At 37.2% G+C, this 42,609-nt stretch carries 44 protein-coding genes, 1 tRNA gene and 1 pseudogene (1 of these 46 cut by a window edge); 6 read left to right on the top strand and 40 right to left on the bottom strand.

What is annotated here, in order from left to right:
• The 9 genes from R2S57_RS07810 to R2S57_RS07770 form a co-directional block, all read right to left on the bottom strand.
• Window positions 1-420: ATP-binding protein (locus R2S57_RS07810; protein ID WP_316844484.1), on the bottom strand; the 420-nt coding region annotated here is incomplete at its 3' end.
• A complete protein-coding gene (locus R2S57_RS07805; protein ID WP_316844483.1) occupies window positions 408-923 on the bottom strand; it encodes a hypothetical protein in 516 nt (171 codons plus the stop codon). The genes R2S57_RS07805 and R2S57_RS07810, both read right to left, overlap by 13 nt.
• A complete protein-coding gene (locus R2S57_RS07800) occupies window positions 898-2,004 on the bottom strand; it encodes a trypsin-like peptidase domain-containing protein (protein WP_316844482.1) in 1,107 nt (368 codons plus the stop codon). Before R2S57_RS07800 ends, R2S57_RS07805 begins: the two co-directional genes overlap by 26 nt.
• Entirely contained in the window at window positions 1,997-3,085 is a 1,089-nt protein-coding gene (locus tag R2S57_RS07795) for a ComEC/Rec2 family competence protein (RefSeq protein ID WP_316844481.1), read from the bottom strand. Before R2S57_RS07795 ends, R2S57_RS07800 begins: the two co-directional genes overlap by 8 nt.
• A 302-nt stretch (window positions 3,086-3,387) precedes the next feature.
• Complete coding sequence (locus tag R2S57_RS07790) at window positions 3,388-5,994, bottom strand: NACHT domain-containing protein (protein ID WP_316844480.1); 2,607 nt, start codon at window positions 5,992-5,994, stop codon at window positions 3,388-3,390.
• A gap of 702 nt (window positions 5,995-6,696) precedes the next feature.
• Complete coding sequence (locus tag R2S57_RS07785) at window positions 6,697-7,251, bottom strand: TIR domain-containing protein (protein ID WP_316844479.1); 555 nt, start codon at window positions 7,249-7,251, stop codon at window positions 6,697-6,699.
• Between the two features lie 20 nt (window positions 7,252-7,271).
• The gene (locus tag R2S57_RS07780) at window positions 7,272-8,147 is read right to left on the bottom strand and encodes a macro domain-containing protein (protein WP_316844478.1); all 876 of its coding nucleotides are present in this window, start codon (window positions 8,145-8,147) and stop codon (window positions 7,272-7,274) included.
• A 328-nt stretch (window positions 8,148-8,475) separates the two neighbouring features.
• On the bottom strand, window positions 8,476-8,820 hold the full coding sequence (locus R2S57_RS07775) for a hypothetical protein (protein WP_316844477.1): 345 nt from the start codon (window positions 8,818-8,820) through the stop codon (window positions 8,476-8,478).
• A 24-nt stretch (window positions 8,821-8,844) separates the two neighbouring features.
• A complete protein-coding gene (locus R2S57_RS07770; protein WP_316844476.1) occupies window positions 8,845-12,087 on the bottom strand; it encodes a DEAD/DEAH box helicase in 3,243 nt (1,080 codons plus the stop codon).
• A 221-nt stretch (window positions 12,088-12,308) separates the two neighbouring features.
• Here R2S57_RS07770 and R2S57_RS30495 point away from each other — a divergent pair, with 221 nt between their 5' ends.
• A complete protein-coding gene (locus tag R2S57_RS30495; protein WP_410479067.1) occupies window positions 12,309-12,509 on the top strand; it encodes a recombinase family protein in 201 nt (66 codons plus the stop codon).
• Window positions 12,510-12,856: 347 nt separating this feature from the next.
• Here R2S57_RS30495 and R2S57_RS07765 read toward each other — a convergent pair whose 3' ends face one another.
• Window positions 12,857-12,991, bottom strand: a complete 135-nt coding sequence (locus R2S57_RS07765) for a hypothetical protein (protein WP_316844475.1) — start codon at window positions 12,989-12,991, stop codon at window positions 12,857-12,859.
• Between the two features lie 67 nt (window positions 12,992-13,058).
• Here R2S57_RS07765 and R2S57_RS07760 point away from each other — a divergent pair, with 67 nt between their 5' ends.
• Window positions 13,059-13,274, top strand: coding sequence for a hypothetical protein (locus R2S57_RS07760; RefSeq protein WP_316844474.1), 216 nt, complete (start codon window positions 13,059-13,061; stop codon window positions 13,272-13,274).
• Here R2S57_RS07760 and R2S57_RS07755 read toward each other — a convergent pair.
• Complete coding sequence (locus R2S57_RS07755; protein ID WP_316844473.1) at window positions 13,271-14,467, bottom strand: site-specific integrase; 1,197 nt, start codon at window positions 14,465-14,467, stop codon at window positions 13,271-13,273. The two genes, R2S57_RS07760 and R2S57_RS07755, sit on opposite strands and share 4 nt — an antisense overlap.
• A 475-nt stretch (window positions 14,468-14,942) precedes the next feature.
• Here R2S57_RS07755 and R2S57_RS07750 point away from each other — a divergent pair, with 475 nt between their 5' ends.
• On the top strand, window positions 14,943-15,131 hold the full coding sequence (locus tag R2S57_RS07750) for a hypothetical protein (protein ID WP_316844472.1): 189 nt from the start codon (window positions 14,943-14,945) through the stop codon (window positions 15,129-15,131).
• Window positions 15,128-15,907: pseudogene (locus R2S57_RS30490) on the top strand (recombinase family protein); the annotation flags it as partial. The gene R2S57_RS07750 and the pseudogene R2S57_RS30490, both read left to right, overlap by 4 nt.
• 728 nt (window positions 15,908-16,635) lie before the next feature.
• Here R2S57_RS30490 and R2S57_RS07745 read toward each other — a convergent pair.
• The 29 genes from R2S57_RS07745 to R2S57_RS07605 form a co-directional block, all read right to left on the bottom strand.
• Window positions 16,636-16,715, bottom strand: a tRNA-Leu gene (locus tag R2S57_RS07745).
• A gap of 88 nt (window positions 16,716-16,803) precedes the next feature.
• Window positions 16,804-17,097: a DUF3817 domain-containing protein gene (locus R2S57_RS07740; protein WP_316844471.1), complete on the bottom strand. Its 294-nt coding sequence runs from the start codon at window positions 17,095-17,097 to the stop codon at window positions 16,804-16,806.
• Window positions 17,098-17,305: 208 nt separating this feature from the next.
• The gene (gene hscB, locus R2S57_RS07735; RefSeq protein ID WP_316844470.1) at window positions 17,306-17,842 is read right to left on the bottom strand and encodes a Fe-S protein assembly co-chaperone HscB; all 537 of its coding nucleotides are present in this window, start codon (window positions 17,840-17,842) and stop codon (window positions 17,306-17,308) included.
• Between the two features lie 83 nt (window positions 17,843-17,925).
• Window positions 17,926-19,314 carry an RIP metalloprotease RseP gene (gene rseP, locus R2S57_RS07730; protein ID WP_316844469.1) on the bottom strand — a complete coding sequence of 463 codons (1,389 nt, stop codon included), beginning with the start codon at window positions 19,312-19,314 and terminating at the stop codon, window positions 17,926-17,928.
• 28 nt (window positions 19,315-19,342) lie between these two features.
• The gene (locus R2S57_RS07725) at window positions 19,343-20,503 is read right to left on the bottom strand and encodes a 1-deoxy-D-xylulose-5-phosphate reductoisomerase (protein ID WP_316844468.1); all 1,161 of its coding nucleotides are present in this window, start codon (window positions 20,501-20,503) and stop codon (window positions 19,343-19,345) included.
• Window positions 20,504-20,664: 161 nt separating this feature from the next.
• Entirely contained in the window at window positions 20,665-22,164 is a 1,500-nt protein-coding gene (locus tag R2S57_RS07720; RefSeq protein WP_316844467.1) for a GH3 auxin-responsive promoter family protein, read from the bottom strand.
• 59 nt (window positions 22,165-22,223) lie between these two features.
• Window positions 22,224-22,604, bottom strand: coding sequence for a zeta toxin family protein (locus tag R2S57_RS07715; protein ID WP_316844466.1), 381 nt, complete (start codon window positions 22,602-22,604; stop codon window positions 22,224-22,226).
• Window position 22,605: 1 nt separating this feature from the next.
• A complete protein-coding gene (locus tag R2S57_RS07710; protein WP_316844465.1) occupies window positions 22,606-22,833 on the bottom strand; it encodes a hypothetical protein in 228 nt (75 codons plus the stop codon).
• A gap of 10 nt (window positions 22,834-22,843) precedes the next feature.
• Complete coding sequence (locus tag R2S57_RS07705; RefSeq protein WP_316844464.1) at window positions 22,844-23,632, bottom strand: hypothetical protein; 789 nt, start codon at window positions 23,630-23,632, stop codon at window positions 22,844-22,846.
• Window positions 23,629-24,597, bottom strand: a complete 969-nt coding sequence (locus R2S57_RS07700; protein WP_316844463.1) for a glycosyltransferase — start codon at window positions 24,595-24,597, stop codon at window positions 23,629-23,631. The genes R2S57_RS07705 and R2S57_RS07700 overlap by 4 nt, the downstream gene beginning before the upstream one ends.
• Window positions 24,598-24,668: 71 nt before the next feature.
• Window positions 24,669-25,619: a glycosyltransferase family 2 protein gene (locus tag R2S57_RS07695; RefSeq protein ID WP_316844462.1), complete on the bottom strand. Its 951-nt coding sequence runs from the start codon at window positions 25,617-25,619 to the stop codon at window positions 24,669-24,671.
• A gap of 116 nt (window positions 25,620-25,735) precedes the next feature.
• Window positions 25,736-26,269 (bottom strand): DUF4199 domain-containing protein, encoded by a 534-nt coding sequence (locus R2S57_RS07690; protein WP_316844461.1) that lies wholly within the window; start codon window positions 26,267-26,269, stop codon window positions 25,736-25,738.
• A 12-nt stretch (window positions 26,270-26,281) separates the two neighbouring features.
• Window positions 26,282-26,950 carry a hypothetical protein gene (locus tag R2S57_RS07685; protein ID WP_316844460.1) on the bottom strand — a complete coding sequence of 223 codons (669 nt, stop codon included), beginning with the start codon at window positions 26,948-26,950 and terminating at the stop codon, window positions 26,282-26,284.
• Between the two features lie 67 nt (window positions 26,951-27,017).
• Window positions 27,018-28,274, bottom strand: coding sequence for a dihydroorotase (locus R2S57_RS07680; RefSeq protein WP_316844459.1), 1,257 nt, complete (start codon window positions 28,272-28,274; stop codon window positions 27,018-27,020).
• Window positions 28,271-30,310, bottom strand: a complete 2,040-nt coding sequence (locus R2S57_RS07675) for a BatA and WFA domain-containing protein (RefSeq protein ID WP_316844458.1) — start codon at window positions 30,308-30,310, stop codon at window positions 28,271-28,273. Before R2S57_RS07675 ends, R2S57_RS07680 begins: the two co-directional genes overlap by 4 nt.
• Before the next feature lie 55 nt (window positions 30,311-30,365).
• Window positions 30,366-31,202 (bottom strand): TlpA disulfide reductase family protein, encoded by an 837-nt coding sequence (locus R2S57_RS07670; protein WP_316844457.1) that lies wholly within the window; start codon window positions 31,200-31,202, stop codon window positions 30,366-30,368.
• A 62-nt stretch (window positions 31,203-31,264) separates the two neighbouring features.
• Complete coding sequence (locus tag R2S57_RS07665) at window positions 31,265-31,669, bottom strand: hypothetical protein (RefSeq protein ID WP_316844456.1); 405 nt, start codon at window positions 31,667-31,669, stop codon at window positions 31,265-31,267.
• Window positions 31,670-31,839: 170 nt separating this feature from the next.
• Entirely contained in the window at window positions 31,840-33,297 is a 1,458-nt protein-coding gene (locus R2S57_RS07660; protein ID WP_316844455.1) for a nicotinate phosphoribosyltransferase, read from the bottom strand.
• 17 nt (window positions 33,298-33,314) lie between these two features.
• Complete coding sequence (locus tag R2S57_RS07655) at window positions 33,315-34,049, bottom strand: metallophosphoesterase family protein (protein ID WP_316844454.1); 735 nt, start codon at window positions 34,047-34,049, stop codon at window positions 33,315-33,317.
• A 1-nt stretch (window position 34,050) separates the two neighbouring features.
• A complete protein-coding gene (locus R2S57_RS07650; RefSeq protein ID WP_316844453.1) occupies window positions 34,051-34,593 on the bottom strand; it encodes an RNA 2'-phosphotransferase in 543 nt (180 codons plus the stop codon).
• Window positions 34,583-35,239, bottom strand: coding sequence for a DUF4291 domain-containing protein (locus R2S57_RS07645; protein WP_316844452.1), 657 nt, complete (start codon window positions 35,237-35,239; stop codon window positions 34,583-34,585). The genes R2S57_RS07650 and R2S57_RS07645 overlap by 11 nt, the downstream gene beginning before the upstream one ends.
• Window positions 35,240-35,263: 24 nt before the next feature.
• Entirely contained in the window at window positions 35,264-35,779 is a 516-nt protein-coding gene (locus R2S57_RS07640) for an O-acetyl-ADP-ribose deacetylase (RefSeq protein WP_316844451.1), read from the bottom strand.
• Entirely contained in the window at window positions 35,776-36,189 is a 414-nt protein-coding gene (locus tag R2S57_RS07635; RefSeq protein WP_316844450.1) for a hypothetical protein, read from the bottom strand. The genes R2S57_RS07640 and R2S57_RS07635 overlap by 4 nt, the downstream gene beginning before the upstream one ends.
• The gene (locus R2S57_RS07630) at window positions 36,186-36,731 is read right to left on the bottom strand and encodes an NADAR family protein (protein ID WP_316844449.1); all 546 of its coding nucleotides are present in this window, start codon (window positions 36,729-36,731) and stop codon (window positions 36,186-36,188) included. Before R2S57_RS07630 ends, R2S57_RS07635 begins: the two co-directional genes overlap by 4 nt.
• Window positions 36,712-37,665, bottom strand: a complete 954-nt coding sequence (locus tag R2S57_RS07625; RefSeq protein ID WP_316844448.1) for an ADP-ribosylglycohydrolase family protein — start codon at window positions 37,663-37,665, stop codon at window positions 36,712-36,714. The genes R2S57_RS07630 and R2S57_RS07625 overlap by 20 nt, the downstream gene beginning before the upstream one ends.
• Window positions 37,666-37,676: 11 nt before the next feature.
• The gene (locus R2S57_RS07620) at window positions 37,677-38,162 is read right to left on the bottom strand and encodes a nucleoside 2-deoxyribosyltransferase domain-containing protein (protein ID WP_316844447.1); all 486 of its coding nucleotides are present in this window, start codon (window positions 38,160-38,162) and stop codon (window positions 37,677-37,679) included.
• A 7-nt stretch (window positions 38,163-38,169) separates the two neighbouring features.
• Complete coding sequence (prs, locus tag R2S57_RS07615; RefSeq protein WP_316844446.1) at window positions 38,170-39,003, bottom strand: ribose-phosphate diphosphokinase; 834 nt, start codon at window positions 39,001-39,003, stop codon at window positions 38,170-38,172.
• 68 nt (window positions 39,004-39,071) lie between these two features.
• On the bottom strand, window positions 39,072-39,764 hold the full coding sequence (locus R2S57_RS07610; protein WP_316844445.1) for an NUDIX hydrolase: 693 nt from the start codon (window positions 39,762-39,764) through the stop codon (window positions 39,072-39,074).
• Between the two features lie 71 nt (window positions 39,765-39,835).
• Window positions 39,836-41,398 carry a L,D-transpeptidase family protein gene (locus R2S57_RS07605; RefSeq protein ID WP_316844444.1) on the bottom strand — a complete coding sequence of 521 codons (1,563 nt, stop codon included), beginning with the start codon at window positions 41,396-41,398 and terminating at the stop codon, window positions 39,836-39,838.
• Between the two features lie 275 nt (window positions 41,399-41,673).
• Here R2S57_RS07605 and hisG point away from each other — a divergent pair, with 275 nt between their 5' ends.
• Together hisG and hisD are read left to right on the top strand one after the other, a co-directional pair.
• Window positions 41,674-42,525: an ATP phosphoribosyltransferase gene (hisG, locus tag R2S57_RS07600; protein ID WP_316844443.1), complete on the top strand. Its 852-nt coding sequence runs from the start codon at window positions 41,674-41,676 to the stop codon at window positions 42,523-42,525.
• A gap of 49 nt (window positions 42,526-42,574) precedes the next feature.
• A protein-coding gene (gene hisD, locus R2S57_RS07595) for a histidinol dehydrogenase (RefSeq protein WP_316844442.1) crosses the window boundary here: on the top strand, window positions 42,575-42,609 show its 5' portion. It continues 1,288 nt past the right edge of the window; the window shows 35 of its 1,323 coding nt (coding positions 1-35); the start codon lies at window positions 42,575-42,577; the stop codon falls past the right edge of the window.

The following is a 42,609-nucleotide window of genomic DNA, read 5'->3' as shown; positions in this document are numbered from 1 at the left end:
TGTTGCACCAAGGTATAGTTCAAAAACGGGAATTCCTAATTTGGCCAAGAGCCAGTCGGAGAAAATATAGGGAGCAGACTTTCTGTCTAGGGCATACTTCTCGACAATTTCTCCACGTTCAATAAATATATCCTGGGTGTTGATGAACCGCTTGAGCGAATAAGGAATTTGGTCAATTAGGATATCGAGTAATACATAATTGTTCTCATCATCAAGTATGAGTGAATACCTTGAATCTGCATCATCATTGATGAAAGGCTTTACCTTTCCCCCAAACCCATATTCGATAAAATAACTAAAGGTGCTCTTTCCGGAACCATTGTCTCCTAAAATGATATTAATACCAGTATGGAGTTCTGGAGAACTATAAACATAATTTTCTCCAGCATAGCTTACTTTTTTGACGATTAGACTTCCCATGTCAACACGTTATTTTGTTTAAATATTTTATCTGATAGCGTTTTAATCGTAAAACCCTTAAATGTTCCGAGTGAACTCTTCAATGAATTAATATTTGCGATTTCTTTACTGAAAAAATCGGCAGTAAGAAAAGCCGTTGGAACAGATTCTTTGTTCAACCACAGGTCTATTGTTTTGGTTGCGCCGTTGACCGAGACACCAATAAGTTTTCTGTTCTTGAGGATAATCAATAAATGGTGCAAAAGCTTCTTCTTGATCTGTGCACGCTGGTATATTTTGGACAGTTCTGACTGGTCGAACAATTCTGGATTTCCACCCTCATTTATAAAATCAATGAGGTAGGCAATTTTTCTGAAGTCCTTAAACTTCCGCGTTTCAGAAGTACACCCCAGAACATCCAATAAAAGAATTGTATTGTAGGCCAAAAAATTGTAGTCTTCTTTTTGGATAAACATTAACCTCTTTCTTGCCGCATCTTTACTCTGCATAAATTCCCTCCTCATCAAATGAAAGATAACATTCGTTGATCAGATCTAGAACTATTTTTTGCATTAGGTCATCATCAATCACGGGATACCTATAACTCTTGGATTTGACTTTAATGATTTCTATGGCTCTGTCAGTGAACCGGCCAATCATTTCCGCGATGGCATCATTGGATAGTTGGCCGTTTTCGTGCTGATCTAAAAACTCAATAAGCTCAGTCTGGCACTCTTCAAATACTCGATATTTTATTGCACTTAGATCTCGTTGATCAATATTTGACAACTCTGATTTACCTAGTGCTAAATCCCTGCAGTACCGCTGGATGCGCCTTTCTGACATAGAGTTGTTAACGTCCCTGATTTTGTCTATCAGATTTCTTGAATCTGTAACCTCAATAGTTCCAAACTGTTCACTACCCCAACCATCACCAAAGGTTTCTGTGGAGATATCAAAGGCATCAATCCCGATCTTTTCGGCTATATCAACCATGGGGCAACATTTGACATCATTATTGGATGCCTCATCCCCGTGTACGCTCTTGAGAATCCCCGCCAGATACAACTTGCCACCGTTAATAATAAACGCCCCGCTTCCCGAAAGTCCCTTGGCATCATCCACTCCGGCTTTGAAACGATCCTGGCCTGATAGGGTAATTCTAAACTCGTTATTAGTTGTTGCATTTAGGACACGTCCCTTAAATGGCCTTGCCTGATCTTGATTGATATCTTGGAACCCCATGAAATCAATGGGGGTTTCTGCTTTAAAGTTATTGCAAACTAAGATGTCTGGATAGCTACTGTCAACATCATCGTGGTTTACCTTTAGCAAGGTCCAATCCGCTCTATCATCGAAAGCCACGAGTTGTGTGCATTCCATTTTCTTAAAGGGTGAATTAAAGCTTGCTTGCCTTTCAACCGATACGGTACTTAAATCAAGGTTTTCAGCAACGCTGCCACCCAAATGCACGCAGTGATAGGCGGTGATGATAAAGAAACCATCAGTCCCTTTGACCATGGTTCCACTTCCATGGCTAACTTTTTCGCCATCAACGATGATCGATACCCTGACACAAGGTTCTGTTAATAACTGCTCACTCATGTTCAAATATATTTGTCTTCTCCAGCAACTGCCAATTCCCGACTTTGAAATCTTCAGCCTCTATAAATTTGCCTGACTTGCCTTCAATAGATTCGAGGGCATAATTGAGATAGATTTTTCTCTCTTTTTTATATTCATCGCTGGCCCGCTCGGGATGGTGGATAATTCTGGCAATTGTTTCCCTGTCGGGATGGGTGTCGTCTGAGCTTCCACCATTAGTGGAAATAATGTAGCGGTCACAATCCAAAACATCCAGAATACAGTTCATTGTATTGTTCTTACTACCATGATGGGATACTTTTACCAGATCGACAGCAAGCCTGTTCGTTGAAGAATAGGTCTTATCCAATTCATTCATTATTTGATGGGGATGCGAATCGGCAAGAAAGAGAATTTTCAAATCGAAGGTTCTTAAAACAAAAGCAATTGAGGAGCTATTAACGATATCCCCGAGGATTGTTTTCTGTGGTGTATCCTCGGCACTGGCCAAAGCTAACAATTCACCCCTGGGAATTTGGGAGGGGTTTAAACCAGAAATCTGCAGGGTTTTAACTTTCTCTTTATATTCATCGGACAACTCTGGCCATTTCTCCTCAAGCTTACCCAACACCTCTAATGTTGGAGATAATAGCTCAATCTCAATACCATCAGGTAATGCCGGTACACTGCCTACATAAATATCTGTTTTGATTTTTTCGGCGGGTACCTGATGGTCGATCAAAAGTTCTTCCAGTGTCTTGGCTTGCCCGTAGCTTATATTGCTACCATCTCCTACAAAACGAAGATTTTTAGAGTTGAACCAAAACTGGCCCACTTTTTCATGATCAAAGTTTGCACTTTTAACGTATTTGATGAGCCCACCGATATGGTCCGAATCAATGTGCGTTAATACTACGACGTCAATATATTCAAGTTGCCTAATCTCCTTTTTCAAGACTGGGTCGAAGGTCGCACTTGTACCCCCATCTATCAACATTGTAAATGGATTACCCGATCGATCAAATGTTTTAAGAATCAGGCAATCTCCATTGAAGGCAGGAAGTACATGTAGCTGGCTCTTGTTGTTTTGGTTTATTGTCAAGTATATTTTTTTGGGAGGTTAACTGATACTTCGTCTATAAAGCTATATAAAAATCACCGTAAAAACTAAAATCTAAACATTATGAGCATTTTTTTCACAATCCAACTCGCAAAATTTATTCAGCATAAAGAAGTAGCCCGCGCATCCAGGTTAAGGATCAGACTTAAATTATTATCACCTGCTTAATCGATACATTTAAGCACTCCAAAAAACACCTTGGGTATCTGAACATCAAGTACAATTTAAATCTAATAATTGGATTAACAAACCGTTTACTGACAATCTATTGCAAGAATAGACACCTATTTTTCCTTTAGATCATCTCCACGAAGCTTGATCAAATCCTTGATTACGGCATTTTCTTTTTTGGAAGCAAAGGTTATTCCACCAAATCTATCAATAAATGTTATAACCTTGATAAAGTTAGAATTATCAATCGATGTAAGATCGATATTGATCACTTTTCGGTAGCGTGTACGAGTGTCTTTTATATACAACATCATTATCAACGTAGTTAAATATAGGAGCATAAACCCAATTAATTCCATTAGTGTGGAGTGAATTTCACCTTTCTTAGGAAGTAACGTAAAATATCTTAACGGGAAGACCATCATTAATAGCGCCGGAATTAATATAAAAAACAGAAGAGTCCTTTTGAACAAAAATAAAAAATTAACTTCTGAAGGAGCTTTCAATTGTTGCAAAAGGCTCAAGCATCTAAATATTTTGTTATCAGGGATGAAAGTTGAGGATAGTGTCAAACACTGTGTGAGTAATGTTTTGGATAAAATATTTTTATGATACCAAATTCTGTATTTCCCTCCTTTGATCTTTGATTCTAGTTTATCATCATAGCTTTGATCATCAAGTGTAACACTAACTAACTTTTTAGTAATTGCCGCCTCGGATAATAATGCCGCCCATTCTTCTAGTTCTTTTTGATTACTGTTCAACATCCGATCCTTAATTTGGCCTAACAGCGCTAACTGGTCTGCATTTTGTATTATGAGAGCAGGAAAATCCCTGCGAAGATTTATATTACAGACTTCGGCAAGGCGGAATACAGCTGCAGCATCCTGTATTGCAAATGACGAAAGAATTCCATTTAGTGAAATTTTATCATTTTCCACTAAATTTTCATAGAAGTCATTCAAATCAATCGTTTCGATAGTATTTATGCTTTCAGAAGATAGATTTGCATCTCGTACTACTACGTTGAAAACGTGTAAATCTTGTAGCCATTTTTCGTTTATTTCAGCCTTTCTTCCAACCAGAAGGCTATTTTTCGTATCAGCAATAAAATCAGGCCAAGTTTTATGAGAATAAAGTTTGGTTTCAAGAAAACATCTAGACATTAAGGTTGAATCACTAAGCTTGGCAACATCATATAACGCCTGTTCTCTTTGTATCCTTGGAAGCAGACCAGCAGTAAATGGTATAACCTCAATTAATCTGGATTTTTCTTCTGCTGTAATAAGGAAATTGCGGTGAAATTTTAATAGCTTATTCCATCCATCATTAATACCTTGCGAGGCTTCAAAGGCGGCAAGAAATTCACAGAATGTCAAATGGATAAATCTAAATGTTTCTTTTTGTCTTTCTTCTGTAATCAGACCTGTTTCTTTAGAAATTTCATCAAATACTGCTTCGGCTTTCTGGAAGTCACATTGCAGAATCTCTCTAATAGTTTTAATTGCATTTTTGTATTTTAAGGAGTTACTCGATTGTTCAATATCAGTCAGATGTTCGAATGCAATCTTCCCCAAAATTTTCTCCCTTTGTTCTTTTAAAGCACTATAGGCACTTGGGATATTTGATTTTTGCATTAACCTTCTCTTAATTATTAATTCTTCAGTAATTTTTTTATAAAATTGCGTCCTAGATTCAGGTGATACAGCACCCTTAGAGTTTTGGTCCTCAGCAACATACATAGATAATATAAGTGGATTACTACACATCTCTCGCAAGGTAGGCTTATCAGTTAAATCTCTATAGACTCTCGATATATTATTTTCACTGTCTTTTTCGAAACTCCAACGAGTGAGAAATTCATAAATATCTGATGGCGTGAATGGCTTCAAAAACGTGCTATGAGGAAAGGTCGATGCATAATCCACCTTTATTTGCTGATAAAATTGAGTTCTCATCGTTAAGACTATCGAATTATTTTCGTTCAAGTCCTTCAAATAATTGTGCAATCCGTTTATACAGTCAGAGATTCTAGAATAGTTAGCAGAAGACACCTCGTCAAGCCCATCAAGTAAAATCAAAAGACCTCGATTCAGCGAATAATTATCAAAACACTCTTGTATCTTGTAAACTTTGTTTTTACTAATTTCTTGTTTAATGTAATTAAAGAACCACTCTCCGTAGTCTTTAGTTTTCGTTGGTGGAATGACATTCTTTAATTCTACTAAAAAAGGCAATTTAGCTTTTCGAGGTTTTTTAAGACCTAAACGACAGGTATTTCTCAACAACATCTTAATCAAAGATGATTTCCCCGACCCTGGATCTCCCATAACCTTCACCCGATTTCCAATTGTCAAGAAATCGTATTGATTAAACTCATTTTCATTTTCATCCCTGTGGCTAATTGTAAGATTAACGAAAAATTTGTCGATATCAACTGTGAGATCTCTGGAAGAGGGAATATGCAAATACTTAATGGAATCATTCCCAAGTTGGAGTTTGCAATACCTTCTTAAACTTAAAGACGAAGCTACAGATTGTTTAATGTATCTACTTAACAAATACATTACTCCATCAATCGTGTACTCGCCCCACTCTTTGACATACCTTATTACAACTCTTCTAATTACCATTAACAAAGGCAGTGCAATAAGAGTTAGTAGAACACTTTTTATGTCTAAGTTGAACCCTTTCAAATAGGGAATAATCTTCTCAATCATTAAATATTTACGGATTTTCTTTTACGAATTCTGCAACAAGACGCAAGCAAACTGATATCAAGCAATCTAGAAAGCAGCCGCTTGACAAACAGATTAATTTTGATGGAGAGTCGTTTAATGTTAAATTAAATATAATATGAGCACTAAATTAGGAATTTAAAATTGTTTTCTGGACGATTTTAGTGTCTAAAATAAAGTTTATAGTTTTAATCTAGGCTGATCATAACTATTTTGGAAACCAATTCACCTACCCCTGCTCGCAAAAAAAACTAAGACAATGATAATCAGTAATTTAAACTAAACTAATTTATGGCTTGACGTGTTAAATCGATTATGGGTTTATCCATTAAAGGCACGGATTGAGTGGAATTATTAGAAAAATTAAACTTTGATAAAAAAAGAAAGTGCCTTAGAAGCTTTCTAAGGCTCTTTACTTAAGACGGGTGGAATGACATGGGCATCCTAATGTCGAGCGATTTTATTAACGATTTAATGCGTCTGGCTAACTAAAGCGGAAAATGATGGAGATTGATCCACAACTTACGAATGAGAAATTAGCTAATTAATGTATTTTTTTCGCATGCGATAATTTCAATCTATTTTATACCTAGTAGAGAAGTTTTGGAAGCTCACTACTAGGTATTTTGTAATTGAAAAGTCTCTAGTAGTATAATAAGCTTTGAATTAAAATTAAGTGCTAGATTACCGAATCCCCCACAAGTTATAAGCCTGATCATTATAATAGCCTAAACCACCATTTTTAGGGTAATTATTGTGCGTAAATTGTCCACAAGCATCGTTGATTGGCTCTTTTTTAAACGGAATATGTATTGCTCTGGCAGAGCCATTTTCGATCCTATATTTGAGAGCAGGAGGCCATGTATCTGAAAGTGCTCGCGGGTTACGAATAGCAATTTGATAGTCGACATAAGCAATGATCAAAGGCATCCTACATACATCTACAGCGTATTCTATCTCAAATGGCACCCAATCATTATCGAATTTGGTAGTCTCACCTATAATCAGCAGCATATTCTTACTGTTATTAAGGCGTTCTCTCAAGCTTCTTTTTAGTGTTTCTTTAGAACTGGTATCACGTACGGCTGCAGTTTTATCATGACTGTTAACTATGCTAAAACAATCATCCCCCTTGCCACACCAAGCTTTAATGAGATTGTAATATTTAATATCGGAGTTGTAGGGTACATTAGTCCCATTTGCGTGAAACGCTATATAGGTTCCGTTTCTGTAAGCCATCTTATTGAAGTTTAATTTGGTTATGGTAAATAGTGATTTAATAAGTCTTTAACCTCAAATAAATTGATGTTAAAGTTTTCAGCATCGGTTGGATGTATAACGATGACCAATTTACTGCTGAAAATATGCTGTTCAGATGCCTTAGTGAACGATTGGGCAATTCTTGCTATTAGTCGTTTTCTGTTAGTAGTTATCCGGCCTCTACCTGTTCCAATCAATGGTAAAACGATAGGCTCATTTTCACCCTTAGCAATGATAAATTCCCAAAGTTCCTCTGTCGATTTAAGTACATTATCGAGGGTAGTTTGAGCAGTATTATTCACGTTTAGATCAGACATGGCCAACAGATAGAAAATTTCCGAGGCAATATCGATCCTGACAGTAGTACCCATAGGATATTTTTTGTCCTTACCGCTAACCTTCTGATAGTGAGTTGAGGGGATATTTGCCAAATCTTGATCCAATTTCTGATCTAAAACCTGTATCTGCTGTGGATAATATTTATTTGTAAACTGCCCTTGAAGGCTATTTGCAGCAATAACACCATTAGCTATATCCGTGTCGAAAGTGGTATTTGTACTAATGACTTTCTGGCCTTTAATTGCGAACAAATCTCCGATGCGAACTTCAATTTGAAGATCTTGGCTTGAATGTTTATAGATGATCTTAGAAATTGGTGGCCTGGTAATTATGACAATGAGGATAGAGATAAAGATCAGTGTTATAAAGCTGTAAGACGGAAGTGTTTCTGGATTAAAGACTTTGAAAAAATTCATCATCTCAAACAACAGCCATACAGCGCCCAACACAGCAAAAAAAGTTTTAACGCCATCGACAGATAGCAATGCGTATTTCCAGTAAGACCGTGTTCTAATAGATTGCCAAAAATATTTCAAAGGTTTGTTGGTTTAATGGTCAAATAGTTTGTTAGTATTTGCTTCTCAACTCACGTACCATTTAAAGGAAATAACAGACTGAATGTTATATGCTGACTACATGTCAGTTATTTTGAAAAATGCACATCGAGCGCTGACAAAATGCCATTAAATTATAATAATATGTCAAAACCAAAATATTAATCTTTAATGTTTTTCAATAGCCTTTTTCCACTTTCTGCTGGCGGCCACTAATAGGATATTATGAATTACTTTAAATATATCTAATTGGCTGATCGTGGCAAAGTTTCGAATATAGTAAGCAATGTTTCGTTCATAAACATTTATCTTAAAAACGGGAAGCATCCACGCAGCTATGCCAATGCCTAAACTGTAACTGAAATTGACAATTTTTTTTTAATACAACTTCTTTGGAGTCATAAGCTCTATTGGTTAATCTATTAAATGCAATGACTCCATTAGAATGATAAGGATTGCCTATTAGTTTGTTGTATGCTTGAAACCCGTTTGCATGATAAGCATTACCAGTTAACCGGTTATAGGCCTGAGCTCCGTTACTATGATAACCATTGCCTGTTAATTTATTAAAACCTTGTGAATCAGTATCATGATAGGCGTTACCTGTTAATTCATTCCATTTAATTGTGCCGTTAGTGTGCTTGAGATTTGCCACAAGATTTGTTTAGCGTTAAGATGATCAACTTGTATAAACCTGTAAATGAACATTGCCAACAGTGTGTAAATAATGTGCCGTTGTTCCCAATATTTGAAGTATATCCGCAGATGCCCCCGCTTTAGCCAAGCCTGGTTGTACAATGTTTATATGAAAGCGAAGTTCCTTAGTCCATTTGGCTGCATTAAGCAAATATTCCATTTCATCCTCTGTACCTTTTACCAACCTCGGACACTGCTGTCCGTTCCGAGTCTTCATCTTCCGCTTGAACAAGTGCTCAAAAAACTCCCTACCTGGACGATACTTCCAGTTCAGAGATTTTTGCGCCTGCCCACAGACTTGATAAAAATTCTCAATGTTGTTCCCGACCTGACCGTTTCTGGCGAATTTCAGATGATATAGATGAATGTCGATATGACTTGCAGAATCATTGATACCGATAATATCAGCAATCTCGCCACTACCATCGTCATCATAGATTATTTCATACTGGTTTCTGATCTGTTCAATAAACTTATACTGAATCGAATCCTGCAAATATGGGTGAATTCCCTGCGATTCATGTGTGAGATTTACACCAGGCCATTGTTGACTGATGATTTGATCCAATGGAATATGATCTGCATGCTTCCTCAGTTTCACATATTGGTTTTGCATAAGTTGACTGCCATCTGCAAACCAGAAAAGTGGTGTCATATCCTTAAGATAGTCAACCAATTGCTCAGTTTTCGAACCGCTAATGATCTCTGCAGGGATGTTACCTATTTGTAGTATGTCAAAACTCGGTACAGGCTCTCCGTTTAGTTGCAATACTCCGAGCACCAACTCAAATTCAACGGTATGTAACTCACTGGAGATAGAAAAGCGGAGATGGTCGCCCTGATGATCAACTATATCTATATCTAACGCCCAAAGATATGATCTAATCCCATTTAAATATATTTGATATCTGCTCTCCGAAAACTTGTACATCTCTGGATTCCAATCCACTGCAATAGGTGTGATAGTTGGTTTGGAGGTGATAGTTTCAACTTGTAGAGTATGCTCCAATACTGTATTGGGATTAATATCAGCGTTATTTATAATATCTCCCACAGTTCTACACCAAGCGGTAAGTTCTTGGAGATTACCTCTTAGGTACGACCATACCTTTCCTTTAACTGAACATCCTAATGAGACTTTGATTCCATCTTTGTAACCTACCCCGAAGATGTTATTTTTGATTAGAGTACCTTGTGCAAGCATATGCAAACCATCTTGCACACCTTTTCCATAAAAGGATTGGAAGCTAATGTCACCGGGTACACCTTTTCTAGCACCTACATTAAACAGGGATAGTCTGTATACTTCGTGAAAAATACGAAAGACGTTCATTCCGGTAATTTTTACTCGATCACCTTCAAAAATCTCATCCACCAATGTTTCAGAAGAAAAATTTTTAATGGATGTGTTGACAAAAATCCGGTTGATTTCTGGACGTAAATCCCAAAAAACCACAATCATATCCCAGGTAAGGTCCTGAACAGTATCGAAATCCCCCCATTCAACTCTAGCTACTTTACCCAAAATAATAACCAAAGTATTCTGTTCTGCATTATAATCCGAATACTGGTGATCATAGGTATTAAGACTATTAATGCCATCTCTCCAATTGTTCGGATGCCAAGTATCACCATCATTTTTATAAATAATAGTACTTAGTGCTGGGCTAATGTTCTGGAACGGTATTATTGAATCTTCTAAATGATTAAATCCATCCAAAAAGTTCTTAAAGTCTATTTGTTGTTGTTCAGCCCCTTCACTCAGCATAGGTAATAAGAGATTCCAATCAGCATCTTTTGCATAGAGCTGATCAAGTTCATCTTTAATAGGAGGATAAGCCATATTAGTAATGAAACTTGCATTTCCTAAACTATTATAACTTGTTCTTGTAAAGCGTCCAATGAATTGCAAAGTAATTGGTATACTCTGACGTTCATCGTGGATAGCACCAATCTTAAGTTCCGGAAGGTCGAATCCCTCCCCTAACATATCAACGCAAATAATTATAGAATGTTCTTTGGCTTTAATAGCCTTTATAGTGTTTTTTAGCCCAGGTTTATTATTATATACTACGACTGGATTAAGATCAGCATGCGGTGAATAGTACTGGAAGACCTCTTCCGCTCTATCCTTAGTCATACATCTGGCTAAGATGATGTGTGGGTATCCATTTTCAATGTCTGCTCTAAGCGTGGATACTGCTTTATCAGCAATCATTTTATCTGCTTTAAAGCGGTCATATTCTCTAATTGGCAGAAATTTAATCTCTTTGTAATAACGCTGTTCCTGGGCCTTTCGAAGCGGAAAGTTAAAAATAAATTTTCCCTTAAGCCTTTTTCCATCGTTCCTATAAGGCGTAGCGGTAAAGAGAAATACTTTGCGCTTATCAAAACGCAAAATGAAATCCTGCCATGTAGTCGCTTCAGAATGATGTGCCTCATCAACATAAAGATTCGAAAATTTTTCTGACATTAAAGCTTTTTGTTCTTGGGTGGCACCAGATACTATAGCCATCGTAGTAATGACTACATTGGATCGAGATATAAATTCTTCCAGTTCTTCAAGAGTGCTCACTCCCGAAGTTAAAATTCCCACATGTGGGTTGATGGCTTCATTCCCTACTACACCAAAGCGTTTTAATAAACCATAAGTTAGAAATTTTTCAAAAAGCTGTGTACGCAATGAATCAGAGGGAACAGTAACTAATAATTTAATTGTTGGGGTTGCGACCATAGAACAGATCATGGTTTCCGTTTTTCCAGTTCCAGTAGGCATAACTACTATACCAATATCATCTCCACTATACTTGTGCGCGAGAATAGAATGTATAGCCCCAAGCTGTGGGTTGCGCAGCCCATCAATGTTGTTTTCGGTATCTTCCTTAATAAAATTGAAACTCTCCGACCATGAAGTAGTAACATCTTGTGGCGTCGAATGTACAATCGATGGGTGTTTAAGCCATTCTATCAAATTCAGATTCTCAGCTTCAAAGTCCCTTTTTGTAGGAACTCTCGAAGATAATAGCACATAGGAATATTCTTCGGAAACAAAATCTTTATTAGTTGTAATTACGAGATGCCTATCCTCACTCTTGATTATAAACGGATCTCTACTATGTAAAATGCAGTTTTCAAGAATAGAGTTTTCAGCGCAATATTGGATAATCTTGTTGCCTCCAGTATTATACAGTACATTGAGGACTTTTGGAAGTTTTGTATTAATCATGGAGCTTAATTAGATAACTTACTAATATAAAGGTATTATGACACTTACAGACTTATTAAGTAAATGTAAAACCTTTTTTGAGTATCAAATTACGGATTCCCGTAGAATGCCAGTTATATAATTTTATCTCTACTAGAGTATTTCCCAAGACACTGTATCATAATCTTGCTAAGATTTGGCAAATACCTATTGCTGCACAATCATTGCAAGAAAATTAAATTATGAAGACAGCAATTTTGTACCTTCGTGTAAGCACAGATGAGCACGCATTGAGGGGTTATTCATTGAGAGCTCAGCAGGAGCTGCTAACCAACTATTGCAAACTGCATGGCATTAGCATTTTAAAGATTTTACAGAAGACCAATCTGCAAAAATCTTTCAAACGACCTAAATCAATAAAACTTTTACCTCCTCCAAAATAGATTTTTCTTTGTTACATTACGTGAAAGAAAAAAGGGTCCATAATATAAGGCTCGAAACCTCTAAAAACAAAAAAAGCAGCTCTATTCAGAACTGCTTTTAAAATTTCGGGTGGCTGATGGGGCTCGAACCGATTAGATAGAATCTTCTTAGTAAATCAAATTCTTATTATTTTGGATTATTTTCTCGACGCATTTCTAAAAATTTTCAAATCAGCAATTATTGGCAAGTCCTTAATAAAAAAGTTCGTAAATTGTCTTTTTAACAGCATTCTTCCTACTATACAGAAATGAGTGTTCTAAAAACCTCCCGAGCTATGAGGGTGAGAGATTTTTTGAACACAAAAATTCTACTTTTTCTTAAGATTTTCAACCTTTTCCTGCAACTTATTTTTCTCCAAAATCCCATCTAATACCTCCAAAAAACCAGAAAGGTGTTCTAAAAATTCAACATTCCCTGTAGGGATTGAATTTGTCTTTTTCAAAAACTTTAGGTATCCCTAGGGTAAGGGAGATTATTTTTATGTATGGTTCATAATTTTACATTATCAAATGAAGAGAAATATTATGACACAGAAAGATAAGTCTCCAAATCTCGAAGTTCGCAATCAAGAACTGTTCGATATTATCTCAGATCTAGCTAGAAAGGTTAATGACATCCATCGTTTGCACTTTTCAGAAGAACAATTAAAAAAGTGTAAAAATCAAAAACAAAAGTTTCTTGCAGAAATCTTGACAAGTCCTGCAAGAAACCCTAAGAAAATTTAAATGGCTGGAATAGCTTTGTCCGACCTAACGAATTTCAGCAGTTCTTTCAGATAGGTTTCCGTTTCCGAAAGACTTCCATGCCTATTGGCCGAACAGATTTCTGCAAGGGTCCATCCTGCCCTGAATTTTCTCACGTTTGACAGGTGTTTAAACGAATAGAGCGTATAGTTTTTATCCAACAAACCTGTTGCCTCCAAACATTTCTTGAATCTATTATAGGCGTAATTTTCTGAGCACATACTCCGTGAGATAAATGTTTGGGCAGAACCAAGCAGAAAATATTCTTTATCGAATTTTTCTATCTGTAGTTTATCCAGTTCAACTCTTAAGCTCACATCAATATTTACAGGGATTGATTTTTTATTCTTCGACACGGTACCGGGCACTGTAATGGTATTTTCCTCCAGATCTATATACTTCAACTGAAGAAATCTAAGCTCCTTCGGACGGATGCAGGTGTAATAAATCATCCGCACAAATAGCTGACAATATTTATCATGCTTATCAAGCCAGTCCATGATAACCTTAAAATCACGTTCCGTAAAAACCTGATGGGACTGTGTCGGCATTTTTTTTCGCGTCTCACAATCAGTTACAGGATTCTCTGGAATATATTTATTGACCTTTAAGTACCGAAAGAAATTATTGAGGCCGATCCTGCAGTTATTATAAGTTACCCCCGCCCACTTTTCCTCCCTTTCCTTGAAATTGAGAAAATCGGTTATCTCAAAATCACTGATCGTACTGACCTTCTTGTTGCCACCCTGGTACTTGATAAAAGAATTTAAGGTTGAACGGTAGGTGCTGATCGACTTGGGCCTGGTTCCTTTGGCTTTATGGTAAGATTCAAACAGAACTAATGCTTCGTTCAGATCAATACCAATAATTTCCTTTTTCAGGCGTGCATTGGCGTGTTCATCCAGTGGGTTCCAACCGCCCTCAAGGGCAATCCTGTAAGCCTCACATAGATTATTGAAGTTCCGAAGCTTTTGTCTTGGGTCTTTTATCCTGTTGAGCTTTCTGGTTACCCTGATCCGCTCCATACGTTCTTCTGCTGCATTATGAAAAAAGAATTCCACGTACCAGCTCTGTTTGGCGACTTCTTTTTCCATTGTACTCCCAGCAGGAACCCTGGTTACGGTCCTTCCCTTTACGACCCTTGGAACGGTAAATGGCAATTCCGGAATGTCCATGACGCTAAAAATAGCCTCACGGGGAATTTTTTCTTGTGACTTACGCTCGGGATACCCTACGTTTTCTGGAATTTCTTCAGAAGAATTTTTGCTTTTTCGCCGTGCCGAACGGGATGAATTTTTGGTTCCCGGGACTTCTAATGGCAGACTTGTGTCAGAGTTATCAAACTGGAAAGCAGTTAATTTACTACCTTCCAGTGAGTTAGGGATATCTGTGGAGAATATCGGAATCGCAGCCCATAGTTAGTCGTCATTGATAATTAATATTAAAATATGTCATACGCATAGTTTCGGTTGAAGCAGCGGTTTTTACTTGAAAAGCCAATAAATCATTCCTCGCCCTCCCAATTTAAAAAATTCGTGATAATATGAAGTCGAATACATCTGTAGAAGCTCATTGCTTCGGGATTACTATCGGGAGTACTATTGATTCAATAAAGTATAAAATATTTTTGCTCAAAATAGAGCAATTATTATGATGGAAAAGAAAAGTAAGACCAGAATAAAGCCTATTCTTATAATTGATGAATTACCAGAAACATTTGGCAGTAGCTCCTATAGAAATAATAAAAAACTGCAAAACAAAATTAGCGAAGAAGAAAAGATACTGCTAACTTTAATTGCAAATGTCATTGTCGAAATAGCTTTAAGGGAGGAATTATGAACGCAATTGGTTATATGAGGTTGAGCAGTAAGGATCAATCAAAATCATTAGAATATCAAGAATCATCAATAAAGGAATATTGTAGACGAAATAACTTAAACATTATTGGATTGTTTAAGGATAATGGCGAATCGAGTTACACATTTGACCGGCCGGATTATCGTGCCTTGGAACTATACTTAAAGAATTATAAGGGCAAATGTAATTACATCATCGTTCTTGACCATGATAGGTTCAGCAGGAACCTGCCAGAGGCATTGATGAAGATCGGTGAGCTGGAAAGCAAATATGGGGTAAAGGTGCTCTCAACTAACGAAAGAATCGATCTGGATACCTCCGATCCCGATGTATTCATTAAACGCGCTTTCGAATACATGATGGCTAACAAAGAACTATTTAACATTCGAAAACGCACAAAACAAGGGGTGAGAAATGCAAAGGAGAGTGGTCGATACCTCGGAAGAGCACCTTATGGCTATAGGAATATTATCGATGGAACCAGAAAAAACCTGATTGAGATTCATCAAGGCGAAGCTTTAATAGTCGAGCGGATATTCAAGGAATTTATCCTTGGTATTCCACAATATATCATTTATAAAAATGTCAAAGCATTAGGTTTTACAAGAACAAGCAAGTCTGCTATTCAGGAGATCCTTATGAATTGTAACTACGCTGGACTGATCAGGGTGCCACCTTTCCAGGAGCTCCCAGAGAAATTTGTTAAGTCAATTCACTTACCGATAATCTCAGATGCAGAATATTGGCTAGTGCAGAATATGTTGAATAAAAGCAAGAGAAAAACACGTGTACAACCAGCCGAGGATTTTCCATTAAGAGGTATTCTGAAATGCTGGTGTGGCAAGGGCATGACCGCTGGCTATACAAAGGGCAGGAACAACTATTACCTATATTACCGCTGCACAGAGCACACCAATTACAATCTTGCCGGCAACAGACTACACGACGCAATTGAGGCCGTGCTTAAGGGTCTAAGCTTCTCCAGTCATCAAGTACAGTTCATAAGAGAGACTGCAAAAGCTTTATTGATAGAACCACAAAAGTTAAAAAAGGAACAACACCAAAATAAAATAAGAAAACTCCACGAGTTAAATGAAAAGATTTTTAAACTTGAAGAGCGGCTGATGAATAATGAAATAGAGAGTTCAACGTATCAAACCTGGTTTCAAAAATACAAAGAAGAGAAAGCAATGCTTGAATATTCATTAAGTGGAAATCAACCATCTAAAATCCGAAACGAGGATGATCTTATTGACCGCATTTTGCCTAACCTTACCAACCTCTATGAAATTTATCAAAAAGGCAACATTACACAGAAGCATACCCTGATGAGGGGGGTGTTCAAAGATAATCTGGCATGGGGTGACGATATGTTTAGAACCGCTTTTATTGACCCAACGTTCAACGATAACCTACTGAAAGTCAAGCAAAAAGGGTTGCTTTTTAATGAGCAACCCTTTAAGGTTTTGGGCTTGAGCCCGGTTAGTACCCGGAGCCGGAGTCGAACCGGCACGGTTTCCCACAGGTGTTTGAGACCAGCGCGTCTACCAATTCCGCCATCCGGGCATTCTTATTGGACGGGGTTGCAAATGTAGATAACGAAACCCTAATTCACAAAATTATTTTCATTTAATTTTAACTCCCTGAAGCACAATTATTTTGGTCTTTCATCCTTTAATTTACGGTCTACTACAAAGGGCATAAACGGCAAAAGTGAGGCTAAAAAGATCAGAACAGCCTTACCAAACTTCCATTTCTGTTCTTGCCAGGTCATTACCAACAAGGCAACATAAGCGATAAAAAGAATACCATGCACCCATCCTGTATATTTGACGGCTAGGTCTAAATGTGCAAAATGCCTTAACGGCATGGCTACAAATAATAAAAGCAAATAGGATATTCCTTCTGCTACGGCTACTTTACGGAAAATAGAAAGGGAGCTACTCATTGATCTGATTGTTTGTTCCGAAAGTAAGACAATGCTTCTGCGCATCAAAAACTAAAAAATGATTTTACAATTGGGTGTTTAAGGCTGAAAGCGCTCCTATCATTTAACCACAATACGCACAGAGAATACAATACTTGGAGACTATTTCTTTGACCTCATTATCTTCGGACTTTCCAACGCCCGACTTCGGACTAATTCCATCATCCATCTATTTAACTAAGCGCTCCCTAATCCTATCAATATACTTTTGCCGGTAAAAATTATCCTTTATTGAAGGTAATAATGCATCAGATGCTGTTGGATTGTTGTCGAACTGATTAATCAGCTCATTTAACTCACTCGCCAAATCTGTTTCTATAGTTTCCACATCTTTCTTTACCTGCTCAAGCTTTTCAGCATCTGGCTCAAATTCCAGATCCATTAAAACCTCGTTTACATCCATCATTTCCATCAAAAAAGATTGGGGAAGTTGGTAAGCCTCATCTGTTGCAACAATACCTTTTAGTTCAAGCACGTATTTTAAGCGCTTTTTAGCATTACTTAGTGTTTGATAGGCCTTGTTGTTTAAAGTTGACAGATCGAGCACTTCCTGCTGCTTCTCTTCACTTTCATTGGCGTAAAAATCGGGGTGAAACTGTTTGCTCAAAGCATAAAACTTCGTTTTCACCAAATTTTGATCGGGATTGAATTGTATAGGGAGTTCGTAAAATTCGAAATAATTGATATCTGTTTTTGCTGTGCTCATGATGTCTATTAAATTAAAAAGCCGCAGATGTACAGTTTGAATCATCAAATCTGCGCATCTGCGGCAATTATATCAATTTGGTTTTACTTACCGAAGGATTTTAAAATATCATTACCAAAAGCAAACACCATTAAACCGATCAGGATCACAAAACCAACGATTTGTGCTTTCTCCAGCACTTTCTCGCTCACAGGCTTACGTTGTACCATTTCGATTAAAAGAAACACTACATGGCCTCCATCTAAGCCCGGAATAGGCAATAAATTCATGAATGCCAACGCCATCGAAATCAATCCTGTTAATGTCCAGAATTTAACCCAGTCGAAAGTACTGCCATAAACCTTGGCAATTCCGATCGGACTGCTGATATTACGTGCACTTAGCTTACCGGTGATCATTTTACCAATACCTTTTGCATTGTCTACAAAAGTGCTCCATGCCATCGTTGCACCAACAGGAAATGATTCGATAAAACCGAAATCAACGTGTGCAGTTTCAGGTGAACTTAAATTAGGGATAATGCCAATCGTTCCTTCTTTGCTCACTTTAAGATCGAAGTTAATTTCTTTGCCCTTACGCAAGGCTTTGATGTTAATAGCCTTTAATTTATTTGTAGACACCTCTTCTTTAAACTGATCAAAGAATGTAATTGCCTTTCCGTTAACAGCCAAAATGCTATCGCCCGGTTTAATGCCCGCAGAATAAGCTGGATATGCCGGTTTCTCGAATTTTCTGCCAAAGAGTTTATCAAAAAATGAAGGTTTATCAGCCTTTTCATCAGGTGCACTTACCTTATCTACGCTTTGCATCCTGAAACGTGGAGAGATAAAATTCTCTTTATCGTTTTTCGATATCTTGTTTAAAATGGTATCAGGAACTGAGATGTAAAGTGTTTTATTTTCTCTTAAAATAGTCAGTTGAGCACCATCAAACAATACTTTGCTCGATATGGCATCTTCAAAGCGGATCAGTTTATTGCCGTTAATGGCCAAAATTTTATCTCCGTTTTTTAAGCCGATTTCTTTACCAATTGTACCTACAGAAATACCATCGTTCAGTTTACTGTTAACGGTATAATTCTGACCTATGTTGAATGTCAACATCCAAAAGATAAAAATACCCACAATTACGTTCACGATAATACCGCCAAGCATTACAATTAACCGTTGCCAGGCTGGTTTTGAACGGAATTCCCATGGTTGAGCTGGTTGAGCCATTTGCTCCGTATCCATACTCTCATCAATCATTCCGGCAATTTTCACATAACCGCCTAGTGGCAACCACCCTATCCCATATTCAACATCACCTTTTTTAAAACTAAAAAGCTTGAAGCCCCAGGCATCAAAAAATAAATAAAACTTTTCTACTTTAATACCAAATGCCCTGGCTGCCAAGAAATGCCCTAATTCGTGTAATATTACCAATAAAGACAATCCGAGCAGCAGCTGCCCCGCCATAATCAATCCATTCATATTTTCTTATAAAATTTTATGTTAGATGTTAAACTATACTTTTTGTTACTAATTCGCCGGCTAAGATACGGCTATGTTTGTCAGTTTCTAAATAATCGCTCAATTGTGGTTTTTCCACAAAGCTGATTTCTTCCATACATTGCTCAATAACTTCGCTCATCTGTAGGAAACCTATTTTATCCTTTAAAAATGCTTCTACAACAATTTCATTTGCGGCATTTAAAATACAGGGCATATTCCCCCCTTTTCTTAAGGAAGTATAGGCCAGACTTAAATTTCTAAATGTTTCCAAGTCTGCTTTTAGAAAGCTAAAGTTTGGGTAATCTAAGAAGTTAAAACGCTTAAAATTGTTTTTTAGCCTATCGGGATAATTTAAAGCGTATTGAATGGGCAGTTTCATATCCGGAACACCCATTTGCGCTTTCATAGAGCCATCGGTAAACTGCACAAGAGAGTGCACAATCGACTGAGGATGCACAATGACGTCGATCTGAGCAACATCGAGATTAAACAGCCACTTTGCCTCAATTACTTCCAGGCCTTTATTCATTAAGGATGCAGAATCTATCGTGATTTTTGCCCCCATTACCCAATTAGGGTGTTTTAAGGCCTGATCCTTTTTTACTGTAGCTAAAAAATCTCTTGTTTTTCCTAAAAATGGTCCGCCAGATGCCGTTAAATAAATCTTTTCGATTTCATTTTGTTCCTCGCCTACCAAACATTGGAATATGGCCGAATGCTCAGAATCAACAGGTAAAATTTTCACCTGATGTTCTGCGGCCAACTTTGTGATCAGTTCTCCCGCAACCACTAACGTTTCCTTGTTGGCTAAAGCAATGTTTTTACGGGCTTTTATAGCGGCAATGGTGGGTTTTAATCCCACCGAGCCCATTAAGGCGGTTAATACGACATCGCTTTCTTCATACGCTGCAACTTCTTCCAAAGCGGTTTCACCGGCCAAAACTTTAATATTTAGTGCCGATAATGCATTTTTTACCTCGTTGTACTTACTTTCATCACAAATTACCACAACATCCGGTTTAAATTCCCTTGCCTGTTGAATGAGTAATTTCGAGTTCTTTAATGCAGATAAAACAGCAACTTTAAAAACTGCGGGATGATCCCGAACAACTTCAAGCGCTTGCGTACCTACACTGCCTGTAGAACCTAATATGGTTATTCTTTTCAAATCTTTTTAATATCATGATGCTTAAATTTAATTAAGCATTTATTTATCATTTCTGTTGTTCGCCCGTTTCTGCCATTCTGATCAGCATCTGTTGAGCGATCGTTATCTCGACTGCGTTACACCCGATAGCAATCGGGTTCGCTCGAAATGACGACAAGTGGTTAAACAATGTATTTCTCTAATCTATCCGCCAGTTTCCGATCATTACTCAAACGTGGTACTTTATTCTGTCCGCCTAACTTTCCTTCACTTTTCATGTAATTTACAAAGGCATCTTTTTGCAAAGTACGTATAATCAACGGTTGAAGGATGTTGCCTTCAATCAGGTCAAAGTAATAAATATTTTTCTTTTGCAAAGCAGCATCAACCTTTTTACTAAAAGCCACCATATCTTTTGGTGCAGACGAAAATTCTACAAACCATTCGTGATAAGGTAATTGACCGGCTTCAGGATTAACCTGCGGCGCAACCGTAAACTCTGTAATTTCTACCAGCTCGTCATTAGCCACACTTAAAATGGCCTGTTCTACTTCTTCCCCAATTACATGTTCGCCAAAAGCAGAAATAAAATGTTTAATCCTACCTGTGACCACGATTTTATATGGATTTTTAGAAACAAACTTTATCGTATCGCCAATGCTATAGCCCCACAAACCTGCATTGGTATTTAAAATCAAGGCATAATTGGTATCTATTTCTATTTCACCAAGTGATAGTCTGGTCGGATTATCGTTATAATATTCATCCGCAGGAACAAATTCGTAAAAAATACCTGCATCAGCCAACAACAATAGTCCTTTATCTTTTTGCGAATCCTGATAAGCAATAAATCCTTCAGAAGCCGGGTAGGTTTCTATCGCATCAATCTTTCTACCGATACTTTGCTCAATCTTTGCACGATAAGGCTCAAAATTTACACCACCATAAATAAAAAGACTAAAATGCCTGAATATTTCAGCAATTTTCCTGCCTCCGGATTTCTCCGAAAGTTTATCGAAATACATTTGTACCCAGGGAGGAATGCCCGAAATTAAGGTCATGTTTTCATTGATGGTTTCATCAACTATAGCATCAACTTTTTGCTCCCAATCTTCAATAATATTGGTTTCGTAAGAAGGTAAACGGTTCTTTTGCAGATAGGCTGGCACATGGTGGGCCACAATTCCAGATAAGCGCCCAATATTGATCCCATGTTTTACACTTAAAACCGGGCTCCCCTGAAGAAAGATCATCTTTCCATTTACAAAATCGGCCTTTCCGGTCTCATGAATATAAGTTAAAATGGCATTACGGGCAGCTTTAATGTGCTCTGGCATCGACTCTTTCGAAAGCGGAATATATTTTACGCCCGAAGTGGTACCCGATGTTTTAGCAAAATAAAGGGGCTTGCCTTTCCAAAGGACATTAGCTTCACCTGCCACAACACGATCTACATAAGGCTTTAATCCCTCATAATCCTGAACAGGAACTTGTTTTTTAAAATCAGCGTAGGTTTTAATCTCCTCAAAATGATGGTCTTTCCCGAACGCGGTATCTTTTGCCTCATCAAGCAGCTTCTTTAGTATATTATGTTGAGCATTTACGGCATTATTTTTCCATTTGTTGATTTGCCGAACTGCAAATGCCGCAAAGGGTTTACTTAATGCTGCTTTTAATCCCATTTCTTGTTATTTAGTTTTAAAGTTGATATTTTTAATAATAATCTGATATGCCTCTTCACTCAACCTATCATTTTTAAATGAAAATTAATTTCAACATTGCCATTTGATATTTCCAACCCATTTTGTTCTAAATACCTAGTGACAACTCTATTTAAAGATTGTTTTGGACTTTCTAAAAACAATACAATTAAATTTGTTTTGTAACCGGCTTTTTTTGCTACTTCTATAAAAGCTTTGAATGAGGAATTATTAAAGACGGTTTCGAAAACGATATTTTTACGCTCAGCAATCGCCTGATCAAATATATTTTTAGTTCTGTCTTTATAAACATCAGTCATAATTACCTCAAAACCAGAAAAATCATTCAACCTTGATCTTATAAAACTAGATTTTCCAGCTGCATTTGGGCCAGTAACTACAAAAAATTCAGGCTGAGCCATATTAAGAAATCCTTTCCTGAAAAGTATCTACAATTTTAATTGGATGCCCGTCTTGATCGTATTTAACTTCGAAGAGCACTAAAAAAATTTCCCCTGTAGGCATTTCTTTTCTCCAATACTCATTATCATTTGCTGCTTGATAATAATATGGATTACCAAGTTCAAATGCTCTTTGTCCACCTAAGTCGGCAAAATTATTAAGATTACTAAGGATTTTATCAATCAGCATATTCTTAGTTTTAAACGATATTATGTAAAATATCCGGATGCTCGTCGCCTTTATATTCGCCAGAAATTTTGCGGTAGGCTACAGTTAAGGCTACGCTAGATAGCGGAACGATGATAAATGAACTCAAAATGTTCACAATGAATGCTACTAATGGCCATTGTAAATAGTTTAGCAAAAGATAGATTAAATATCCTCCGCCTAAAACCACCAATAACAATAAAATTTTGGTAAAATTTCCTTTGGTTGTGGCTAAACTCAGTTTAATGGAATCAAAAGGAGTTGCGCCTTTGTCGATGATAAAAAATGGAAAGAACGAAATGCGTAACCAGGTGATAAAAATGGCGATGATGCCAACAGATATCGCCACATTTTTAACAATAGCCACATTAATTCCGGTATAAATAAATGGAAAGGCCACAAGGATCACCACCAGGTAAACACCAAGAATACAACCTACAAAATAAAGCGTAGCCACTAAGAACCTAATAATCTGTAATTTGGTTGGAAGTGTATCAACAATTTTCACATCATTTTCTTCATCGTCCATTAAATGGAAAATATATTTAAACAGTGATAGGTTGATGGTAAAATAAAGCAATACGAAAATAATCACCATTATTACACTTAATGCTTTGCTTACATCTTTAATAAAAAAGGCCATTAAACTCGACGCACTTGCCGTAATGAACATCAAAAAGCATAACGTAGCAATCGAGAAATAATGTTTCTTGGTAATGCTCCATGCCTTTTGGATTACATCATTAACGGCGAACGTACTTTCTTTTAGGTAATTTATCATTGTTGTTTGAATACCACTCGTTTAAATAAATCCTGTATAAATCCCAAACCATAAGCGGTTAATTGGATAAACGAAGATATAATGCTCAAAAATGCAACTTTTAACGATTTATTTACAGACCATGAATGAAAAAATATCAACATAAAGTAAATCAATAAGAAGAAGTTACAAACATATGCCAATGGTGGATAGATAAAGTTACACAAAATGGTGAAACCAAAGCCCAAAGTGAATAAGGCAGGAAAAAAGTGAACAGGCTTTAATTCTTTTGGGAAATGTTTATAAATATTGATTCTTGCCCTTCCAAAGAAATGCAATTGTTTGTAAAACTGGCTAAAGCTTGTTCTGCGCTTGTGGTAAACCTTTGCATCCGGAATCAATCCAATCTTAAAACCGTTTTCATGAATACGGATACTATATTCGATATCCTCTCCCAATCTAGTCAAGATAAAACCACCAACCTGCTCCCAGGCCTGACGGGAAACGCCCATATTAAAACTGCGAGGGTGAAACTTCCCAACATGTTGTTTGTTTCCACGGATCCCTCCAGTGGTGAATGGCGATGTCATGGCATAGCTGATGGCTTTTTGTACCGGCGTGAAGCTATCGTGTGCGGCATCCGGACCGCCATAAGCATCTAAATGATGCTCATACAAATAGTTTTTAACCGTTTCGAGGTAATCTGCAGGGATTAAACAATCCGAATCAAAAATAACAAAATAATCGCCAGTGGCTTTCTCGAAGCCAAAGTTACGCGCAAAACCTTGTCCCGCATTTTCCTTGAAATAATATTTAATATCCAGTTTATCTGCATAAGAAGCCACAATTGCCTTGGCATCGTTCTTCGAACCATCTTCTATCACCAGAACCTCAAACTGTAAATACGTCTGTTTGGTTAGGGTGTTTAACAGTTCGTCAATTTCTTGTGGACGATTATAAAGCGGAATGATGATGGAGAAAAACATGTTTTGAGGTTGAGGGTTGAGGGTTTAAAGGCTGAAGGTTTAGGCGGATAAACCTTCCGCCTTCATAACTTCTACCTTAATTCCTTTTCTATCAAATACTGATTTCTTTCTGGTGCATTACGGGATAACAGTTCAGCAATAAAGCCAGCAAGAAACATCTGTGAACCTACTACAATGGCAACAAGCGACAAATAAAACAAGGGTTGGTCAGTTACATCGCGATAAGCCAAACCCTGCCATATCAGGTATTTCTTTTCGAACAAAATGTACAATGCCATGATGATACCGATAAAGAAACTCAACACACCCAACGAGCCAAAAAAGTGCATCGGGCGTTTACCGAATTTACCCACAAAGAAAATAGAGAGTAAATCTAAAAAGCCGTTTATAAACCTGCTGAAACCAAATTTTGTTGTTCCGTATTTACGCGCGCGGTGTTCTACCACCTGTTCGGCTATCTTACTAAATCCGGCCCATTTGGCGATTACCGGGATATAACGGTGCATTTCGCCATAAACTTCGATGGTTTTAATTACATCACTACGATACGCTTTTAATCCGCAATTAAAATCGTTCAGCTCTATGCCACTCATTTTACGGGTAGCTGCATTGAACAATTTTGTGGGTATTGTTTTGGTAATCGGATCGTAACGTTTCTTTTTCCAGCCTGAGATGATATCAAGTTTTTCTTCTCTGATTCGGCGGTACAGTTCTGGAATTTCGTCCGGGCTATCCTGTAAATCGGCATCCATGGTAATCACCACATCGCCCTGTGTAGCTTCGAAACCAACATTTAGAGCGGCTGATTTACCATAATTACGTCTAAACTTAATGCCTTTTATGGCTGGATTTTGAAGTCTTAGTTCTTCTATTACCGCCCATGATCTATCAGTACTACCATCATCAACCAAAACAATTTCGTAGCTGAAATTATTGTCGATCATCACTTTATCAATCCATGCCGTTAATTCCGGCAGAGATTCATCTTCATTAAATAAGGGTACTACAACTGATATATCCATTTTTTAAGCATAAACCTCGTAGGTTTTTAAAACCTGCGAGGTTTGTTTAAATTAAAACGTGCAAATTTCATCAAATTAAATGATAAAACCTGCACGTTCAAAATTTTATAAAGAAATTAAACTCTTTCTTTTTTTATTACTGCACCAGTGATTAAACTCACAATTAAACCAAATATGGTATAACTTATTGCTGCCGTAAAAGTCGCAAAAATCCACATATATGGTTTCATCATGTCTATACCCTTTATTTGCTGTTCATTATCTCCTGCTTTTTCAATAGCGGCATTTGCTATTTTATCTATTGCTGAAGGATCTAATATCTTAAAATATATAGCATATAGAATACCGATAAATAACCCTGAGTAGGCGGCAACCTTAAAACCAGTTGAAAATGCTCTCCCGAAAGTGATATAATCACCGAGTTCTTTTTTATGTGTTGCCTGGGTAAAATATATGGCCAAAATGAAAATTCCATACGATAAAACAAATACGATTACTTTGGTCACTATCGGAATATCTGCACTCGTGGTATCAATCCCAATCAGTTTAAAAACATAAATCATTGCTAATGTATAAAGCGAAAAGCCCAAGGCTACTTTGAATGCCAGCGCATTGGGTTTCTTTTCTTCCTGAAGTATCTGTTGTTCCATGATCAATTTAGTTTAGTTATTAATTGTTGTAATTAATATATAAGTAGCAGAATCGAACGATTTGTTACTGCTATACTGAATTATTTCTTTCGTAGTTTCTGCACTTCCTTCCACATCGAGGAAAAAAGCCATAAATGGAACGAATAATTCTTGCATCTCTTCACTGATATTTAAAGTCGGAGCTGTTTTGCAAATTTCTTCTACACTGCTTTCTGCGAGTTGCTGGTTGCTGATCAGTTCTTCATAAATCTCAAATTCATCCTGAAACTCATCGTCTTCTACCAGTAAAAATTCTTTTAGGAAATCGCCCAATTCAGGATCTAAATCTTCATCCTTGCACTCTTTAATATACAATAGGAGATTTAGAAGTTCAGTTCCCCTGTCGATGGTTTCTTCTTCGATATTGGCCCATTCCTCACCTTCTAAATAATCATCTTCAAGCTTCTGTACGTCGCTGCTAAAGAAATTCACCATCAACAAGTCGAAAAATACTTCGCGTAATTCTTCAAATTTAGGATGAGCATCAAAAACTGCATCGAAAGCTGCTGCTTTATCTAAAAAATTAACATCTAGCTCAAAAGCATCCAATAATTCGGTCTCAAAACCTTCTACGTTGGTTGCTGAAACCTCAGCATATTGATTAATGGTGGCGCTAAGCGCTTTTTTTACTCTGTTATCCATGATTAAGATTTTTTAGGATTTAAGGATTATTAGATCATGACTATTTTGATCTTTCAGCTTTAGTCTTCTAGCTAATTTGAAACTGATTATTATTATAAACCAACTTCACTTTCCCTATAAGTTCGGTATCCAGTAACGGACTGTTTGCCGATTTTGAGTGGTTGCTGGCAGCGTTGTACAGCCATTTTTCTGTTGCGTTAAAAACAGTAAAGTTGGCATCAGCGCCCTCTTCGATTACAGGAACAGCTAAATTTAATAATTTACGTGGATTAATAGCCAATTTCTCCGCAATTAAAGTAATATCTAAACCAGCTTTTAATAACAATGGCAGCACCGTTTGCAAGGCAATAATACCATAATGCGCAATTTCGAACTCAACATTTTTAAATTCGATCTCTTCTGGGCGATGTTGTGAAGTAATGGCATCAATTGTTCCGTCTTTTAAACCAGCAATTAAGGCTTTAATATCTGTTTTGCCACGTAAAGGTGGTTTTACCTTATAATTGCTATCGAAATCGTTTAAAAGCTCTTCTGTAAACACCAGGTGATGCGCGGTTACATCACAAGAAACCTGAACACCATCTTTTTTCGCCTTACGGATTAAAGCTACAGCACCCGCAGTAGAAATATTGCTAATATGGACTTTAGTTTCGTTGTAAGCTGCCAGGAAAATATCGCGGGCGATATGCATTTCTTCAGCCAGTGCTGGTAATCCCTTCATGCCTAAAAGCACCGAGTTTTTACTTTCATTGATTTGCGATTTGCCAGCTATTGATTTATTTTCGGGATAAACCATTAACAGTGCATCAAAACCCTTTGCATACTGTAAGGCACGGCTCATAAAACCATCATCCTGCAAAGCCCTATCGCCATCCGAGAAAGCCACAGCACCTGCCTGTTGCATATCGAACAGTTCGGCAAGTTCTTTTGCTTCGCGGTTCTGGCTTATCGCCCCTACCGGCAAAACATCAACCAAATTATTTTTTGCTCTATTGATGATGTATTCTACCTGAGATTTTGATTGCACAACCGGACTCGTTTGCGGCAATAATGCCAATCCTGTAAAACCGCCAGCTTTTGCGGTTGCGGTTAATGTTTGGATATCCTCCTTGGTTTCGAAACCCGGATCGCCAGCCACACAGTTTAAATCGAAAAAGCCTGGCGTCAAAAACGCCCCCTGAGCCTCAAAAACAGTTTCGTTTTTATCGGCAGTTAATTTACCTATGTTTTTAATTTTACCATTTTCTACCCGAATATCGCATTGTTGATTGTTAAATTTACTTTGCGGATCGGCAACGGTTACATTTTTAACCAGGAGATTCATATTGTTTTTTTTGTATTGTTAAAAAATCGGATGAGCAAAATTTCTGCTGCAATAAAAATCAGCGACAAAATTAGACAAAGTTTCCATAAAGTTTGTCCGATTTTACTGGCGCCAGCAATTAACTTAACAGCATCTTTATCGGTATCGAATATTTTCAAATTACTTTTGCCAGCCAGTTGATCAAGCTCATTCTTGCTTAAATAATGCATATCAGATTCTGTTCTGCCGTTATTGAAACTATAAACTGCAAGTAGCGAATCGATTAGTTTTAGGTTATAAAAACCTGCATTTTTAATCTGATCGGCGATGTAAATCAATGTTTTCCCATCTGCCTGTCGGATTTCGGGAATCGCTTCGAAATGATCTGCTGTAATTTTTAAACTTTGGTTTTTACCCAATGTAATCTTTTTACTGGCCAATGCATTGTCGTTTCCAAGATTGTAATACAAAGGGCTTTCATTTCCTCCGCTCAAAGCCAAACGATAGATCAGTGGAACAAAAACCGGATGACGTGCCAAATTTCCATCATTTGTATTTAATCCTGAGGCCGATAAATAAACCTGTCCGTTACCTATTCCATATTTAGAGAAAAATGGCTTTCTGCCAGGCAATAACATAATATCTTCTTTGTTGGAAGTATTTTTCTCTACAAAAGAATAATAACGGGAAACAGCGGGAAGATCTAAATTTTTAGGAATTTCTTCAAAAACCGTCTTGAAAATCGGATTTTGCAGATCAATCTGATCAACCTTGGTTGCTGTAGTATTTAGCGTTTGAATTGCAGGAAGTGATAACCCGCTTAAAAACGAATTGTAATTTTGAATATCGGCATCTAAATCTGGGAAAAGTACCGCAGTTCCTCCTGCATTCAGATAGGTTTTAAGTTGTTGTGCCAAACCTGTTGATGGATTTTTTAAACCATTTAACACAATGAGACCATAATTGGCAAAATTGCTGTAGTTTACATTGCTTTCCGCATTTTCGGTGAGCTTATAGTAGCCGTCGGCTGCAAACAGTGCTTTAATATAATTTCCTGCATTAGGCCCGTTAATGCTCAGCACAGGAAAACTTTCGTCTACTTTAAAACTGAACGACAATGTATCATCAAAGGTTACCGGAAAATCTTTAATGCTCACGATACCTTTTTGCCAACCTGCGCTAAGCCCGGAGAAATTCAGGGTATCCTTAACTGTTTTACCAGCCGGGATGTTTACTGCACCCAATCCTTTTTGCTGGTTATTGATACTTAATTTTAACGGAATATTTTTTGCTTCTTCTTCAGAGTAATTTTTTAACTGTACCACCAATCGTTCATTAGTTCCGGGCTGATGGTTTGGCGAAAGTACCCAAACGCTATCTACCGCAACATTCGGCAAGGTATTGGCATTCAACTTCAAAAATGAATACTGAATTTCACTCTTAGTTTCGAGTTTTTTTGTGGAGGAAATATTTTTTTGAAAATCGGAGATGAGAAAGCTATATTTATTTTCTGCCCCGGTTAACATATTTCCTTGCCGGTTTAGGATCTGCTGGAGATTTCGGTTGGCTGCAGTGATTTTTACATCATCCAATGCTTTCAAAAACTCTTCTTCATTTAATAAACGTTGGTATTTCCCTTCGAAATTATTGGTCAGGAGTTGAAAACGATCGTTTATACCAAAACCCTTCACCAGTTCCTTTGCCCTTCTCTTTGCTTCATCAAGCAGGTTGCCATCTTTATTAATAGCTTCCATACTGTAAGAATTATCGATATAAATACTCACTATGTTGTTTACCGCCGTAGTTTTCTGATTATGCTCCGGAATATAAGGCTGTGCAAATGCCAGCACTAAAAAGATAATTGCTAAAATCCGTGATAACAGAATAAGCAGGTTTTTAAGTTTTTCTTTGGAAGAATTTTGCTGTTCTACCTCTTTTAAAAGCTGAACATTAGAGAAATAAATCTTTTTAAATTTCCTGAAATTGAATAAATGAATGATGACCGGGATGGCAACCGATATTAGTGCGAAAAGAAAGCCCGGATAAAGGAAATTCATTAAAAACCAAAGATAGAAAAATTATGGAAAGTGGCGAACTTGAAATGTAATAAACTCATTGACTTACCAATTTTTCTAAAATTTCTGCCGTCTCTGTAGCATTCTGAACAGTTTTAACTAAAATTCCATTTTTATCAATCAAAAAATGGGCTGGATATTGTCTTACTTTTAATCTTTCAGCCATATACTTCTCCTGATTAGGGATAACGGCATAATCGAATTTTGTTTTACTCAAGAAATCCTGAAGTGCTTTTTTATCATCAATAGCTAAACTCACAAAGAGTATGTCTTTTCTATTTTTATACTTTTGTACCAGTTCATTTAATTCCGGCATTTCTTTTACGCAGGCTACACACTTAATAAACCAGCATTTAAATAAAATTATTTTTCCTCTTGCTTCATCTGATGAATATTTGATCCCATTTACATCTTTAAAAACAAACTTAGGAACAGGCTTACCTTCCATTCTAAAATAACCCAGTTGGGTTTTGGCATAATCGGCAACCACTCCGCCTATATCTTTCAATAACTTGGCCGGTATTTTTATCAGTTTGTAATTGGTTGTCGAATCTTTAGTATGAATTAAAAGAGGAAGATATTTTCCTGTAGTGAGCGCCAATAAAAAATCTTCTTTTTTGATTGATTTATCCTTTTCGTCTGTCGCGGTAAAATCTCTATAAAGCTTTACATATTGATCGTGATAAGTCCAATAACTCATAAAATCAATGGTTATGGAGTTGAGCGGGAATTCGGGTTCTCCAGCTTTTAATTCATCTTCTTTTACTGATGAAACCTGAATGGTATCCGTTTGGTCTTTTTTTGATCCAGGATTTTGAGAACATGAGCCTAAAAACAAGGCGAACAATAAAAAGATGGCGTGAAAATTTCTCATAATTAAACTGGTTAACCTGAGACAAGCTACGGATAATATTAAATAAACTAAAAACAGTTCAATTAATATTTAAATCCAGGGAATTCGATATTTACAATTTTCCAACTACTATTGTACAGTGCAAAATACAGTTTAAAAGGCCCACTTACTATTTTTGATTGTTTTTGAATAACAGCTCTATAACCAGCCACGCCTTCAACAAAACCCATGCCCTTACCCTCAGTCAATAATTCGAAATTAACATCAATAATATCGTATCTGCCGCCAACATATTCATCCGACTGACCGAAAATACCTTTCAACCTGCTGATGATCAAATTTTTATCAATAATCTTATTACCTGGCAGAATAAAAAAATCATTCAGTTCATCGGTAATCGCCTTAGATTGTTTAAACCATGCGTTCAAAAATCTGATGGCACTATTTACGATATCAGCCTGATGGTTAAATGTGGGGTTGCTCTGCATTATTTGGGTATCATTTTAATAAATGAGACTGTATCATAAGTCAAAATCTAAATCTGTCACTAAGCCTCTCGATGAATAGCCAAAATACTTTAAAAAGCATTTAAGCAACCCTCCAATGGGCACAGGATGACAATCTATATGAATGATACAGCCTCAAAAACCTGGCGAAGTTAACTATTCTTTAGCCTTTCTCTAACTTCGGCGAGAGAATAATCGATCAATAACTTTCCATCTCTGAAAACTTCTTTCAATTCGCCCTGTGCTTCTTCTTCCCAGCTGCATTGATCTTTCAATTCATATTCGCCTGTTGCATTCTTGAAAATCTGCAATAAACCTTTTGCCGATTTTTTGGTTCCATCATCGGTAATCGGATCTTTAAATATTTCGCGACCAACACCATCTACTTCCCCATAAGTGGCTTTCATGGCAAAACCAAAGGTATCGCGGGTATTATATTGATAAGTGAATGAACCGATGCCAAAAACCACATTGGTAGAGGCAAAACCTTTAGCTTTTAAGCGCTCGCAGATCTGTGTAGCTCTTTCTGTCGTGATGCTATCACCATAAATAGCGCCAATTTGTGGAACGAGCTCTTTAAACCCCTTATCGTTGGTTTTTCCACCGAAAACATCCCAAAGTAATTCGATTACACCTTTTTTCTCCTTTTCGTTTTTGCCATTCGGGTTTCCGCAGATAATATCAACCGGATCTCCTGAATCTGGCCTGATTACTACTTTGCCTGGCCTGGCGATAATATCTTCTTTCAACACAGGAAGGTATTCAGTTAACACTTTCCATAAATCCCAGGTATCCGATACGATAGATACAATTCCTTTGGGGTAAACTTCCAAAATCAATCTTTTGAAGGTTTCGAGCTCTCCGGTATTCGTTCCCATACACATTACCGAATGTTCTGTAGCAGCTACCGAACCACCGATCAACTCTTGATCTGAATCTGCCTTATAATATTCTTCCAAAAAATCGATGGCCGGAATGGTATCCGTGCCTGTAAAACTCAACAAATGCCCGGCTGCCGAAGTTACTGCAGCTTCGATGCCACCCATGCCCCGCATAGAAAAGTCATGTCCCTGCCAATCAACAAATTCTGGAACAGATGAAGTTTCTGCTGCATATTTATCCAAAATGGTACGGTACTGTTTGGCTACAGTGGCTGAATTGCATGGCAACCAAACCACGGCTGATAATAAAGTTTCGAAATAATTGGTCAGCCAGAAAAACTCTGGTTTGGTATTGTACATGGTAAACATCGGTACACGCAAAGGCACTTCTGCACCTTCTGGCAGCGATTTGAAAACCATTGGAATATAACCCAGATCGTGCAGATCGGCGATATGTTGTGTACCCACTAAATTTTCACCTAAGTAATTGTTGATTCTGCGCGCATATTTTTTAAGGATTTCTTCTTTTGGCTGTTTAAAAAAGTTTTGGTTAAAATCTTCAATAATGTATTTTTTAATAAAGTACTGTAAGCCAAAAAGCACCACATGATTTACATTTTCGAGCCTGCTTTTTCTGGGTGTCCAGTTCGAGTACACCAAAGTTGTATTTTCAGGGTATTGTCTGCGGTGGTCTACCTTGTATCCGTCGGTTAATAATAATGGGTTCATCGTTTTTATATTTATAGTTAAATGTTATTTCTTCCTCTTTCGTTCGGATAAAAGCTTTGTAGAGTATCACTTTGCCAAAATGCCTTTGTTTTGATATCCAAACAGCTTAATTTTCCGGTAAATGCAGCGCCGGTATCAATATTCCAAACATTACAGCCCTGCATAGGTACATCAACATGGTAATAAAGTGTTGGTGTATGGCCAATGTAGATTTCGTGATAAAGCAATAAACGTTTAGGATAAATTGCTGAGTCCTTTTTAATCCGGTTATCCATCGTCAATGCCATTTCCCAAAGTGTCCTGTCCCACGAATAATTAGACGAATAACGTTCTTTTGCAGGACCGTGCATGGAAGAAAACCCAGCGTGGATAAAGAGGTTGTTATCCTCGTCTACGTAATAATCTTTCATCCGTTTAAAGAAACTTAAATGTTCCTGTTTCATCTGATCAGACATACCTTTATAACTCTCGATGGTTAATTTACCCCCGTGTACAAACCAAACCTCATCTATGATTCCTTTTTCGAGCCAATCGATACACCAGGCATCGTGATTGCCTTTGATAAAGATGCATTGATGACTTTTTTCCAATTGCATGAGGTAATCGATTACCTGTGCCGATTCGCTCCAGCCATCTACATAATCGCCCAGAAAAATCAGTTTATCTCCTGTTGATATTTCTGCACGTTCAAATAATTGAATTAAACCGCTTAATCCCCCGTGTATATCACCAATTACTAATGTTCTGTCCATTTTAAAACGTTATAAACTCAGCAGGCACAACATCTGTAAGCCACACATTGTTGTCTGATAAATAAAATTTATATCCAGCCCTGTGCATTGCGCCGCTATTAATGGTGAGGATAATGGGTTTCCCCCTCCTGCTGCCTACTTTATTTGCTGTCTCCCGGTCGGCACTTAAATGCACGTGTTGCCTGCTCATCTTTTGTAGTCCCTGAGCTTTAATATCCGATAGGAACTTTTCCACTGTACCATGATAGAGGTATTCTAGTGGCTCTGCTTCATTAAGGTTTAATTCTATTGAAATGGAATGCCCCTGGCTTGCCCTGATCCTGGTTTTACCTTCGTTGAAGGCAAATCTCTTTTTGTCGTTATTTTCAACAATGTAATCAAGCAATTCAAAATCTATTCGTCTTTCATAAAGGTCAAATTTGGCAATCAGCTCATCTACATCTGCCCAACCATTCTCGTCAAGCTTTAAGCCTATAGTTTCAGGCGAATGCCTCAAAATATAGCTGAGCAGCTTACTGATGCCTTTTGTTATTTTATTGTCCATGAGCGTATTCAGTTATGATTTTCAATTTTCTATTCAACATTTCATCATCAAACACAAAAGATTTTTCTGCAGGAGTGCTTAAATTTTCCAATTGACCGTTTTTAACAAATTCATACTGCTCTTTTACAAATTGACTAATATCTTCAATGAATAAAATATCATCTTGTGCAAATGATTTGATAAAATTATCCTTCAATCCGATCTGGATTGCCTTTCTTTCTTGTTTTACGCCATTAGGATCGTGATCCGGGTCCCATTGCAACCTGATGCTGGAATTTTCCAGCTCACTTCTCCATTCATCATGAGAAATGCCTTCGGTTTGATCATATGATGTGTAAACTGCATTTAGCAGATAATTACGGAATGCGGAGATTTTAAGGTGTATGGCTAAACTAACCTCCTGTCCTTCTTTTGTTCCCCAGCCGCTTCTGTACATCATCCATAAAAAATTAGGTTTTATCCAGGTCATTCTGCTTAAACTGAATTGGCCACCAAAGTATTGGTTATTGACTGCAAATTCACCTATTTCTTTTCGGTAGGCCTGATAAACAATTATTTTTTCATCATCATATTGGGCCATAATATGGCATCCTGATTTTGGCCATTCTATTACTTGTTCTTTATATTTTTTTACTGTTAATTTCATTTTGTAATTTATTATTGACTCATCTTATTGTAGATTGAGTCTCTCTTCATAGATCTGATAATTTTCCTCGTCGAAACATACAAAGATTACCTTTTCTATTTTTTCTTTTTCAGTGAAACTATTTACTGAGGCGATGGCGATATCTGCTGCCTTATCTTTTGGGAAATGATAAATCCCTGTGCTGATGTTTGGGAAAGCCAAAACCTTAACATCGTTTTCTATTGCGAGTTTTAAACTGTTGCGGTAACAATTTGCAAGCAGCGTATTTTTTTCTTCACTATCGCCATTCCACACGGGGCCAACGGTATGGATTACATATTTTGATGGTAGATTTCCTGCAGTGGTAATCACGGCCTCACCTGTTTTGCATTTACCCTGTCTATTTCTGATTTCAATGCAAGCTTTTAAAATGGCTTTGCCACCCTTTCTGTGAATGGCACCGTCTACCCCACCGCCACCCAGCAACGAACTGTTAGCAGCATTTACAATGGCATCGGCTTTAATTGTTGTTATATCGGCTTTGATTAGTTCTAAAATCATTTTTTAAATTCTTCTAATTTACTTCTTAACACCAGGTTTTCCGTTTTTGCAGATCGATTAGTGAAATAAGCATTAACGATTGCTATTGTACCAATGATGTTGCTGTTAAAATCGATCAGCTCCTCTGCCGGAATCCAAAGTTCGTTATGCACTAACCCACCTACATTTTGAACTTCATACTTCTTCAAATACTCCTCATTTACTTCAAAAGCCGTTACGACACCAATAAAACCAGAAAATTCATCATTGGTATTCCATTCCAGAGCAATTTGTTCTGCATATTCCTGGTTCATTACTGGATAAAAAATAGGTTGCCAGGCTAATCGCGGAGGAAAAGCTTTAAAGCCATTTTCAGCAATGAGTTCCATTTCCTTTAATCCAACCGGCCTAAACAATTTTATCGTTTTCATATATTAAACTTTAATTCATCCCTCACTTCCATCAATGCAAATCCCAAGAGGTTTAAACCTTTCCAATTTTCAGGAATTGAAGCATTTGGATTATCCTCTGCCAAACCGATTCCCCAAATGGCATCAACCGAACTCGCTTCTACAAGGATTTTACTTTTGGTTTGTAAAAGGAACGATTTCAATACTTCATTTTGAGAAAACTTAAGCCAGTTTCCCTGTTTTACAATTTCATATTTATGAAGATCCCATTTTGCGGCATCAAAGTTTCTTATCTGTCTGCCCAGGTCTTTTACATCCTCAGGAGATTCTTTTGTTACTATTTTTTCAAAGATATCCTGATCATTAAACAAAAAGGCCTTTTTCCCCATCATGTAGTGTTCAGCTGTTTGATAGATGATTTCATTTTCAATAAATGGAGATGGCCACCATTGACTTAAACAGGCTTTAGAAAGCACTCCATTTTTCGGAGACTGATGTCCCCAAAAAAACAGGAATCCATTACTTTCTTTTATATCTGCAATATTATATTTCTGCTTTTTCATAAATACGATTCATTTTTTCACAGAGTTCTTCAATTTCATTTTTCTTAACGATTGCATTCAGCCATTTTTCAGAAATAGATTCAAAACCATAAATCAAACCTGCTAAACCGCCTGTAATTGCCCCAGTTGTATCGGTATCGTCACCAAGATTAATTGCCTTTAAAACCGTAGCCTCGTAAGTTCCGGTAGTGAGGATACACCATAAACTGGCTTCAAGGCTGTGCAACACATAACCAGAAGAATAAATCTCGTTTTCTGGAACTGTCGAGATATCATTTATCAAAACTCTTTGAAACAGATCAATTTCCCTTTGTTCAAAGTCATGATCCGCGACAAAGTTTTTAAGCTTAAACTGCATATTAAAGTAAGCTTCTTTTTTATCTTTTTCTTTTATCAGCTCCAAACCATAAACGACGTAGATAAAACAGGCAAAAACAGAGCGGAAATGTGCATGGGTTATGGACGAAACTTCTTTGACCCGCTGAAAAATAACTTTTAAATCGTTTTCCTCACGTAAATAAAACAACAGGGGCAAGATCCGCATTAATGATCCATTTCCATTATCCATTTCAGACGCACCACCACATAAAACCGGATCAGCTCCATGCGCTACCATTTTGATGGCTTCAGCTGTCGCTATACCAATGTCGAAAACTTTTCCATGGGGAGTCCAAATTTCAGCATTAAACCATTGAAGAAATTTCTGGGAGATATCATTTAAATTATAACCATTACAAAGACTTTCTGCTAAACAAAAGGTAAGTGAGCTATCATCACTCCAGGTACCTAGCGGCTGATGATGAACACCATAGGCCAACATATCTGTTACCGGAAACCGTTTTAAAAAATCCCTGATCTTAAATTCTACGGGTACTCCCAATGCATCGCCAACTACCAGACCGAATATTGCACTATGGATAAATGTGGTTCTCATCTGTTTTGACTTTATTTAATATTAGCCAACTTTTTAAGCTTAGCAATTACTGCAACAACAAGTTCATTAAATGTCTGATACTGATCGATGCCTTTCCTTTGGCAAACAATATCGATATTCCCTTTTCTCCAAAACCCCTCTTCACAACACACCATTAATTTGCCAGAATCAGCAAACAATCCCAACTCCATCATCGAAATGGGAGATTTGGAATTCGCTTCAAGGAACAATAAAATCACATCAGCATTTTCCATCGCATCCAACTCCCAGTTCACCTGCTCGCTGAATTGTACATGTTCAATGGTCTGTGTCCAACTATGATCCCAGGATGCCCTCCGTGGATTGAAAGCAATTACATCACCTAATGTTTCTTCGCTGTTTGCCTTATTGATAAATTTTTGTTGCCAATCAATCGAATTGCCCATATCAATGGTTCCGGCTAGAAATACGGAAACATCAGATGGGGTAATAACCTGTGGGGGAAGTATCGTTTTCATCTTAATTTTATAAAATATCTGCCAATTTGATCTGTGTTACCCCTTCATGATCAACTTCTTTGATAGAATCGGTAGTGAAGATCTGTTCAAAATATTTAGCCAGGTCATCAAAACCTTTACTAAATATGCCATGACTGATAGCCAAATAAAGTTTTCCTGCATTTTTGGCTTTAAGTGCCTCGGCCAGACCGATAAATGTGCCGCCACCGTCGCAGATATCATCTACAATCAGGCAATCTGCACCTTTTAGATCCTCCGCATACACCTTAAATCCTGAAAGTTTTCCTGTTTTTACATCCCTGCTTTTTGAGCATTCTACCACTTCAGCACCACCTAAAAACTCAGACACTTTATAAATTTTCTTTAAGGCACCCCCATCAGGAGAAATGAGTTTGACATCAGTTCCAATATTTGCAATTACTTGCTTGATAAAGTCATGGTTCGAAACCGTTACACAGTTGTTGAGTAAGGCTGGTGTTACTTCGCTGTGTGGATCGAAAACCGTAACACTTGCCAAAGCCATGGCATTAATGATATCAGCATAAACTTTTACGGATAAAGGTTCGCCAGGTATCATCACCCTGTCTTGCCTTGCTGCAGGAAAATAGGGAATAAAAAGATTGATTTCCTTTACGCCCATTCTTCTCAAGGCATCAACCGTAATGCAGATCATGCCTAAATCATTAAAGGAATTTATTCTTTGCGTAATGGTAACCGGAGCAGCAACATCAAGATTATTCGAAATTTTAATGTGTGGTTCGCCACCTGCAAATAAGAAAGATTTGTATTCGATTAAGTTATTTTCGCCTAGCGGAGTAAAACTTGGATTTAGATTTAACATATATTTGCGTATTATTTACACAAATATAAAAATCATTTTTAGAATACAAAGAATAATTTGTGTTTATTTTACGCAAACCTAATATCGAATTGAAAATTTTCCTTCACCAACTGATTATATTTCGGCTTATTGAAGGTAAAAAGTTTACCAGGTCGACCGCTAGCGCCCATTTTTACTACTTTATCAGTCTCTGTAACAATTCCAAAACTTAGAATTTTTTTTCTAAAATTTCGTCGGTCGATATCTCTTTCTAAAATGGAGCAATAAAGATTCTCCAAATCCGAAAACAGAAATTCCTGATCCAACAGATCAAAACCGATCGGTTGATAAGTGAGTTTACTTTTTAAACGTTGATGGGCCATATCAAGCATTTCATTATGATCATAGCCCAATTCCGGAATTTGAGCAACCGGAAACCATTTTGCATCTTTCGCATCTGTATCGGCCTTCAGCACAAAGTTTTTAGGATTAACCAAAGCAAAATATGCAACAGAAATTACCCTAAATCTTTCATCACGATTGATATCATCACCAAAAGTACCTAGCTGCTCAAGATAATTTACGGTAATACCAGCCTCCTCTTTAAGTTCGCGTTCAACTGCTGTAAGCAGGGGTTCGTCATTTAAAATAAATCCTCCGGGTAAAACCCATCTATCGGCCAGTTTGCCAAATCGCTGTTGAACCGCTAACACATAAAGCGTTCCTTTTTCGTAGCCAAAAACAATGGCATCAACAGCAATTTTGATATTTTGATCGATCATCCTATAATTTGTGTTAAAACAACACAAAGTTACCTTTTTTAATGAAGAAGATCGAAACACTTGACTAAATTCTATCTAAACTTTTTCATTGCTGTCCAAAGTTTTTCATCCATACCATACACATCAGGTCTGTATTCTATCCTATCATTTTGCGACCAGGCCGTAATATAAGTGATAATTAATGGTACAGCTTTTTTGGGCCCGAACCAGGCTGGTTTCAATTGAAAAGCTTTAGTGGTATCTGCCTTTTGTGCCATCCGTTTTTTATACCATTTTACATGCGTGCTATCAATCGGCGGCAAATCAACCTCCGCCCTAAGCTTATCATAAGTATAAGCATCTTTCACTAAAAGTTCGGCAAATTCTAGTGGCTTTTCTATGCGTACACAACCATGACTAATGGCACGGTTGGTAAGGTTAAATCCATTCTTGTTATTGGTATCATGCAGATAAATACTCGAGCTGTTATCGAAAATAAATTTGAACTTCCCTAATGCATTTCCACCACCCGAACCCTGCTTAAATTTGAAGGGTAATTTATCTCTCGAATACTTGTTCCAATTGATCGTATCAGGCTCCCCGATAAGCTTATCTTTATAGTACACTTTGATGTTGCTATTCGATAAATAAAAAGGATCTTTTCGCGCCATCCAATAGATTTCACTTTGTGCAATACTTACCGGAATATTCCAGATGGGATTGGCCTGAATCGAATTGATTTTACTGAACAACAAAGGTGTTTCGTGGTTCTTCGGTTTATCGTCTAAATTGCCCGATTTTGCAAAGGCTTTTAACTTGTCTTCATAACCATTTTCGCGCTTGCCACCTACACAAACTTTCATCGATATTACAGTATCTAAATTATCTAACCAGGTCAACCTAAAATCAGGAATATTTACCTGTACATAATTATCTCCGGTCTCCGGCATTTTCCAGCGGAAGCGCTCCATATTCAACAGCAAAATCCGTTTTTCATCATCCGTATTCGCAGCTAAATATGCCGCCTGCAAAGCTTTATATTGAAGTGAATTTGGCTGTACGGATCTTAAGGTATCTACAAGGCTTTTACTGTTCAAAAGATTGTTCATCCCTGCGCTATCCGGACGCCTCACTTTAATATAATAGCGAGAAAAAATAGTGCGGGGATTTACCACGCCATATTTAAGGTAATTGTTATAGTTTAAATAGGCATTTACAGATAACAGCTCCAGTTTGGCAATTACGGGATAACTCTCTTCTACTTTTTTAAATTTATTGGCAGTTAATTCTTCCAACAAAGCTTTAATCTCATCACCCTTAAAAAGCTTTGGGTTTAATCCATGCACTGTGCTCTGCTCCAAATAGCCTACCAACGAATCCAATTGCCCATTGATATAAAATTGCGTAACCAATTTAGGTTCAGCATAATGATGCGCATAAAATGTTTTAATAGTTTTCGGATTAACGAATTTACCCGAAAGACTGTCCATTGTTTTTACAAAAATGCTGTCGTAAGCTACAGTGTCGAAATCTTTATAGATTTTGTTCTTAAAGTGTTCAGACAGTACTTTTCCGATCTCGGGTGGGCTTTTAAACCATCCACAGGCAGAAATGAACAAAATTACGGGCAGAATTAGAAAGCGAAACTTTTTCAAAGGAGTAAAATTTTAATACAAAATAAGGGTTATTGGCAATAAAAACAGCATAATGGCAAATTAAGTGCCATTATTTTTTGTTTTACCATTTCAAACACTATATTTGCCAGCGCTTATCAGCTAACGTATTGATACTGGCAGAAATAATTTATGAATTTAACTTTGAACCATCACTTACATCTACACCATCGCCGATAGGCGATATGATATGTTTGTTTTGTACTTCAAAACTTTTTTCCGTAAAATAATTTCCTGTTCACTCTATATTCAATACTTTGAAAACACTTAAAATCGCTATCCAGAAGTCGGGTAGGTTAAACGAAAAATCTGTAGAAATACTTAAAAACTGTGGTTTATCTTTCGAAAACTACAAAAGTTCCCTCATCTCCACTGTTACCAATTTCCCTTTAGAAATTCTTTTCCTACGTGATGATGATATTCCAGAATATGTACAGGATGGCATTGCCGACCTGGGTATCGTTGGCGAAAATGTAATTGTAGAAACCAAAGCCGAGGTAGATTATCTACAAAAATTAGGCTTTGGAAAATGCACCTTAAAAATCGCCGTTCAGGCATCTAGTAATATCCAGAACCTGGATGAATTAAATGGTAAAGCCATCGCCACTTCTTATCCAGTAATCCTCGAAAAATTCTTACAGGAAAAAGGGATAAAATCTGATATCAGAACGATTTCAGGATCGGTAGAAATTGGTCCGGGTTTAGGCTTAAGCGACGCCATTTTTGATATCGTATCAACAGGCGGAACATTAAAGAGCAATGGCCTAAAACCATTCGCCGATGTGATGCAATCTGAAGCTGTTTTAATCGGAAACAAATCGATAGCAGACAACCCTGAAGTTGCCGAATTGCTTCAACGCATCCGATCAGTACTCAGCGCAAAATCCAATAAATACGTGGTATTAAACGTATCGAAAGATAACCTTCAAAAAGTAGTTAATTTACTTCCAGGCGTGAAGAGCCCAACGGTGGTTCCACTCTTCGAACCGAACTGGGTTGCCGTTCACTCTGTAATTGCCGAGGAAGATTTCTGGGATAAAATAAACAGTTTAAAAGCAGCAGGCGCCGAAGGCATTTTGGTGATGCCAATTGAGAAAATAATCAAGTAAAATCGTTTAAATTCACATTAACTATTAGTTAATTTAAAATTATAAAACATTGAAAATCTACAATTATACAGATTTATCTAAATC

This window comes from Pedobacter psychrodurus, assembly GCF_032678585.1.
Classification (GTDB): Bacteria; Bacteroidota; Bacteroidia; order Sphingobacteriales; family Sphingobacteriaceae; genus Pedobacter; species Pedobacter psychrodurus_A.
The sequence above is the reverse complement of the archived record's forward strand: the minus strand, read 5'-3'. Positions and strand labels throughout refer to the sequence as shown.

Bases quoted from the DNA above. Each gene is read 5' to 3' on its own strand.
- R2S57_RS07805 (WP_316844483.1), bottom strand. From the start codon at position 923: ATGAGGAGGGAATTTATGCAGAGTAAAGATGCGGCAAGAAAGAGGTTA.
- R2S57_RS07800 (WP_316844482.1), bottom strand. From the start codon at position 2,004: ATGAGTGAGCAGTTATTAACAGAACCTTGTGTCAGGGTATCGATCATC.
- R2S57_RS07790 (WP_316844480.1), bottom strand. From the start codon at position 5,994: ATGATTGAGAAGATTATTCCCTATTTGAAAGGGTTCAACTTAGACATA.
- R2S57_RS07785 (WP_316844479.1), bottom strand. From the start codon at position 7,251: ATGGCTTACAGAAACGGAACCTATATAGCGTTTCACGCAAATGGGACT.
- R2S57_RS07770 (WP_316844476.1), bottom strand. From the start codon at position 12,087: ATGATTAATACAAAACTTCCAAAAGTCCTCAATGTACTGTATAATACT.
- R2S57_RS30495 (WP_410479067.1), top strand. From the start codon at position 12,309: ATGAAGACAGCAATTTTGTACCTTCGTGTAAGCACAGATGAGCACGCA.
- R2S57_RS07760 (WP_316844474.1), top strand. From the start codon at position 13,059: ATGAAGAGAAATATTATGACACAGAAAGATAAGTCTCCAAATCTCGAA.
- R2S57_RS07755 (WP_316844473.1), bottom strand. From the start codon at position 14,467: ATGGACATTCCGGAATTGCCATTTACCGTTCCAAGGGTCGTAAAGGGA.
- R2S57_RS07750 (WP_316844472.1), top strand. From the start codon at position 14,943: ATGATGGAAAAGAAAAGTAAGACCAGAATAAAGCCTATTCTTATAATT.
- R2S57_RS07740 (WP_316844471.1), bottom strand. From the start codon at position 17,097: ATGAGTAGCTCCCTTTCTATTTTCCGTAAAGTAGCCGTAGCAGAAGGA.
- hscB (WP_316844470.1), bottom strand. From the start codon at position 17,842: ATGAGCACAGCAAAAACAGATATCAATTATTTCGAATTTTACGAACTC.
- rseP (WP_316844469.1), bottom strand. From the start codon at position 19,314: ATGAATGGATTGATTATGGCGGGGCAGCTGCTGCTCGGATTGTCTTTA.
- R2S57_RS07720 (WP_316844467.1), bottom strand. From the start codon at position 22,164: ATGGGATTAAAAGCAGCATTAAGTAAACCCTTTGCGGCATTTGCAGTT.
- R2S57_RS07715 (WP_316844466.1), bottom strand. From the start codon at position 22,604: ATGGCTCAGCCTGAATTTTTTGTAGTTACTGGCCCAAATGCAGCTGGA.
- R2S57_RS07710 (WP_316844465.1), bottom strand. From the start codon at position 22,833: ATGCTGATTGATAAAATCCTTAGTAATCTTAATAATTTTGCCGACTTA.
- R2S57_RS07705 (WP_316844464.1), bottom strand. From the start codon at position 23,632: ATGATAAATTACCTAAAAGAAAGTACGTTCGCCGTTAATGATGTAATC.
- R2S57_RS07700 (WP_316844463.1), bottom strand. From the start codon at position 24,597: ATGTTTTTCTCCATCATCATTCCGCTTTATAATCGTCCACAAGAAATT.
- R2S57_RS07695 (WP_316844462.1), bottom strand. From the start codon at position 25,619: ATGGATATATCAGTTGTAGTACCCTTATTTAATGAAGATGAATCTCTG.
- R2S57_RS07690 (WP_316844461.1), bottom strand. From the start codon at position 26,269: ATGGAACAACAGATACTTCAGGAAGAAAAGAAACCCAATGCGCTGGCA.
- R2S57_RS07685 (WP_316844460.1), bottom strand. From the start codon at position 26,950: ATGGATAACAGAGTAAAAAAAGCGCTTAGCGCCACCATTAATCAATAT.
- R2S57_RS07680 (WP_316844459.1), bottom strand. From the start codon at position 28,274: ATGAATCTCCTGGTTAAAAATGTAACCGTTGCCGATCCGCAAAGTAAA.
- R2S57_RS07675 (WP_316844458.1), bottom strand. From the start codon at position 30,310: ATGAATTTCCTTTATCCGGGCTTTCTTTTCGCACTAATATCGGTTGCC.
- R2S57_RS07670 (WP_316844457.1), bottom strand. From the start codon at position 31,202: ATGAGAAATTTTCACGCCATCTTTTTATTGTTCGCCTTGTTTTTAGGC.
- R2S57_RS07665 (WP_316844456.1), bottom strand. From the start codon at position 31,669: ATGCAGAGCAACCCCACATTTAACCATCAGGCTGATATCGTAAATAGT.
- R2S57_RS07660 (WP_316844455.1), bottom strand. From the start codon at position 33,297: ATGAACCCATTATTATTAACCGACGGATACAAGGTAGACCACCGCAGA.
- R2S57_RS07655 (WP_316844454.1), bottom strand. From the start codon at position 34,049: ATGGACAGAACATTAGTAATTGGTGATATACACGGGGGATTAAGCGGT.
- R2S57_RS07650 (WP_316844453.1), bottom strand. From the start codon at position 34,593: ATGGACAATAAAATAACAAAAGGCATCAGTAAGCTGCTCAGCTATATT.
- R2S57_RS07645 (WP_316844452.1), bottom strand. From the start codon at position 35,239: ATGAAATTAACAGTAAAAAAATATAAAGAACAAGTAATAGAATGGCCA.
- R2S57_RS07640 (WP_316844451.1), bottom strand. From the start codon at position 35,779: ATGATTTTAGAACTAATCAAAGCCGATATAACAACAATTAAAGCCGAT.
- R2S57_RS07635 (WP_316844450.1), bottom strand. From the start codon at position 36,189: ATGAAAACGATAAAATTGTTTAGGCCGGTTGGATTAAAGGAAATGGAA.
- R2S57_RS07630 (WP_316844449.1), bottom strand. From the start codon at position 36,731: ATGAAAAAGCAGAAATATAATATTGCAGATATAAAAGAAAGTAATGGA.
- R2S57_RS07625 (WP_316844448.1), bottom strand. From the start codon at position 37,665: ATGAGAACCACATTTATCCATAGTGCAATATTCGGTCTGGTAGTTGGC.
- R2S57_RS07620 (WP_316844447.1), bottom strand. From the start codon at position 38,162: ATGAAAACGATACTTCCCCCACAGGTTATTACCCCATCTGATGTTTCC.
- prs (WP_316844446.1), bottom strand. From the start codon at position 39,003: ATGTTAAATCTAAATCCAAGTTTTACTCCGCTAGGCGAAAATAACTTA.
- R2S57_RS07610 (WP_316844445.1), bottom strand. From the start codon at position 39,764: ATGATCGATCAAAATATCAAAATTGCTGTTGATGCCATTGTTTTTGGC.